The organism is Paenibacillus dendritiformis (assembly GCF_945605565.1).
GTDB classification, from domain to species: domain Bacteria; phylum Bacillota; class Bacilli; order Paenibacillales; family Paenibacillaceae; genus Paenibacillus_B; species Paenibacillus_B dendritiformis_A.
The window spans coordinates 4,595,667-4,653,337 of the sequence record NZ_OX216966.1; the positions used below are offsets into that span (position 1 = coordinate 4,595,667).

A 57,671-nucleotide genomic window follows, 5' to 3' on the forward strand; every position below is an offset into this window, starting at 1 on the left:
TCACGATGACATCCTCGGCATTGACGATCACTTCCAGGTTGACCTTGATCTCCTCGACCTCGCCCTGGATGACCGAACGTCTGTCGATGCCGTATTTATTGCGGATCTCATTCAGTTCCTTCTTGATAACGGAGAACAGCTTGCGCTCATTATCCAGAATCGCGCGGAAATCCGTAATCTTTTTCTGGATTTCGTCAAGCTCCTTCGTCAGGGCCGTCAGCTCCAGATTGGTCAGACGGTATAATTGCAAGGTCAGGATCGCATCAGCCTGCCGCTCTGTGAAGCCGTACTTGTCCATCAGATTGGCTTGCGCATCCTGGCGGTTCTTGGAGCCCTTAATCGTCGCGATGACGTCGTCCAAAATATCCAGCGCTTTGACCAAGCCTTCAAGCACATGGGCCCGGTCTTCCAATTTATTCAGATCGTAACGGGTGCGGTTCGTAACGACTTCCTTCTGATGGCTGATGTACTGCTCCAGCATCGGCTTGAGGCCGAGCTGCTGCGGCGCCTTGTTCACAATCGCGACCATATTGAAGTTGTAGACGATTTGAAGATCCGTCTTTTTCAGCAAATAATTCAGAATTCCGGTCGCATCCGCTTCCTTCTTCAGCTCGACGACGATACGCAGGCCGTCGCGGCCGCTCTCGTCCCGAACCTCGGCAATGCCGTCCACCTTCTTTTCCAGCCGGATGTTCTCCATCGACGTGACGAGCCGCGCTTTGACGACTTGATACGGAATCTCGGTAATGACGATCTGCTGCTTGCCGCCGCGGATGTCTTCGATTTCCGTCTTCGCCCGAATGTAAATCCGGCCCTTGCCGGTCCGATAAGCATCGCGAATACCGTCTTCCCCCATAATAATCCCGCCTGTCGGGAAGTCCGGTCCGTGCACGATCTGCATCAGATCGTCCAGCTCCATCGCCGGCTTGTCGATCAACGCGGTGCAAGCATCGATGATCTCGCGCAAATTGTGGGTAGGAATCTCGGTTGCGAAGCCGGAAGAAATCCCGCTGACCCCGTTCACAAGCAAATTCGGAAAGCGCGCGGGCAGTACGGTAGGCTCCTTATCCGTATTGTCGAAGTTCGGACGGAACTGGACCGTATCCTTCTCAATATCTCTCAGCAGCTCCATCGCTATTGGAGACAGCCGGGCTTCCGTATACCGCATCGCCGCTGCCGGATCGTCATCCTGCGAGCCCCAGTTGCCGTGCCCGTCTACAAGCACATGCCCCATCTTCCAAGGCTGGGCCATGCGCACCATGCCGTCATAAATCGACGCATCCCCGTGCGGATGGTAGTTCCCCATCACGTCCCCGACAGTCTTCGCCGACTTCCGGTACGGCTTGTCCGGCGTATTGCCGGATTCATACATCGCATACAGAATGCGGCGCTGGACCGGCTTGAGGCCGTCCCTGACATCGGGAATCGCACGATCCTGGATTATATATTTGGAGTACCGGCCGAACCGGTCGCCGACGACATCTTCCAGAAACGCTGGTTTGAATTGTTCCGATACGCTCATCAGTTTCTCACCTTTCTATTCCTCGAACTCCGCAAAATCCACATTCTCCACGATCCAGCGCTTGCGTGGCTCCACCTTGTCGCCCATCAGCGTCGACACTCTGCGCTCCGCCTTGGCTGCATCCTCGATGCGAACCTGCAGCAGCGTGCGGGTCTCCGGATCCATGGTCGTCTCCCAGAGCTGCTCCGGATTCATTTCCCCGAGCCCTTTGTACCGCTGAATCTCGGCGCTCGATCCGAGCTGCTTCATATAGTTGCTTAACTGCTCATCGGACCAAGCGTAGCGTACCGACACATGCTTCCCTTTTTTATGCGTAATTTTATATAAAGGAGGCTGCGCAATATACACTTTGCCTTGATCGATCAGCGGCTTCATATAGCGGTAGAAGAACGTCAGCAGCAGTACCTGAATGTGCGCGCCGTCGGTGTCGGCATCGGTCATGATGATGATCTTGGCGTAGTTGCTTTCTTCCGCCTCGAATTCCGTGCCGACGCCCGCTCCGATCGCGTGAATGATCGTGCGGTACTCGTCGTTCTTCAAGATGTCCGCCAGCTTGGCTTTTTCCGGATTCAACGGCTTGCCCTTCAGCGGCAATATCGCTTGGAAGCGCGAATCCCTTCCCTGCTTCGCCGATCCGCCCGCCGAGTCCCCTTCGACGATGAAGAGCTCATTGCGCGTATAATCCTTCGACTGGGCCGGCGTCAGCTTCCCGTTCAGGTTCGAGCTCTCGCTTCGCTTCTTGCCGCTGCGCACCTCTTCTCTCGCCTTGCGCGCCGCCTCGCGCGCCTTGGAAGCCTGGAGCGCCTTCTTGACGAGCATTTGGGCGACTTGCGGATTTTCCTCCAGGAAAATGCTCATATGCTCGGACACGACCGTATCGACCGCGCTGCGCGCAGACGCGCTGCCCAGTTGATCCTTCGTCTGTCCGACGAACTCGACATCGGACATTTTCACGTTGATGACGGCCATCATGCCTTCGCGCAGGTCGTTGCCGTCGAGATTTTTGTCCTTCTCCTTCAGCAGGTTATTCTTGCGGGCATATTCATTCATCACGCGCGTGTAAGCGGTCTTGAAGCCCGTCTCGTGCGTGCCGCCGCCGCGTGTCGGAATCGAGTTGACGAACGAAGCGATCGTCTCCGTATAGCCATCATTGTACTGGAGTGCGACCTCCACTTCCGTCTCGTCCTTCTCGGCCGCGAAATGAACGACTTCATTCAGCACGCTCTTGCCTTCATTCAAAAAGCGGACAAATTCGCTTGCCCCGCCTTCATAGCAGAAGGTGTCCTCCTTGCCGGTCCGTTCATCCTTCAGAATGACCTTCAAGCCTGAATTGAGGAAGGCGATCTCCTGCAGCCGCTCCGCCAGATTGTCATAGCTCAAATGAATGTTGCCATGGAACACTTTCGCATCCGGCTTGAAGGTCACCTTCGTGCCGGTCTTGTTCGTATTCCCGATAATCTCGAGACCGGTCACCGGTTCCCCGACATGCTCCGTCCCGTTCTCATCCGTCCACGATTCGAAGCGCTGTCTGTGAATATGCCCGTCCCGGTAAATCTCGACCACGAGCCACTCCGAGAGCGCGTTCGTCACCGAAGCGCCGACCCCGTGCAAGCCGCCTGATTTCTTATAGCCCGCGCCGCCGAACTTGCCGCCCGCGTGCAGCACCGTATAGACGACCTGCGGCGTCGGAACGCCTGTCTTATGCATGCCTGTCGGAATGCCGCGCCCGTTGTCACGGACCGTCACCGACTGATCCTTATGAATCGTTACATCGATCTGGGAGCAAAACTTGGCCAAATGCTCGTCCACGGCATTATCCACGATCTCCCATACCAGATGATGCAGACCCGAGGAACTCGTACTGCCTATGTACATGCCCGGCCGCTTGCGAACTGCGACAAGCCCTTCCAGGACCTGTATATCGTCCGCTCCATATTCCCCGTTCCGGTTCTCCGATGCTCCCTCGTTGCCCGGCAGCTGTTTGAACAAATCGATTTGCTCGACCATTCCAGCTCCTCCTTCAATCCTTCATTCAAATGTATCTGTTCATAATCAAAAGAAAATCTGTCGCACCCGTAGGAAAGGAGAACACTCCCACCATGTATATCGTCCGGATGCAAACAGATGTTTCGCATTCTTGATAAGTTTGTCCGAAAATCTTTAACGAACAAGGAAAACAAGTACTTGTATATTCTAATTCAATATATCCTGTTTCGTAAAGACACGGAATGCGACAATCAATCCGGCAGCCCCCCATACCGTTAAAACGGCGAGGGAGAACGGCAGCGTCATCCCTTCCACGGGAGCCGGCGTTCCCGCCAAATAATCCGTCAGCTTCAGGTTGATCATAAATAAATATTTCGCTGTCGGCCAGGAAGAGGCCATGTTGTATAGAATCGACCCGGCGATCAAGGTCGCCATCAGCGTCACGATGCTGGCTGCCGTACTGCGGACCAGCACCGATATCATGAAGCCGAGCGCGGCGACGACAAGGCTCGAGAACCAGACAAGCCCGAGTTGCATCAGCAGGTAGAGCCAGGAAGGCACTGTATGCACTGCCTCGAAATTGACATCCGTTCCGGTCAAGGAGAAGCCGGTAAAGATCGGATAGGTCCAGCCGCCGTAACCGAAGACAAGCCCGGAGATAAGATACGACAGCAGCGCTGTCAGTAATACGATGATTCCGGTGAACATCATGAGCACAATCCATTTGCTGAGCAGCACCTTCCAGCGCCGGATCGGCCGGGTCAGCAGCATCTTGATCGTGCCCGTCGAACGCTCCGAGGACACGATATCGCTCGCGATCGCCATGACGAGCAGCGGAATGAACAGCGTAACGGCATTATCCAAAAAGGTGCGCGTAAAGGTAACCCCGTTCGGATCGCTCGGATTGATATCGTGATCGAGATTATATTGAAGCTGCTGCAGTACGATGCGCCGATACTTCTTCCATTCCTCCGGAACCCGGTCGCTGCCGAGCGAGTTCTGGATGTCCGTAATCCGCTGCTGCAGCTCCAGACGCCAGTCTTGCTTGAATTTTTCGCGGTTGTTGTCCGCGATTTTCATTTGCGCGTAGGTGAAGACCGGAATAATAATGATGAGGATAAGCAGGATGACATAAAAGCGGTTTTTCCTCAACACTTTGATCGTCTCGTTCTGAATCAAAGGCAACAGGCTACTCAATGCGCTCCCCCTCCGTTATCTCCAAAAATAGCTGTTCCAGGGTCGGCATGATGCGTTGGATTCCTTCCACCTCGATGCCCGCATCCAGCAAGCTTCGATTCAGCCCCGCAATCCGTTCCGGAGCCGTCTCCGTCAAAATCGCGTCCTCCGGCAGCCCGACGAGCGCCGCGGCGTCGATGACGCCCTCTTCCCGGCTGTAGAACCGGACCGCGCCGCTGCGTTCCAGTATCTCCCTCGCCTTGGCTGCCGGCTGCGCCTGCCAGATGACGAATTGATTCCTTCCGGTGAGCAGCCGTTCGACATCATCGACAGCCAGCACCTTCCCGCGGCTAATAATCGCGACGCGATCGCACATCAGCTGAATCTCGCTCAGCAGATGGCTGGAGACGAACACGGCCATGCCGCTGTCGGCCAGCTCGCGAATGAAGGCCCGTAGCTCCTTGATGCCGAGCGGGTCCAGCCCGTTCGTCGGCTCATCCAGAATAAGGAGCTTCGGCCGCCCAAGCAGCGCCTGCGCGATGCCGAGACGCTGCCTCATGCCGAGAGAATAGGTCTTGACCCGATCATGGATCCGGTTAGACAGGCCAACGATGTCGACGACCTCCTGAATTCGTTCGGGTCCCAGCTCCGGCATCATGCGGGCGAAATGTTCTAAATTTTCCCATCCGGTCAAAAAGTTATACATCTCCGGGTTCTCGACAATGGATCCGACATAGCGCAAGGCCCGCTCCGGCTCGCGGTTCACATCGAATCCGCACACTTGAATGCGCCCGGATGTCGGCTTAATGAGATCGACCAGCATGCGAATCGTCGTCGTCTTGCCCGACCCGTTCGGGCCGAGGAAACCGAATATTTCCCCCGCCCGCACCTCGAGAGTGACATCGTTAATGATTGACTTGCGGCCGATCCGCTTCACGACCTGCTGCACCGACAGGACGATGGATGAATCCATGCTCATAAGCTTCCTCCTCTCACGCGCTCCTTACCGGATACTCTGGACGATGCGCTCCGCGATCGCCTGATAGCCTTCCCCGTTCGGGTGAAAATGATCCGAAGACAAATAACTTCCGATATTGTGCTGGAACAAGTCGGACGTCGGCACGAGCAGCATGTTCTCGTCCTGGTTGATGAAGCGGAACGCCTCATCATTCCATTTCTGCACGACCATATTCCCGATCTGCCTCATTTCCTTCAGATCCGCGAAGGGATTGTAGAGCCCGACATAGACGATAAGCGCATCCTGATTCCAACGGCGAATGCCCTCCAAAATCCGCTTCAGATCGGCAGTCCCCTTCTCCGTCTTCGCCAGCAGCGCACGCTCATCCATCGCGGATGGGCTCATCTGCTCGCTCTGGGCACTCTGGAACAGATCGTTGCCGCCAATCGTCAGCAGAATGACATTCGCCTTCTTCAGCACATAACCGATGCTCTCCTGCTCAACCCGTTCGGCTAACTGCTCTGCCCTCAACCCGTTGATCCCCATATTATTAAGAAGCGTGACCGGCTTATCCGTACCTTCCTTCAGCAAAGACACCGTCCGGCGAACGTAACCCTCTCCCGTACCATCACCGGTGCCTCTCGTCAGCGAATCGCCCAGCGACGCAATCAGCAGCTCCTTCGATCGGCTCGTCTCCTCCACAGGAGGCAGCTTCATCTCCGGCTTATCCGTGAACGGCACGGACGCCGGCCGCAAAATATCCGCTACCCCAAAGCCAAAACCGATGATCAGCAGAACCGTAGACAAACATCCGAATATAACAATCCAGCTCCATAATTGCGAGATCGGTCTGCGCTGCATATCTATCCTCCCCCAACATCATTGCCCGGGTATCCGGAACTCCCTCTAAAAATGGCCGACTTGTTACGTATACTGCCATGCGACTGACAATACATGCTATATTTTATTAGAATACCTGTTCGCGTAGCGATTTGCAAACGAGCCCCCTTCCGATCTGCAGAAAAAAGCCCCTCTCCGGGGCAGTTTGATTGATGCGCCGCTCTCCGTTCCCGCCTGCCTGCTAGTCTTCCGCTGTTCTTTTCACCATTCTCCCTTTCGCTCAGGATCCTCCCCTCTCCAGGTGTCCTTTGATGCATTCTCCCAACCGGTCAGGACTTCCTACGACTATCCTTTGAGGCATTCTCCCTTCTGGTCAGGACGATCTGTTCTCTTTGACGCGCTCTCCCTTCTAATCAGGTCGCGTCCTGTCTCTTTGACGCGCTCTCCCTTCTAATCAGGTTTTTCTACGGAGAGACGAGATCCACCACATAAAAAATGAAGTGCCAAGAATTCCCGTGGGACTTTCTCGACGGCCTGATTTACGGGATCCAAGAGACCTCGTCGGATCCTGGGGGCATCATCGCCTTCTGGAAGCATCGTTGCCTCCTGGGACTTGAACGTGAGGAGGGAATTGCTGCCATTTTACAGGAATTTAGGCTCAATGAGTCCACATCCCGAGGAATTGCTGCATATCTACATCATTTTAGGCCCTTTTGCTTCAAGTCGAAGCGAAACGGGTGAAATTCCTGCAGTTTTGCAGGATTCCCTTTCTGGTGAAGTCGTCCATATCGAATTGCTGTATTCGTGCAGGATTTCGCTTACCGAATAGGCGTGTCTGGAGAAATCGTGAAGTTTTGCGGATTTCGCCTACAGGATAGATGTGTCTAGGGAAATCGTGCAGTTTTGCGGATTTCGCCTACCGGATAGATGTGTCTAGGGAAATTGTGCAATTTTCAGGCCGTTGGAAACCCCTGTTTTTTACGAAGGGGTGGAGATGTCCATTTTTCTACTCAAAACTTAGCTCAGAGCGTTTTAAGTCGATTTTTCTACGGAGAGACGAGATTCACCACATAAAAATGGGGTTCCAAACACTCCCACTTACTTTCTCAACAGCCTGAATAACACTGGACTTTCAGGAGAATGGCCGTATGGAGCCCACCATTCTGAGCAATGGGGAGAATATGTATAAGACGTTCAGCACAGACTTATTCCACCTTCATTTTCTATGTACACTGCACTGCACTTCCATCTTCACCTGCACCTGACTGGATGGGAGATTGCTTGTAAGCAGCTTCTTGCACCAAAAAAACTCCATCCGCGGAACCTCCCCAACCCGCTTGCGCGGTCCAGGTTGATTCCGAACGAATGGAGCCAACTTTCTTCAACTTACATATATTTGTATTGGGCGGCGACAAGGCCGTAGTACGTTCCTTGCTTCGCCATCAGTTCTTGATGGGTGCCCTGCTCCTGAATCACCCCGTGATCCAGGACGATGATGTTATCGCAGTGGCGAATCGTCGACAGCCTGTGAGCAATGATGAACGAAGTCCGGCCCTGCAGCAGTGTCTTCAGCGCCTCCTGGATCTTCAGCTCGGTCTCGGTGTCGATGCTGGCCGTCGCCTCATCCAGAATGAGAATGCGCGGATTCGCCAGCAGCGCCCGAGCGAACGAGAGCAATTGCCGCTGCCCCATGGAGAGCAGATTGCCCCGCTCCTGCACCTCGGTGTCATACCCGTCCTTCAATTTGACGATGAAGTCATGCGCGAACACCGCCTTGGCGGCCGCTTCGACTTCCGCATCCGTCGCATCAAGCCGTCCGAAGCGGATATTGTCGCGAATCGTGCCCGAGAAGATGAACGTATCCTGCAGCACGATGCCGATCTGGGAGCGAAGACTTTCCAGCGTCACATCCCGGATATCGATACCGTCAACGAGCACGCGACCTTCCGTCGGATCGTAGAACCGGCTGAGCAGGCTGATGATCGTGCTTTTCCCGGAGCCGGTATGGCCGACGAGAGCAATCGATTCGCCCGCTCTGGCGGACAGCGAGATGTTGCGCAGCGCCGGGCGGCCTTTCTCGTATTCGAACACAATGTTTTCGAAGCTCACATCGCCACGCACTTCCGGCATCTTCCGCGCATGCTCCTTCTCCGCGATGGTCGGGCGCTCATCCATGAATTCGAAGATGCGCTCCGACGAAGCCATCGCGATCAGCATCTGCGAATACATCTGGCCGAGCCGGTTGATCGGCTCCCAGAAGTTCCCGATATACTGTGCAAAGGCGAAGAGAATACCGACCGTAATCGCCTCGGTCTGCACGAGATGCGAACCGAGCATGAACAGGATGAACGCTCCGATAGCACTCGTAATCTCGATGACCGGGCCGAATGTCTGGTTCATGGCGGATGCCCGATCCCATGATTTCTTGTTGACCTGGTTCATGTGATCGAAATATTCCATATTCGCTTGCTCTTGCGTGTAAGCCTGCGTTACCCGGATGCCTTGAATCGCTTCGTTCAAGTGGGAGTTGATGCGCGACTGCTTAATGCGCACATCCTGCCAGGCGAACCGGATCTTTTTGCGCAGCTTGGTCGAGATCAGGAACATGATTGGGACCGTAATCATGACGGCGACCGCCAGCTGCACGTTCAGGAACAGCAAAATGATAATGATGCCAAGCAGCTGCAAGCAGTCAACGAGCGTATTAACGGCGCCATTCGTGAATAGATCCTGCAGCGAGTTGACGTCGTTGGTGATCCGTACGAGGACGGAACCCGCCGGACGCTTGTCATAGAAATGAAAGGACAGCTTCTGAATATGCTTGAACAGGTCGGCCCTCAAATCGTAAATGATCCGCTGCCCGATCACGTTCATGAACTTGATGCGGAACGCGTTGGCCGCCCACTGCACCAGGTACAGCCCGAATACCGTTCCGGCGATAATATAGAGCAGCCGTGTCGACGGATCCCCGACCGCCGGCTGTATTGCATGGTCAATCGCGTAGCTGATGAGGAACGGGATCGCCAGCTTCGTAATGGTGCCCAGCACCATCATGATGATGAGCACCGGCAGCAGCTGCTTGCGGTATGGCTTCATATAGACGAGCAAGCGGCGCATCTGGGCCCAGTTGAACGGCTTCTCGATGATCTCGTCATCCTGATAGACGAACCGGGATCGCTTCTGTGATGTATCCTGCGAATCCTCCCGCCCCTTCCGGCCGGCGGCAGCCGCTTCGTTCATCGCGCTCATGCTCTCACCTGCTCTCTCATGCCTGCAGCAGCGCCCTGCAGCTGGTCTGCATATTGAATATGATAGATATCCTGATAAGTGCCCGGCACCTGAATCAACTCGTCATGCGTGCCGCGTTGAGTAACCTCGCCTTTGTCGAGGACGATAATCTCATCCGCGTGGCGCAGAGACGAAATGCGGTGCGCAATGATGAAGACCGTGCGCCCCTTCATCACCTCTTGGAAGCCGGCCTGAATCTCATGCTCGGTCTCCATGTCTACCGCGCTGGTCGCATCGTCCAAAATAAGCACCTTCGGATCCTTCAGCAGCGCGCGAGCGATCGCGATCCGCTGCTTCTGGCCCCCGGAGAGGCCGAGTCCGCGTTCCCCGACAATCGTATCGTAGCCGAGCGGAAGCTCCATGATGAAGTCATGCGCCTTGGACAGCTTGGCTACCCGAATGACATCCTCCATCGTCACGTCATCGCGCCCGTAGGCGATATTATTATAGATGGAAGAAGAGAACAGGAACGTCTCCTGGAAGACGGCCGCCATCTGGCTCCGCAGGCTTTGAATGTCCAGATTGCGGATATCCTGTCCATCCAACGTAATGCTGCCCTGCTTCACATCATAGGCACGCATCAGCAGCTGGATAATCGTGGTTTTCCCGGAACCGGTTCCACCGAGCAGGCCGATGACCTTGCCAGGCTCCGCATCGATCGTCACATTGCGGATGGCGTCAACATCGCCTTCATAGCGGAATGTCACGTCATTGAACTGGACGTGGCCCGTGACCTGGCTGTCATCGAGCACAATCGCATCCTTCCGGTTCTCAACGTCAACCGGCGTGTCCAGCAGTTCCAGAACCCGTTCGCCGGATGCTTTCGACTGCGTATAGTTGTTGATGTGGAAGCCTACGCCCCACATTGGCCCGATAATGTACCAGATCATGCTGAAGAACGATACCAATTCGCCGAGAGACATCGAATGGTTGATCACCTTCGTTCCCCCAACCGCGATGAGGAGAACGATACAGAAGCAAGCTAGCATTTCCATCAGCGGAAAATAACGTCCCCACAAGGTCGATGCATAGATTTGGTTGGCCTTGTACGCTTCGTTCCGGTCGGAGAACTTGTCGACTTCATGGCTCTCGCGCGCGAACGATTTGACGGTACGCACCCCGGTGATATTCTCCTGAACCGCTGTCGTCAATTGGCTGAAGGCAATCCGCATTTCCCGGAAAGCCGGGTGAATCTTGGATTCGAAGCGGAAGGCAACGAATACGAGCAACGGAATGGAGACTAGGGTCGTTAGCGTTAACCCCCAATCGATCGTGAACATCATCGCCGCGCCGAATACCACCATCAGCACCATGTTCAAAATCTGAGCGAACCCGAACCCGATGAAGTTGCGAATCGCTTCCAAATCGGCGGTCAGGCGAGACATCAGGTCGCCCGTTCTTGCCTTGTCATAATAGCGGAATGATAAAAATTGAAGCTTGCGATAGCAGGCGCCTCTCATTTCATAGGCCACATGATTTCCCAGGCGTCCGCCAAAAAATCCGTGTAAAAATTGCAAAGTGCCTTTGATACTGACAACGACGACTACCGTTATTGCCAGCCAAGGCACCGATTCGAACCGCTTTTTTGCTATCACGTCGTCGATGAGAATGCGCAGCAGATTGGGATAAACCAATCCGAGCGCCGTCGCAACAATCAAGCAAAGCACCGATGCGAACAGCAGGCCTCGTTTGGGCCAGTAGAACGAGCCGAGCTGTTTGAAGACGTTCATCGGACTTCTCCTCCCCTAAGTGTCTTTCGTGGTGGCTGCTCAAATCATCTGTCCCCGCCGACGCGGCACACCGGAACGAATCGGAAGGCAAACATTTTGAACGCGCACTCATTAGATGTATTGCAGTTTATCATCGGCCCCATCCAACGGCAAAACGGCAATTCGCTCATAATTCCGGTTATGACTTCCTATTTCGAGAATTCAGAGAACGAATCCGATGATCTCTTTTAAATCATCTGATTTCCTTCGTTCCTAGCCGCTATAGACACAATAACGCTTACCCCGTTCATACGTGGTAAGCGTTATCTTCGAATTGATGCCTTTTTGATATAGAAAGCCGTTCAACTCATCTCATTCCAGCGTGCGCCGCACCGCCTCGATCGCTTCGCGCAGCGGCTCTGCGTCATAGTCCGTCCGCGATGCTTCATCAAGGCGCGCGGCATGGGTGCGCAGCGCATCCTCCCATTGTCCGCGCAGCAGCTGGACGGTCTGGCCCATCTGCTGCAGGGCATGTTCCGCGAAGGCATCGCGATGGGCGCGCACCGTCAATTGAATCGCCTGCGACGCTTTTTCTTCGAGCGCCTGACGCAGCGCCTCGCGGCCACCTCCTTCGAAGAAGGCTTTGGCGTTGCGGAAATAGGAGCGCAGCCAACGGACCGACACGTCTGCCGGTTCGGCCGGCTCCTCTACCTCCGGCGTTGGCCATGACTCCAGCGGTTCCGCCGCCAAGGCGAAGCCGGGAAGCTGCTGCTCGCAATATTCGAGCAGACGCGCACGCTGTCCCTGCACGATTCGCTTGGCTGTCTGCTCCAACCGAAGCGACGTCGCGTACAGCTCATTGGACAGCTCCTTGCGGAACAGACGCAGCCATTCGCGATAGCACCGCTCCAGCGCGGCGTCACCGCCGCGCTCATCCTGACGCAGGGAGGCCGGATTGAACGCGTACGCGAAGCTGTCATTGAACCGGAACAGCATCCGCTGCCGAACGTGGTACAGCAGCTCGTCGGCTTCCTGCTCCAGGCGGGCGCGCTCGCCGGCATGCAGCCATTCGCAGGCCTGCGTCTCGCATTCGGCAGCCGCCTGCTTGATGTGCTCCGCCTGGCGGGCCCGCTCCGATGCGTCCGCATGAGCAGCATCCCACATCGCCAGGAGCTGCGACAGCACCCGCCGCAGCTCCTGGCGGGATACTTCCGCGCTCAGGCCGGCCAGATCCTCCGAGGCGAAGCGCAGGAACTGCTCTTCGAAGGCGGCAAGCCCGGAAGCCTGCCACTCCTCCGTATTCCCCGACAGCCGGGCTTCCAGTCCCCGCAAGCTTGATACCGGGAACAAGCGCGGACGGCGGATGCCGAATTCCGTCAGCCGATCCGAGACGTAGCTTACGACTCCCTCCAGCTCCTCCCCGGACGCCGCCAGATCCGCGGCGTTGACGAGGAAGAACATCTTATCCAGCTCGAAGGCGTCCTTCACGCGGCCGAGCTGGGTCAAGAACTGGCGATCCGCCTGGGAGAAGGCGTGGTTGTAATAGGTCACGAACAGAATCATATCCGCATTTTTCATGTAATTGAAGGTAACGCCGGTATGGCGGGCATTGATGGAATCTGCGCCCGGCGTATCGACGAGCACGAACCCTTCCCGGGTCAGCGGGCTGTCCAGGTGCAGATCGATCCGCTCGACGAACGCAGACTTCCATTCATCCTTGACGTAGGCGCGGTATTCCTCCCAGCCGACATCGAGCGCCGCCCCGAGATGCGGGCGCGCATCGTCATATCCCCGCTTGACCGCCTGGATGAAGCTATAGTGCGGACGCCCGGTCGGGTGCAGCGTCTCCGGCGAATGCCGGTCCAGCGCCTTCAGCACCTCATCCATGTCCATAGCGGCGGCCCCGCGCTCGCCCATGCTCTCCAGCGCGAAGCGGACATCGTCGAGCAGCTTGGCCGCGCTCTTCATCGTAATGCGCGCCGTGCCATGCGGATGTTCCTCCGTCGGCGCTGCGATCGTATTGATGGCGGCGGTCGTCGGATTCGGCGAGACCGGGAGCGCGTCCTGGCCCATCAGGGCGTTGGCGAACGACGATTTTCCAGCGCTGAACGCCCCGAACAAGGCGACTGTGAACCGGTTCGCCTCAAGCCGCGCGGCCTTGTCGCGCAGTCCTTGCGCGAGCGGGCGCATCGCCGGCAGCGGCTCCAGCGCCTGCGCGGCCTGCGTCAGCCGCTGCGCCGCATCGCGCAGCAGCCGGCGCGCCCCGGCCGCTTGCACGGGTGCGCCCGCCGGCGCTTCCGCTGCGGCCAGCCGCGGTCCGCGCAGCGCAGGCGGCGGTGCTTCCGCCGCGCCGGTGTCCTGCGCCGGCATGAGGCGCGTCTGAGGCCGCTCCACTGGCGGCAGCAAGCGCTGCGGGTCGTCCGCTTCAATGGAACGGACGGCCTCCCACGAGGCGAGCAAAGCAGCGCGCTGTTCCGCAATAGCGCGCTCCTGCGCGGCCAGCCGCTCGTCTTCCGCCAGCTCGGCGCTCAGCTCGCCAGCCTGCGCCCGCAGCGCAGCGGCCTCCCGCTCCAGCCGGGCACGCTGCGCAGCCAGGTACGGCTCCGCCTGAGCCAGGACGGCGCGGCGAATCAGCGATCGCGCCTCGTCGCCGAGCGCGCGGCAATAATTGAGTGTATACTCCGAAGGGGCCCCTGCCCCAGGCTGAACCGCTTGCGCCAGCCACGGGCCATCCAGCGCCGGCAGCGCCGCTTCCATCTCTGCGGCCGCCTTCGCCTCGTCCATTCCGGCAGCACGGGCCGCTTCCCGGATCATGCGCAGCACATGGACCTCCACATTGGCGCGGATTCCTTCCCGCCAAGCATCCGCGAAGGTAGCCAGGCGCCGCTCGCGCTCCTGCTCCGTCTTCGCGCCGGAGAAGAGCAATCCGACCCGGAAGCCGGGCATTCGCGCCTCCAAATACGACTGGGCCAGGTCGCGCGTCGCCGCCGGCGTAATATTCGCATCCCGCAACAGCTTCTGCAGCGCCTCCTGGAAGGCAGAAGACACGGATTGCGCTTCGGCCTCCGCGGCGCGCACGGCCGCCTGCTGCGCCTCCCAGCGCTGCCGAAGCGCCTGTGCCGCTTCCGTCCCGCCCAACGCTTCCATCCACGCCTGCCGCGCCTGCTCGATCGGCGCGGTGCGCATCGCGATATGGGAGACGGCCAGTTCCCTCGCTGCCCGCTCCACACCGAACCGGACCAGCGCCTCCTTGTCTTCAACAATGCGGCGCATATAGCGCTCCAGCGTTGTCCATTCGTTAAGCGGATGATCCGGCTCTTTCAAGCTGACATAGAATATGGCAGCCGGCTTGAGCTGCCAGGCGTCCAACGCCCGCTTCACGTCGTCCCGGTAGACGTCGAACGCGATCTCGCGCTCCCGGTGCTTGTCTATCTGGTTCACGATCCAGATGAGCGGCTTGCCGGCATCGGCCACTTCCTTCGCGAACGCAAAATTATATTCGGATTGAACATGGTTGTAATCAGTAACATAGAACACGACATCGGCCAAGTGCATAGCCGCTTCGGTCGCTTCCCGATGGGCCGGATCGGCCGAATCCACTCCGGGCGTATCGAGCAGGGCAGCCCCTTCCTTCAGCCAGTCGGCTTCATTGTACAGATAGACCCGTTCCACGGCCGCCCCGTCACGGCATACCTCCGCCAGCTGTTCAATCGGCACGGAGACGACGCTCGCTTGCTCCCCGTCCCTGCGCATGATTTCGGCGCGCCGCTTGCCGTAGCGAACGGTGACCACGTTCGCGCTCGTCGGGATGGGACTGGACGGCAGCAGCTCCGCTCCGCACAGCCGATTGATAACCGTCGATTTGCCGGCAGAGAAATGCCCGCAAAACGCCAAAATAATTGTGCCGTCCCGCCATTTGCCGAGCAAATCAAGCATTTGCCGGCTCCGGCCGAGATCGCCTGTCTCGCGGAATTGATCCGCCGTATGTTCGAGCCACGCTTCCATGGAGCTAATTCCTGCTGTCGTTTCTGCGGCCGTTTGCTTTGCATTCAAGTCCAGCATCTTCATGTCCTCCGGTCTAGGAAAATAAGGCCTGATATAATGAAAACCGAGCCTTGGCGTGCATCCGCCTTAGACTCGGTTTCTAGTTTACCATATTTTATTGTTCCGGGAGGATAATTTCAAATTGCTCGCCGTGCTGCAAAATGGTGATGCCCAAATCCTTCACCTTCATCACGACGACCCCCCGCTTCTGGCGCATGCGATCCACATATTGCGCAGGCACCTCGCCGGCTCCGTATATCGTGACGCCTTCGACTTCTTTCTCTTCATCCTCCTGCAGCGGAGTCTGAATGATAGCCTCGTAGATATCGGAAAACTGCTCAAAATCATTCGTATAGACAGAAATGCATTTCATCGCGACCGCTCCTCACGTTCTTTTATTTTCCAGTCTTTCTTGGTTTGGTCGCTTTCATACGTGCTTTTCCCACGCGGCAGCAATCGATGAGAGGACAAATCTCGCACCGGGGCGACTGCGCTTTGCAATGATAACGTCCAAAAAATATAAGCCGGTGATGCGTAAGCGTCCATTCGTCCCGCGGAACTTTGCGCATCAGCTTCTTCTCCACTTCCAGCACGCTGTCCTGTTCATCGGCCAGCTTCAAGCGCTTGGCTACCCGTTCCACATGCGTATCGACCGCGATCGCCGGCACGCCGAACGCATTGGAGACGACGACATTCGCCGTCTTGCGACCGACGCCGGGAAGCTCGGTTAATTGGGCATGTTCCCGGGGCACCTCACCGTCATACTTGTCGAGCAGCATGCGGCACAGCTTCTGGATATTGCTTGCCTTGTTGCGGTACAGCCCGATGCGCCGGATGTCCGCCTGCAGTTCCTCCAGCGGCACCGACAAATAATCCTCGGGACGCTTATACTTCCGGAACAAGTCCGCGGTTACCTTATTGACGGTCTCGTCCGTGCATTGGGCCGACAACAGAACGGCAATCGTCAATTCGAACGGATTGGAATGGATCAACTCGCAATGCGCATCCGGATACATGCTGGCGATCGTGTCCAATATTCGGCGTACACGTGCACTGGTTGCCAATTCTTTCCCTCCATTCCTTAGGTAAAAACCGTCTCATCCCTGAACAGGAATGAGACGGTCTAATACAACCCTATTGTATTTTAAGACAATCTTTCGATTTCAACAACCTTGTTTTTCACGATATAGAGCATAATTTCAGTGTCTTCCTTAATGGTGGACAATGAAATTTTGTCGCCTTTGGAATGAACATACACATTTGGCGCCATGTTGAAGATATAGTTGCTCTCCGCAAGCGAACGCTTCACGTACAGCTCATCTCCGCTTACTCTCCAGAAGCTCCGCTTCGTGCCGGTAATCAGATTGACGGTGGTCAGACCGTCCACGTTCTTGCGGACAAAGACCCGATCGCCGGTTTTGAGCGCATTTATACTGCCTGTGGAAGACTCGTCCACTTGAATTACCGGATTTTTGCCGAGCTGATGCACCGACGCGCCGCCATCATTATCACGAACCGTCATCACCCCGGTAGAGGCGTCAATCGATTCGATACGCCCAAAGGTCACTTGCACCTTGCTTGCTTCGACGAAGTTGCGGCCGTCCATCACCACATTGAGGTACTCGTTCGGTTTGATATCGGCCAGTTTGATGGTTTTGCGTTCAATATCATAAAGTGCAGCTCCGCCAGCATAAAATTCTTCGACGGTCGAGCCGGATGTGCGGAGACGGATCCGGTTCCGTGATGTATCAACGGCTTGAACCTCGAACTGTTCGATCGATCGCAGCGCCAGAGAGTTGATGGTCGTCTGATCGTCCGTCAAGTAGGCCACGATATGATCGCCGCTATGGAGATCGGCCACCGTCGCGCTCGCCTTATCGAATCTCTCCACGTTCAATGTTGTGTTCCGGTAAGGCAGGGTAACCGACATGCCGTTCTCCAGCTTCATCGTCACCGTCTTGGCGGTGCTGCTTGCCGAAATGAACGTACCTTCGAACTTGTTGACGAATTGGACCAGCAGCGCTTGATTGGCGGTATGCTGAATATTCGCTTTCTTCTTGCCCTCCCGCAGTTCGCTTGCCATATCATCAAGATACACTCTGTCGCCGTTGCGTTCGAAGCGGGTCTCGTTGGTCAATTTCAAGGCATAAGGAACTTTGTTCGCGTCCATTACGGTCAACAGATTGTTCGTTTTGTCATAGTTGATCACCGTGACCCCGATCAGCGTCTCCAGCTTGCGGTCGAGCACTTTAATTTTCGTAACCAGATCATCGCTGTTCAACGTCAGCTCCACCCGATCGCCGAATTCTCCGGCAACCAGATCGTCGAACGTCGGAACCTTGATGCCTTCCATAATGATTTCCACGTTCGGCGCAAGCATCTTCGCTTCCAGCTTGTCATTCTCCTTGCGGATCGTCAAGCTCGTCTTCGCCGCGCCCTTCTCGTACAGACGGCCTGTCACCGTCATCTCCGTCAGCTGCGTCAGTTCAATCGACTGCACGATGCTGTTCTTGACCACGTAGGAGATTGCCGAATCCGGCTTCAAATCTTTGATGCCGTTCATCAGTTGATCCTTGTAGCGCACAACCGAGTCCTCAGCAACGGTAAAGGTATCCTGGCTTCCGCTCTCCGACTTAATCGTAATGGAACGGTTGGTCGCGTCAACGGCGACAACAGTTCCTTTGTCCGATTTGTTGACAGGGCCGGACTTCACTTGAATCTCGATCACTTTGCGATCGGAGGTGAAGGTTTCCCGCTTAATCTCCAGCACGCTGTCCTCCGTCAGCTCCGAAGCCTGGATCGAATTGCCGTTTGCGTCTTTGAGTACTGTCGACGAATCATAGAAAATTTCACTCAAATCTGCTGTGCCGTCACGTTTCACGTACAGCTTATTCTCCGAGCCGACAGCGTATTTCAGCGTCGCCTGAGAGGTTTCCACCTGCGGCGTGCTGTCCAGCAGCTCGACGAAGGCGCCAGCCCCGCCGCTGCCAAGGACGCGCACCTTCGTGTACAGCGCCAGATCGGATGCCTTGATCGCTTTCTCCGAATCGGCCTGGTAATACAGCGTCTTGTCGTCGAGACGGAATGTCGAAGCCTGGCCATCCTCCCCGTACAGGCGGATTTCCTTATCTGTCAAGGCCATAATATATCCGATCGACTCATTCTCGCGCTTGACGTCCGCTATCTTCTCCCCGCGGCTGAAAAAGGTCGCAAGCTGCGCGCGAGTGACCTTGCCCTGCGGGTCGAATTTGTTGCCGTTCAGGCCGGCTGCCAGCTTCAAATCGACGGCAGTGTTGACATAACCGAGCGCAGACGAGGAAATCTTGCTGTTATCGGCGAAAGAAGTCTGCTTGTTCTTCGCCTGCTTGGCATCCTCTTCCTTGCCGACGGCACGCACGAGAATTTTTGTAATCCATTCACGCGTCGCCTTCTTCTCGCCCCAGCTGTTCTTCGGATCCGGATTTGCCATCTCCTCGTTCTTGTCGATAAGCCCCTTCTGGAAGGCAAGCACGACGTACGGCTTGAAAATGTTGCCGACCTTGAAATCAGCTGGCAGAGCGACCGAATCGGAAGAGTTCAGTTCTCCCTGCAGCCCCATGAAGCGGATCGCCATCGTAATCGCCTCTTGCTGGGTGACGTCATCATTCGGGCGGAATTTGCCGTTGTTCCCCTTCAAAATATCCAAAGCTGCGAGCTTATGTATATGCTTCTCAGCCCAGAATCCCAAATTAACATCGCTGAACATCGGGCTTACTCCCGCGGACGCAGACTGATTCTGCGCCGTCTGTCCGGACTCTGCCGCCAAGACTGCCATTGGCGCGGAAGTGAGCGTCAGCGTGACGGCAAGCAGTGCGCTGCCAAGTGTATGGAACTTGCGCTTTGGTTGTGTATCATTCGATTGCATATGTAAATCCCCTTCCCCAAATAGTCCATAAAAATTGCTATAAGTAGTTCCATTTCGACAAGAACAGGGGCAATTCCTGCCCCTGTTCCCAAAAAGTTCGTATTATTCTCGGTGGATCGGATGCTCCAGCGTGACATGCCCCATCATGCTCTCCTCAGCTTGGCCGTCTACGAGCACATCAATCGCTTTGATCTCGTCGAATTGGAACAGTGTCTTCGTCAACGCTTCGATGGCGAACGATTCGCCACCGGCGCCGAGACGGGCATCGTCCGGAATATGGATATCAACGGTCAATGTCCCGTCGCTCAGCTTCACTGACTTGAATTCGATTTTTTTCCATAACGGAGTGTCTTCCGGATTGTCAGACGTCTGGAGCGCCTTCAGCGCTTCTTTATACTTTTCTTCATCATCCGCGAATTGAATCTTGGCGGAGTACGATTTCAATTCCATCAGATCGCTATCGGACACATAAGCCGTAATCGACTGCTCCTGCTTCTCTGGCTCTTGGTTCACGGGCTCTTCCTTCTCCGGTTCCTGCTGATTCGCTTCCTGCTGGTCCTCGCCCGGGTTCTGAACGGCCCCGTTATCCGGCTGCGTCTCGGTCGGAGGCACCTCCGGCTGACCGGCATTCGTCGTCGGCTTGGCGCCGCATGCAGTAACCAAAGAGATCGACAGGACAAGCACAGCCAATCCCCACCACTTTTTATTTTTCATCAGTAATGACCTCCTTTACACCGTTCCTAACGCAACATGAAGCAAAAAGTTGCGTTTTTCATCCTCAGGACAAGCCCAAATAGTCAAGAATCCCCTTGACGATGTTGTCTGCGACGCGCTGTTGGAACTGTTCGTCAAAAAGCTGGGCTTCTTCGGCGGCATTGGTCAAAAACCCGACTTCAAGCAAAATGGCCGGCATTTTCGTCTCTCTCGTGACATGATGATTCCCCTGGCGGACACCGCGGTCTTTGAATTGCGTTCCTTCCATCAGATGCTTGTGCATCGTCTCCGCGAACGCCTTGCTCTCCCCGCGCCAGTAGTATGTCTCCGTGCCCGACACAGAAGGTTTATTGTCAACGCTGTTCGCATGAATCGACACGAACAGATCAGCATTCAGACTGTTCGCCAGCTGCGCCCGTTCACTTAACTCCAGGAACGTGTCGTCCTCGCGTGACAGCACCGTGTTGAACCGGTCGTCTTGACTCAAAATCTCGCCAACCTTCAGAGCAAGCGACAGATTGAAGTCCTTCTCGTACCGCTTTTTCACGCTGACGGCCCCGGAATCGTGATCGCCGTGTCCGGCGTCGATAACGACCGTATACTTGCCGTCCGTCTTAATCGGAGGCTTCGGTTCAGAGGTATCTTTGCCCGGAACAAGCTCGACCGTTGTCAGTCCCGATTCACTATAGGTAATCTTCCCGTGATTCGGGCTGTTCAAGTCAACGACGAACCGGACCGTATTCGGCTTGTCGCTGAACATCGCGAAGCGGATTCGCTGCACGTCAGGGTAGTCCGTAATCTCCACTTCCCCCTGACTGCCGATACTGAAACCGAATTTCTCCATAAATTCATCGGAAAATACTGCCTTCGGGAAGTCGATAACGACCCGATCCGGGGAGTCCATCGTCATAATGCTCGGAATGACGTTGCTGGAAGCAGCGATATGTAACTGGTTATCGAAGAATGAAAAATCAGAGATTAGGGCATCCCCTTCTTGAGGGGTCACTTCACCGCTAACGTTGCCTTGAGAATTCCCGTCGTCCGGATTCAAGCCGCTTCCATTCGCATCCTCGCCGCTCGGAGTACCCGGCGTTGGCGGGACAACTTCGGATGACTCGTCAGCCGTGAACAGATAGACCGATTTGGTCTCCTTGTCCCAATCTACCGTTAATCCCATATTCTCCCCGATGAATCGCAGCGGCACAAGCGTGGTGCCCTTCTGAAGCATCGGCGCTACGTCCAGCTTGACTTCCTTGTCATTTACCGTTGCCGTCTTCTGATCGACGGTCATTGTCAATCGTTTGCTGTCATTATATATGGCTACCGTCTTCGCCTTCGGGTCCCAATCCACCTTATACCCCAACTGTTCCGACACGACGCGAACCGGAATCATAGTGACCGAATGAACTAACGTAATCTTCTCCGGCAATGAAATGGAATTGCCATCCAGGTACAAGGCCCCCGTCGGAGCGGCTTGTCCCAATTGAGGAAACAGCATGAACAACCACATGAGCATCAGAGCTACACCAATTTTTTTTCCTTTTTTCATCTTCACCTCTACATCCTTTCATATTGTTCCGGCCTATCTGTCTATGTGTTCAGACCGGACGATATATTAGACGGAAAACATAAACAAAAGTTGCGTGATTTCAACATTTTTCGGGTATATTTTTCCTTACTTATTAAGGTAATAGAACCGGGATGCCGTGGCAAGAAAAACTTTTAAAAAAAGGTTGACGCCATCTAATCAGAGGAATATACTATGAATTGCTTTTATTTTAGTTAGTAAACTATTTAACTTGTATACATTATAATTTGTATAAATTATATCAACTAAAGGAGGTTGGATAATGGCGGGAGATGAGGATCTCATTCAGTTCGAGCGGCTGTTCTGGCGAGTATCCCGCAAGATTCAGTGCTTGCGCAAGAAGAAGTTCAACGATCGCTTGTCGGATTCGCAGACTTATATTCTCGTGAAGCTGGCGACCGAAGGTCCGCAGAAGGTGTCTGGCCTGGCGGAGTCGATCGGCATTACGCCTGGCGGTGTCACCAGCATTTCCGATAAGCTGATCGCGAGCGGGTATGCGCAGCGCAAGCGCGACGAGGAGGATCGCAGGGTTGTCTTTCTGGAGATTACCGACAAAGGCATGGACATTTTGAAGGAGCTTCATCAGGAGCGGCTGGAGATCATCCGTTATTTGTTCAGTAATCTGCCGGAAGACGAACTGCGCCATCTCAACCGGACCTATGAGAAGCTGCTGGAGAACCTGGACCAATATGAGGAAGAAATGCTGGAAGAGTAATGGAGTAAGACAAGGAGTGGATTTATGGAACATTTATCAGAAAAACGAAAATTAACGATCATGATCGCGATTATGGCGGCGATGTTCTTCTCAGCCATCAATCAGACGATCATCGGCGTCGCCATGCCGCGCATTATCGCGAAGCTTGGCGGGATGGACTATTATACATGGGCAATTACAATCTATCTGCTGACCTCGACAGTCGCTACCGTGCTGGTTGGCAAATTATCTGATATTTACGGGCGGAAGCCTTTTATTTTGGCTGGTATCGCGCTGTTCATGCTGGGCGCATTCCTGAGCGGCTTTTCCGCCGATATTTTTCAACTGATTGCGTTCCGCGGCATTCAGGGAATGGGCGCCGGCATTATTATGTCTACCGCATTCACAGCCGTTGGCGATCTGTATGCGCCGCGGGAGCGGGCGAAATGGATGGGCGTCATGAGCGGCGTGTTCGGCCTGTCCAGCGTGCTGGGGCCGCCGCTTGGGGGCTATCTGGTCGACCATCTTGATTGGAGATGGGTATTCTGGATGTTCCTGCCGCTTGGCATTGTCGCCTTCTTTATGATTATCTCCCTGTTCCCGAAAGTGGAGCGCAAAGTTGGAGAATCGATCGACTATTGGGGCTCGATATTCCTGACGACGACTATTGTGCCGCTGCTGCTCGCCTTCTCCTGGGCGGGAGACGGCGCAGGCAAATACGCTTGGGGTTCATGGCAAATTATCGGCCTGTTCTCGGCAACCGTCGTTTCCCTCATTATTTTCATTTTGGTGGAAATGAAGGTCAAATCTCCGGTACTGCCGCTGTCGCTGTTCCGCAACGGCATCGTCACCGTGTCGAACCTGGCCGGATTCGTATTGAATGCCGGCATGATGGGGGCCATCATTTATGTTCCCTTCTTTGTTCAAGGGGTTAAGGGCATCTCCCCGACCTATTCGGGTTATGTCACCATGCCGATGTCCGTCGTTATGATTCTGTGCACGGCATTTATCGGACAGTTCATCTCGAAGACGGGAAAATATAAAAAAATGGCCATCGGCGGCCTGCTCATTATGACGTTCGGCATGGTGCTCCTGCACTTCATGACTCCGGATACGGCGATTTATATTACCGTTATTTATATGTGCATCGTCGGTCTCGGTCTCGGGATCAGCATGCCTGTATTCTCCCTGACGATTCAGAATGCGGTAGAGCCGCAGCAGCTCGGCGTGGCGACCGCATCCTCGCAGCTGTTCCGCTCCTTGGGCGGAACGATCGGCATCGCAGTGATGGGAACCGTCATGAACTCTCACATGACCAGCAAAATGACCGAACTCGGCGCAGCATCCGGCGCTGCCGGCGGACAAATGCAAATCGATCCGAAATACGCGGAGTCGATCAAGGATGTGATGAATCCGCAGACGCTGCTCGATCAGCCTAAGCTGGAAAGCATCATGAGCCAGCTTCCGCCTGAACTGCAGACGATGGTCGACAATCTCGTTCATATGGTGCGCGAAGCGCTTAGCTACGGCGTGACCAGTACCTTCCTGACAGGAGCCATCGTCACGGCGGTAGCCGTCGTCCTGACCTTCTTCCTGAAGGAAATCCCGCTTCGCTCCGCGAAGGATGTCAAGGTGAAGCAAGGCGACCATGCAGGAGAAGCGAGACAGCAAGTCTTCGTCAATTCCAAATCTTAATATGCTTATCAAAACGAACCGCCTTATCCCTTCGGATAAGGCGGTTATTTATAAGGGAATCATTAGTAAAGGGGGCGCTAACTATGTACATCCGCATCCTATGGGGACTGATCATCATAGGAGTAACGGGAATCTATACGTTGGTTACGAGTAATCTGTACCACATGTTCCTCATCAACGGCTTCGTCGGTCTCGGACTATGGGCATTCGCCGGCTTGCTGTCCGGCACGTTCAGGGATCAGAGACATTGGCAATTCAATTATACACACAACTCGGAGGATGATACGCGCAGGCAGACAAGCTTCAGCGCTACGCTGCTCTTGCTCGGTCTGCCAAGCGTGCTTGCTTCGCTGCTTCTCTACATATTCGTATATCGTTAACCGGTATTCTGCTATTTTGCCGTTCATCCGGGCGTATCTGCATCGCTGGCCGGAGCAGCCAGTCCCAGCGTCATCGTCTCCGCCATCATTTCTACCGCTTGCTGCAGCGTACAGGACGAGCGCATCAAGAATTCAGGATCGAACAAGGCGGCCGAGGCTCCGATCATCATCTGCACGACGCTCGGTACATGGACAGACCGTATTTCCCCGGCGGCAATGCCTTCTTCAATAATATTGGTTACGGTAGACCACCCGCATTCTTCCTGCAAATAATTGTTGATTTTATTCCATTCATTCGGAGCAAGCCGCTTCATCTCCGCCAGCAGCCGCTGATCGCTCAGCTTCAGCCCGCTCGGTACGATGGAGAGGACCCGCTTCAGCTTCTCCAGACTGCTCCATTGCGGATTCTCATAAATCCCTCTCTCAAGCTGGATAACTTCATCGATCGATTGGTCAACGATTGAGCCGATCAACTCCTCCTTCGAGGAGAAATGCTCATAAATGGTTCGTTTGCTTATCCCCATCTCCCCGGCCAGATCGCTCATCGTAAATTTGAGTCCCTGGATCGACATCAAGTCCAAGGCCGCCTGCATCAGCCGCTCTCTCATGTAACTTCCCCCTCTTGACCAACAAGGTAAGCACTTCGCATCATGCGTATCATCATGCCGAGTATATGTCCTTACTCAAATGGCGTCAAGGAGAGAATATATTGGGCTTCGATACACGTTTGCTCATGAGGATGAAGCGCCGAAGCGAGGCCGATGTATCATTCATATGACAACGCCTGAGATCCTAGCGCATGCCAGGACTCGATAAATTGCTTCTTTTTTACTTTGACTGCCTTGCGGGCGGAGAGCGGATCATTGAGATATACATAGTTCGGATCATAGCCCGCCAACACGACTGCATGGAGATCCAACGGGGTCGTAATTTGTTCGTTTCCATGCTTCCACGATTCCCAGCGATCAGGTAATTTATAATCGCCAGTAGTCCAGGTTACGACAGGCTTTCCTGTGCTTACGTGCCGCAGTATCTTCTCGAACGATTGCCCCGTCAAATTGACCGTACGTCCCGGCAAATACTTCTTCATCAGATCTTCGAGCGGTTCGGCATAGATCGCGTAACCTTTCTCTTTCCCCGTTATATCTCCCACAAATCCTTCATTCGGATCGCCCCAATGGGTGATATCGCCCGCCTTGCCTGTCTTTATGTCATCCGGCTCCTTTTTTACTTCATCTGCCAGTTCCATTTTTCCTACCCGAATTCCGGCATATTTCAATATCATGGCTAAGCTTGTTACTTCGCAACCGTTTTTCAATTCAGGATTTTGCGCGACGAGCGGAACGTCCAACAGTATTTTTTCTTTGCGCGCAGGTCGAGGCTCTTGAGAGAGCGATTGACCCTGCTTGCTTGGATGGCTTTGATTGGTTGGATTGCTTTGCACATCATTGGGAGCCTCACCTTCTGAACTCGATGCATTGAGTCTGTTCCGGTCAAACTCACGCTGGACTGGGGCATCGGGGGCTGGTTGCCGTTGAGCTTGTTGTGTGCAGCCTGGGGCGATGGCCAGCAGGACAATAACAAGGACATGGATCGTCACACGATTAATCATTGCCAATTCCCCACTCCTTCAAAAATATTTACAGTCCTATTGTTCCGGCATGTCCCATAAATATTCTGCAAAGCCCGCTCCCTTTAGGTAGCATAACCACTTTAGACGGTTCTTCCGTCTGGTGCTGACAGCATGTTCACAAAAAAACCCTGCTCCGAAGGCTAAGCTTCGGGACAGGGAGTCTTCGCGTCAGGATTCAGGATGCGGAAGCGGCCAGGCGCTCTGCATGCTTCGCCTCATACGCGGCAATCGCATCCTCATGCTGGAGGGTCAACCCGATATCATCGAGCCCCTGCAGCAAAAATTGGCGGCGGTGCTCATCCAGATCGAACGAACAGGACAAGCCGTAATCATCGGTTAACTGCTTGTTCTCCAGGTCGATATGGAGCTTGTAGCCTGAATGGTGCGCCGTCCGCTGGAACAGATCCTCCACCTGCTCCTCCGACAGCTTGATAGGCAGAATGCCATTTTTGAAGCAGTTGTTATAGAAAATATCCGCAAAGGATGGAGCGATCACACAGCGGAATCCATAGTCGAGAATCGCCCACGGCGCGTGTTCCCGGGAGGAGCCGCAGCCGAAGTTGGCCCGCGAGATCAGCACGCTCGCTCCGCTGTATTGCGGCTGATTAAGCGAGAAGGACGGAATTTCCTTCCCTTCCTCATCAAAACGCCATTCGTAAAACAGGAATTGCCCGAACCCGCTCCGCTCGATACGCTTCAAAAATTGCTTCGGAATGATGGCGTCCGTATCTACGTTCACGCGATCGACCGGCGCCACCAATCCCGTCATTGTTGTAAATGGTTGCATCGTCCGTTCCCTCCTAGTTCAATACTTCCGACTTGAATTCCCAATTGCGCACATCGACGAAATGCCCCTTAATGGCTGCAGCCGCAGCCATCGCCGGTGAGACGAGGTGGGTGCGTCCTCCGCGGCCCTGGCGCCCTTCGAAGTTCCGGTTCGAAGTCGATGCACAGCGTTGGCCCGGCTGCAATACGTCCGGATTCATCGCGAGGCACATGCTGCATCCGGCGTCGCGCCATTCGAAGCCCGCTTGCTTGAACACGGCGTCAAGCCCTTCGGACTCGGCCTGCAATTTGACGCGGCCCGATCCAGGCACGACGATCGCAGTGACCTTGTCGCTTACTTTATGCCCTTTGGCCACTTCAGCAGCGGCGCGCAAATCTTCAATCCGTCCGTTCGTGCATGATCCGATGAACACGTAATCGATGCCAATCTCGGTCATCGGCGTTCCCGGCGTAAGCCCCATATATTCAATCGCCTTCTCCGCGGCTTTGCGCTCATTCTCGGTCTTGAAATCTGCCGGATTCGGCACCGCAGCCGTAATATCCGTTCCCATGCCAGGGCTTGTGCCCCAGGTCACCTGCGGAATGAGGCTGTCCATATCGACTTCCACGACCAGATCATAGGAGGCCCCTTCATCCGTGGCAAGCTGCTTCCAGCGTTCGATCGCCTTGTTGAAGGCTTCGCCCTGAGGAACATACTGGCGTCCGCGCAAATATTCGAATGTCGTCTCGTCCGGTGCGATCAGCCCGGCACGCGCTCCCGCTTCAATCGACATGTTGCATACTGTCATCCGCTCTTCCATCGTCAGCTCGCGAATCGCTTCGCCCGTATATTCGATAACATAGCCGGTCGCGAAGTCCGTTCCGTATTGGGCGATGAATCCGAGAATCATGTCCTTGGCCGTAACGCCCGGCTTCCGCTTGCCGACGAACCGCACTTCCATCGTCTTCGATTTGGCTTGCTGCAGGCATTGAGTAGCCAGCACATGCTCGACTTCGCTCGTCCCGATACCGAAGGCAAGCGCTCCGAATGCCCCGTGGGTAGACGTATGGCTGTCTCCGCATACAATCGTCTTCCCCGGATGGGTCAGGCCGAGCTCAGGGCCCATGACGTGCACGACCCCTTGATCGATGCTGTTCAGATCGAACAGCGTCACGCCGAATTCCTCGCAGTTTTTGGACAGCGTGTCGATCTGCTGCTTCGAGATCGGATCAGTAATATTGAAGCGATCCTTCGTCGGCACGTTGTGATCCATCGTGGCGAACGTCAATTCCGGTCTGCGCACCTTGCGGCCGCTCATGCGCAGCCCTTCGAACGCCTGCGGCGATGTGACCTCATGCACCAGGTGCAGGTCAATGTACAAGATCCCCGGCTTTCCTTCCTCTTGAACGATAACGTGATCATCCCAAATTTTTTCATACATCGTTTTCTTTGCAGCCATTCGTTCTTCACCTCTCCGCATAATGCGCTGTACTATTAGAATGAATATAGCATTTGCTTCTTCATTGATCCAAGATATAATATCTATAACAATGATAGGTTCAACCTATAACTCTAATTGTATATCAGGGCGTTAGCTATATTCTTTCATTTGGAGGACATACCTATGGAATTTCGGCAACTACAATATGCGGTGCAGATTGCGCAGGAACGCAATTTCTCGCGGGCAGCCGAGAAGCTGCATATCGCCCAGCCCTCGCTCAGCCAGCAGCTGTCCAAGCTGGAGAAGGAAATCGGGGTGCTGCTGTTCCGCCGCACCACCAACTCGGTCGAGCTGACGCATGCCGGCGAGATCTTCGTCGATCGCGCTCAGAAAATATGGGATGCGATGGAGCAATTAAAAAGCGAGATGGCCGATATCAGCCAGACGAAAAAAGGAAAGGTCGTCATCGGGACAATGCCGATTACGGGCTCTCACCTGCTCCCTCACGTGCTTCCTTCGTTCCATTCCATCTACCCGGATATCGATCTCGTGCTCGTGGAGGATACGTCTACGTCCAATCTCGAGCGGATGACGGCGCAAGGAAAAAACGATCTTTGCCTGCTCTCGCTGCCGCTGACCGATCCGGCCCTGACCTGGGAGCCGCTCGTCGATGAGGAGATTCTGCTCGCCGTCCCAAGCCAGCATCCACTCCTGCCGCAGAACGGAGCTCCTGTCGAGGAGGTTCCGCTCGCTTCCTTGCAGGATGAGCCGTTCATCCTGCTGAAGCGAGGACAGGGCTTCCGGCAGCTGACGATGGATCTGTGCGAACAGGCCGGCTTCCGGCCCAATGTCGTATTCGAGAGCAGCAATATCGAGACCGTGCAATCGCTCGTCGCCGCAGGAATGGGGGTCGCGCTCGTCCCCGCGTTCATCGCGCGGGCGCCGCGCATCGAATTCGTCCCCGCCTACTTGCCGCTGGCCGGACGCCCCGCCCGTACCCTCGTCATCGCCTACCGCGAAGGCCGTTATATGTCTCATGCGGCATCGGCGTTCATGCAGACCTTGAAGAGCATGGTTGCAGAGCGGTTCGGCGGCCGGGCCGGAACCCCTTAAATGAAGAACAGCCCCGAGACCGCTTATGACGGTTCGGGGCTGTATGTCTGTCTATGGAAGCGCGACCGGCAGCTTGCCTGCGGGCGGTTCGGCAGAGAAGAGCGCCTTGACGCCGGCGCGGAGGTTACTGGACGTCGTCCCGTAGACGGCAATGCCGAGCGGGATATCGGGCAGTTCGGCGATATCGTACGGTGTTCCGACGGATAGCACCGCAGCCGCAACGTCCTGCTCCGCTGCGGCCTGGAACCAGCTTATCACCGTCTCCGCGCTGCTGCGATCATGATGCAGGTCTTGCGTCACCCAGACCGCGATGGCCCCGGACGGCCATTGCCGGGGGGATGGGACCTCCGCTGGAGTCCGCGCTTCGACCTGAATGCTCCCCCCGGCCGCAGCGGAAGCGGCCCCTTCGATCTCGCGCTGTACGCGCTCCAGTACCGTCCGCTGATCCCCGATGAGGATGACGCGGCGGCCATCCCCGCGAAGCAGCGGCAACTTCGTCTTCACTCCGGTTCCCCATACGGTGGCCGCTTCGGCCGCGATGCGGTCGGCCGTCTGCTCCGCCGAGCCTGACTGAAAATATGCCTCGGCTCCCTGGATTGCATCTTCCAGCGGCACGGGCGGGGAGGCCGTGTCCGGCAGCAGGCCGTACTTCCGCTTCATCCGCAGTATTCTGCGGACGCTGTCGTCAATCCGGGCGGCCTCAATCTCGCCGGCATCCACCGCCCGGTGTATCGCGCTCACCGCCGCGGCCGGCTCCGGCGGCATCAGAAGCATGTCCGCCCCTGCCTTCACCGCCATGACCGCCGCTTCCTCGCTCCCGAAGTGATCGGCGATGGCCTTCATATTGAGCGCATCCGTCACGATGACCCCCTGGAAGCCAAGCTGTTCGCGCAGCACGCCGGTCAGCAGATGCGGCGACAACGTCGCCGGAAGCGTAATCGGCTTCCCGTCCAGCTTCGAGACGGCCGTCGCCGGTTCCAGCTGCGGCACTTGAATATGCGCGCTCATGATCGCATCGACGCCTTCCGCGATGGCGGCCCTGAACGGCACCCATTCGATGGATTCGAAGCGAGAGAGCTCGTAATCGAGCTTCGGAAGCCCAATATGCGAATCGGTCGCCGTGTCGCCATGCCCGGGGAAATGCTTGGCCACCGCAGGCAGCCCGGCGGCATGCATGCCGACGATGAACGACTTGACGAAGTCTGCCACCTGCTCCGGATCCGATCCGTACGAGCGGAGGCCGATAACCGGATTGTCCGGATTGCTGTTGATGTCGGCGACCGGCGCGAAGTCCAGATTGATCTCCAGCTTGGCGAGCATCTGGCCGAGCACTTCCCCCGTCTCGGCGGCCGCTCCCGGGCGCCCCGTCGCGCCGATCGCCATATTGCCGTTCATCGCCGAGGCGAAGGGCAGCCGTGTGACGATGCCGCCCTCCTGATCGGTGCTCATCCATAACGGAATGGCAGCCGTCTGCTGCAAGCGGCGATTCAGCGTCAAAACCGAGCGGATATCCGGAATATCGCCTCGGAACAGGACGACCCCGCCGGGGCGGAGCTTCTGCATCGCTTCCTCCAGCTGGACGCCACCGGCTTCCTGGGCGACTGCCTCCAAATCGACCATCAGCATTTGACTGATCCGCTCATCGAGCGACATGCCAGACAGCGTCTGTTCAATGAACGCCTTCTCCTTCTCCTTCTCCTTCTCCTGTTTGGCGATCGCTCCATCGTTCCCTGCCGGTGTCCCGCCCGGTGACGCAAGGCCGCTACCGGCGCCTGTTCCGGGACCTTCCGCCGGTCCTGCCTGAGGCTGGAGGGCGATCCAGGCGCCGAGGCCAACGGCCGCGACAAGCAGCACCAAGGCCAGGATGATGAACTTCCGCCGGGCTCCGCCTCGCCGTGTCCGGCCGTGCCGGTTCGAACGCGGAGGCGTGCTCATGCCCGCTCCTGGGCGGATACGGGCTTCCCGATCCCGCGGTACAACGCTTCCCGCCGATCCGCAAATACAGGAATCCGGCTGCGAACCTCCTGGACGGATGATAGCGGGATATCCGCGTAAATATCCGTTTCTTCTTCTTCCGCCCCCGCGATGGTCTCTCCCCAAGGATCAAGCACGACCGAATGGCCGAAGAAGGCGGACGCGGTTCCGTCCGCTCCTACGCTTGTGCCAACCCGATTGCAGGCAGCGATGAACATCTGATTCTCGATGGCCCGGGCCGTCAGCAGCGTGCGCCAGTGGTGAAGGCGCGGATGCGGCCACTGGGCCGGCACGAACAGCACCTCGGCCCCGTCAAGGGCCAGCGTGCGCGCCAGCTCCGGGAAGCGCAAATCATAGCATATGATGGCCCCGCACGCCACGCCATCCAGTTCAAAGCGTCCCAGCAAGTCTCCCGCAGTCAAATACGAATGCTCATCCATCAACCGGAACAGATGAGTCTTATCATATTGAGCCGCAATCCGTCCCTGGCGATCCGTCACATACAAGCGGTTATAGAAGCGGCTTCCTTCACGCACCGATACCGATCCGCCGATAATATTCACTCCATATCGGGCGGAAAGCGCCGACAGCAGCTCCCGCGCCGCTTCCCCTCCGGGATCTGCCAATTGATCGAGCTTTTCCAGCGCATAGCCCGTATTCCACATCTCCGGTAGCACAATGACGTCAGGCCGGGCACCCGGACTGTCCATCACTTGCTCAATGCGGCGCTTTACGCGGTCCGCGTTGCGATCCGGCTCTCCGATGCTGACATCCATTTGAATCAGGCATATTCTCCATGCTTCCGGCTTCATTCGATTGACACGCTCCTTCGTTCTGTCCAGTTTTTCCACACTTTCCTTCATGATACCTTTTCATGGAATGGAGTCAAGCCGGACACACTATAGAAGGTCTATTACCGCACCGAAAAGAAAGGAGTTTTCCTTATGATAAGACAAGCAATTCGAGCTGCGGCTGCCGCGCTGCTGATCGGGGCCTTCGCTTGGGCCGGCGTCTCCGGCGCATTCCCTGCGGAATTCGAGACCGGGAATACCGCCCCGTCGTCGAAGGTTCCTCCCGTTCAGCTGTTCGACATGCAGCAGGAACGCATTATTAAGACGATTCCGAACCAGGAAGAACATCAGGCTGCCGCCCGGGAATGGCTTCAATCCGTTACCGGTCTCGCTCCCCAGTTGACGATCGACAGCCGCTGCGGCTATATCGTCCGCATCCCGCTCGAGGCGCCCGTAGAGATCAAGCTCCCTTCGGCTGAATTGAAGACGAAGGATGTGTTCTTAATCTACTGTCCGGACAGGGATCCGTTGCTCCTGGTCTTCTCCGAGCAGCGCAAGCCGTTCCTGCTGCGCATCTCGTCGAACGTGAAGCCGTTCATGCAGAAGCTGCTGGCACCGGCCTCCCCTCGGCAAGTGACGCCTTCCAGCAACTGACTATCGGGACGGCTGCTTCCTTCTCATCGTATGAAAAAGAGGTATACACTTCCGGCAAAACATGCTAAATTATCGTTAATCTTCGCGCTTGGCGATATTTGTGTCTGGAGTGAATTACGATGAAGCCTACTATACCTACAATCGTGCCGGCCGATCGGATGAACGGTCTGCCGAAGCAGTTCTTCGCCGCTCTGGTAGCGCGGGCCCAGGCGAGAGTCGCGGCCGGTCACGACGTGATTAATCTCGGGCAGGGCAATCCCGATCTGCCGACGGCTCCGCATATCGTCGCCGCCCTGCAGGAAGCGGCTGCGAATCCGTTATACCACCGCTATCCCCCGTTCCAGGGCTACCGCTTCCTCAAGGAGGCCGTCGCTGAGCGGTACATGGCCGATTACGGCGTCGAGCTGGATCCGGATACCGAAGTCGCCGTTCTCTTCGGCGGCAAGACCGGGCTCGTGGAGATAAGCCAAGTCTTGCTGAACCCGGGCGACGTATGTCTCGTTCCGGATCCCGGCTATCCTGATTACTGGTCCGGCGTCGCATTGGCCGGCGCCGAGATGGTCATGATGCCGCTGCATGAGGCGAACGGCTATTTGCCGGATTATGAGCGGATTGACGCCGCATGTCTGGCACGGGCGAAGCTGATGTTCCTCAATTATCCGAACAATCCGACATCGGCCGTCGCGGATCGCCCGTTCTACGAGGAGACGATTCGCTTCGCTGAACGGAACGGCATTGTCGTGGCGAGCGATTTCGCTTACGGCGCCATCGGCTTCGACGGCCACCGTCCGATCAGCTTCCTGGAGCTTCCGGGAGCGAAGGAAGTTGGCGTCGAGTTCTATACGATGTCCAAAACCTACAATATGGCCGGCTGGCGCGTCGCCTTCGCCGTGGGCAACGCCGAGATCATCCGGCTCATCAATCTGATGCAGGACCATATGTACGTCAGCCTGTTCGGCGCGGTGCAGGCCGCGGCGGCGGCCGCGCTCACCGGACCGCAGGAATGCGTCCGGGAGCTGTGCGCGGTCTATGAGTCACGGCGCAATGCACTCTATGCGGAGCTCCACCGCATCGGCTGGAACGCACAGCCGCCGGCCGGCTCCTTCTTCGGCTGGCTTCCGGTTCCTGCCGGATTTACGTCCGCGTCCTTCGCCGATCTGCTGCTGGAGCAGGCGAATGTGGTGACGGCGCCGGGCATCGGATTCGGCGAACACGGCCAAGGCTATGTCCGGCTCGGCCTGCTCGCGCCGGAGGAGCGGCTGATCGAGGCGGCGGAACGCATCGGAGCGCTCGGTCTGTTCGGCGGCTGACATGGCATCCGATCTGCCGTGAATGGACAAAACTCCGTCCAGCAGTGACAATCCATCTCTAGCCGCCGCTTTACACGTCTCCGAATCGCATGGTATTCTAATGGTAACCGCGCCGCCGCATGGAACGGCAGGCGCCGGATACATGGAACGCGATGACAGGACCAGTACGCAACCAAGTCATGCCCAGAGAGCGGATGCCCCGGCTGCAAGCACCGCCGTTGAACGTTGCGGAACCTATCCTTGAGCGGTCAGCGTAAGCGATGAGTCGCGAAGCTGAACGGCAGCCCCGTTATCGGCAGGAAGCAGGAAGCGGAGAAATCCCGCGGAAGGCCGTTGATCATCGGCAGCAACATGCTGCAATGGCCGGCAGACGCAGGAGTTATGTCCGTCTTCAACAAAGGTGGTACCGCGGAAGAACAACTTTCGTCCTTTATAGGACGAAAGTTTTTTTATATTCCGCAACAAGTATAGAAGCACGCAGTATAACGGCAGGAAGTGATTGAATTGCAACGCATCGTAATGAAAATCGGAAGCAGTTCCCTTACGTCGGACAATGGCGGCCTCGATCGCGATCGGGTCTCCTTTTATGTCCGGGAAATGATCTCCTTGCGCCAACGCGGCGCCCAGGTGGTGCTGGTCACCTCCGGAGCGGTTGCGGCCGGCTTCCGGCATATCGGCTACCGGGAACGGCCCAAGCAGCTGCACGAGAAGCAGGCGGCCGCCGCGGTCGGGCAGGCTCTGCTAATGCAGGCGTACCAGGAGGAGCTACAGCTGCACGGAGTGCCCGCGGCTCAAATTTTGCTCACCCGTTCCGACTTCGCGAACCGCCGCCGGGGCCATAACGCGTATATGACGCTGCAGGAGCTGCTCGCCCGGGATGTCGTCCCGATTATTAATGAGAATGATACCGTCTCGGTCGAGGAACTGAAATTCGGCGATAACGACACGCTCTCGGCGCTCGTCGCCAATCTGGTTCATGCGAACCGGCTTATTATCGTCACCGATACGGACGGCTTGTATACGGCCGATCCGCGGACGAATCCCGAGGCGATCCGCTTCGAGCGCGTCGAGCAGATCGACGAGGATCTGTATGCATATGCCGGAGGGGCAGGCTCCTCCGTAGGTACGGGCGGCATGAGGTCGAAGCTGGACGCGGCGCGCATCGCCATGCGCGGGGGCGTCCCCGCCTTCGTCGGCAAGGTTAATGAACCGGGCGATCTCCTGCACGCGGTGGACGGCGATGGAAAAGGCACCTATTTCGACACCCACTTTCATGCGCTGCCGATGAAGAAGCAGTGGCTCGGCTTCCATTCGACGGCTCATGGGCGCATCGGCGTCGATGCCGGGGCGGAGCAGGCCCTGCTGGAGAAAGGCTCCAGCCTGCTGCCCGCCGGCGTCCGTTCGATCGAGGGAGAATTCCATTCCGGCGACGTGGTCGAAGTCATCGGACCCGATGAGCGGCTTATCGGCAGAGGCATCGTTAATTATGATTCGGATCAGCTGCGCACAGCGGCCGGCTGGTCGAGCGATGAAGTGATGAAGCGGATGGAGGTGCACCGGATTGAAGTCATTCACCGGGACGAATGGGTAACCCTGCGTTCCTGATGTTTCGGCAAAAAATAGATTTTACAAGGAGGAACTACGATGAGTGAAGTGCGTAACAAATCCGGTCTGGCGAAGCAAGCGGCCCAGATCATGAACCGGTTGACCACGGAGGAGAAAAATGCCGCCCTCCTGCAAATGGCGGATAAGCTGCTGGAGCAAGAACGCTCCATTATCGAAGCGAATGCGCAGGACTTGGAGAACGGCCGGCAGCAAGGCACCTCCCCTTCCCTGCTCGATCGGCTGGCCCTGAACAGCGCCCGCATCGAAGCGATGGCGGAAGGTCTGCGCCAGATTGCCGAACTGCCCGATCCGGTGGGCGACGTGCTCGAGACATTCACCCGTCCAAATCGCCTGCGGGTCGAGAAGATCCGGGTCCCGCTCGGCGTTATCGGCATGATCTATGAAGCCCGGCCCAATGTCACCGTCGACGCGGCCGGACTCTGCCTGAAGACCGGGAATGCGGTCGTCCTGCGGGGCGGCTCGGCCGCGATGGAATCGAACAAGCGCATCATTGCCGTGCTGCACGAGGCGCTGGCCGGGACGGCGCTTCCGGCGGACGCGCTGCAATTGATCGAAAATCCGGACCGCTCCTCGGTCGATGAAATGCTGAAGCTGAACGGATTGCTCGACGTCGTCATCCCGCGCGGGGGCGCTTCGCTGATTCAGAATGTCGTGCAAAATGCCACCGTTCCGGTGATTGAGACGGGTGCCGGCATTTGCCATACGTACATCGATGAATCGGCCCGTCCGGCGATGGCGGAAGCGATTGCCGTCAATGCCAAGGCTCAGCGCCCATCGGTCTGCAACGCCATGGAGACGCTGCTCGTGCATAAGGCATATGCGGCGCAGCATCTGCATGCGCTGCTTGAGCAGTTGCGCGTCCGGGATGTCGAGCTTCGCGGCTGCGAGCAGACGCGGGCGCTTGATCCGTCGGTGGCGCCAGCCGCCGAAGCGGATTATGCGACCGAGTACAACGATTACATCCTCAACGTGCGCATCGTTGATTCGCTCGATGCCGCGCTGGAGCATATTGCGCGTTACGGCACGATGCATTCGGAGTGCATCGTCACCGAGAATGCTCAGCATGCCGAGCGCTTCCTGCAGGAGGTTGACGCCGCGGCCGTCTATCACAACGCATCGACCCGCTTCACGGACGGATTCGAATTCGGCTTCGGCGCCGAGATCGGCATCAGCACCCAGAAGCTGCATGCGCGCGGCCCGATGGGACTGCCGGCTCTCACCTCAAGCAAGTACCGAATCTACGGAACAGGACAAATTCGTTCTTAAAAAAGAGAAGCTTAGCGAATCGATATGGATAGGAAGAGAGAGGAATGATACTGATGGACAATCGACATGCACATATAACCGACTCGTTCCGCTCGCTTCGCATCGGCATCTACGGAGCCGGTTCCATGGCGGAAGCGATTATTCGCGGCCTGACGGAGAAGCGGCTGATCGCGCCGGACCGGATCGCGGTCGTGAACCGGAGCAATACCGAACGGCTGGAGGAACTGCAGCGGCGCTACGGCGTCGCCGCCGACAATTCTCCGCAAGGCAAAGTGCAGCTGCTGCAGGCCGCCGATATCGTCCTCATCGCCGTCAAGCCGAAAGATGCGGCAGGCGCGCTCGCCGAGCTGAAGACCTGCCTGCGGCCGGGTGCACTCCTGCTCTCGGTCGTCGCGGGGCTCTCGATCGCCACGATGCAGCGCATTGCAGGCCCGGTTCCCGTCGTGCGCACGATGCCGAATACATCCAGTTCAATCGGCCTCGGCGCCACCGGCGTCTGCTGGTCGGACGAGACAACCGTGGACCAGCAGGAAGCCGCACTGCATCTGCTGCAGGCCGTAGGCTACGCAACCGTGGTCGCCGAGCATGATCTAAATATGATTACCGGACTATCCGGAAGCGGTCCGGCATATGTATACTATTTGATGGAAGCGATGATCGCGGCGGGCATCGACGGCGGGCTCTCCGCGGAGCAGGCCCGCGAGTTGACCGTGCAGACCGTCCGGGGCGCGGCCGAGATGGTCCGTCTGACCGGAGAAGAGCCGGGCGAGCTTCGGCGCAAGGTGACCTCTCCCGGAGGGACGACTGCTGCCGCGATCGAGACGCTGGAGCAGTACCAATTCCAGCAGGCGCTTCGTTCCGCCATACACCGCGCGGAAGCCCGCGCGCAAGAGATGGGTGAACAAATTGGGAGGGTGACATTTTGAAAGCACATTGCACCGCCACGTATCGCATTTATGACGATCGCGCCGACTTCGCCAGCAAAGCGGAAGGCATCGCTGTCGGCATGACGGTCGGCAGCTGGACCGAGCTGCCGGAAGCGCAAAAAGCGGATATGGCCAAGCATCTGGGACAAGTCCTCTCTGTCGTGCCTGTCGAATCCGACATCCCGGGCGAGCGGTATGCGGATATTACGATCGCCTATCCCGACGTCAATTACAGCCGGGATCTGCCGGCGCTGCTCGTGACGATGTTCGGGAAGCTGTCCATGGATGGACGCATCAGGCTGATGGACATCGAATGGTCCGATGCGTTCAAGCAAGCGTTCCCCGGACCGAAGTTCGGCCTGGACGGGGTGCGGAAGCTGGTCGATGTGCATGACCGGCCGCTGCTGATGAGCATTTTCAAATCCGTCATCGGCTACGATCTGCCGGCTCTTGCCGAACAATTCCGGCAGCAGGCCCTGGGCGGAGTCCATATCATTAAAGACGACGAAATTCTGTTCGAAAATCCGCTCACCCCGATCGAGCGCCGGGTGAAGGCCTGCATCGAGACGGCCGATGCCGTCAGCGAGCAGACCGGCCGGAAGCTGCTGTATGCGGTCAACCTGACAGGCCCGACGTTCAAGCTGCGCGATCAGGCGCTGCGCGCGATCGAAGCCGGTGCCAATGCCTTCCTGTTCAATGTGCTGGCCTATGGCTTCGATGTGCTGCACGCGCTCAGCTCGGATCCGGATATATCGGTGCCAATCGCGGCGCATCCGGCGATGGCCGGCAGCATGTATCCGTCGCCCCATCACGGCATCGCGGCCCAGCTGCTGCTCGGCAAGCTGATGCGACTCGCCGGAGCGGATCTGGTGCTGTTCCCGTCACCATACGGCTCCGTAACGATGCCGGCCGAGGATACCTTCGCCATCCGCGATGCGCTTACCAGGCAGGATATGGCGCTGCAGCGCAGCTTCCCGGTGCCGTCCGCCGGCATCCATCCGGGCATCGTGCCGCTTATCATTCGCGATTTCGGCACCGATGTCATTGTCAATGCGGGAGGCGGCATCCATGGGCATCCGCTCGGTACCGCTGCCGGAGGGCGCGCATTCGTGCAAGCAATCGACGCGGTCATGCAGGGCAAGACCCTGGAGAGCTGCGCGGCCGATCAGGAAGAGCTCCGGGCCGCGATTCAAGCATGGGGGGTGAAGCAGTGAGCCGAAGCCAACGACGGGTCATCTTCTGCGATTTCGATGGTACGATTACCGTGAATGACAATATAATCGCCATTATCCGCCACTTCAACCCGCCGGGCTGGGAACCGATTGTCCAGGACGTCCTGGAGGAACGCATTTCCATCTCCGAAGGCGTCGGGCAAATGTTCGCGCTGCTGCCATCGTCGATGCGGGATGAAGTCATCCGGTTCGCGCTCGGACAAGCGGTGATCCGGCCGGGATTCGAGGAATTCGTCCGCTTCTGCCGCGACAGCGATATCGAACTGTACGTCACTAGCGGCGGCATCGATTTCTTCGTCTATCCGCTGCTTGAGCCGTTCGGCATTCCTTCGGATCATATCTATTGCAACGGCAGCGACTTCAGCGGTGAGTCGATTCGGATTACCTGGCCGCATCCTTGCCAGGATCCGTGCCGGAACAAATGCGGCATGTGCAAGGCAACCATTGTGCGCCGTTTTCCGCCGGAACAATACGAGCGGATCGTGATCGGGGACAGCGTGACGGATTTCGCGGCGGCGAAGCTGGTCGAGTTCGTCTATGCGCGTGCCCAGCTCATAAGCAAATGCGAAGAGCTGCACCTTCCTTATGCGCCGTTCGAGTCATTTTACGATATTATCGAGCATTTGGGAGGGCGGCTTCAATGACTGATATTAAGTCGACTTTGGAGGAAAGACAGCGCACGCTGGCCGAGCTGCGCAGCATCAAAGAGCAATTCGCTGCCCGCCATTGGTTCCCCGGGACGAGCGGCAATCTGTCCGTTCGCGCAGGAGACATCAAGGAGGGGCGGTTTCAATTCGCGATCACGGCGAGCGGCAAGGACAAGTCCGTACATACGCCAGAGGACTTCCTTTTCGTGGATGAAGCCGGACAGCCTTGTGAGGCGACCCGGCTGCGGCCAAGCGCGGAGACGCTCATCCATTGCGAGATTTACCGCTTAACCGGAGCTGGAGCCATTTTTCACATTCATACCGTATTCAACAATATCGTGTCCGAGCTCTATGGGGATGAAGGCTATATTCCCGTCCAAGGCGTGGAGCTTATCAAAGCATTCAACATCTGGGAGGAAAATGCGCGGATCGACATCCCCGTCGTTCCGAACTACGCTCATATTCCGAGCATCGTTCCCTGCATTACGGACAAGCTCAATCCGGCCATTCCGGGCATCGTGCTGCGCAACCACGGCATTTACGCCTGGGGTGCCAACTGCTTCGAGGCGAAGCGCCATCTCGAGGCGTTCGAATTTCTGTTCGAGCATGTCTATCGGATGAAGGCGCTGGGACGATAGCACTTCACCTGCGATCGCTTTGGAAGAACGTTCTTCCAAGCGATCGTTTTTTTATCCGGATGCCGATGCGGAGGTACTCCTCAAGAGATGGCCGGGTCCCGGCCCTTTGCTCCATTCTCCCCTTCCGTCAGGTGCCAATCGGAGACTTTCTTTTCATCCATCCCCTTCTCATGAAAAGCTCCCTTGCCCCATACCCGAAACGCGGTCCACCTGTCAAAATGATAGCGTTATTCGTGTTATATGACGATCTCTTGTTTGGTACGGCTGTTTTTTGAAACCGGCCGAAGCTTCACCTCCGGCATCCCTGCTTGCTTGCGGCTTGCGATCAAGATCCCATTGTCTGCCGGACTCTGAGCCTCGGGGAGAGTATGCATAAGCGCTCTACAACAGATAGACACGGATAGGAGCACTTAGAAAAGCATGAACCGTGAAGCGCATACACGAACCTGGCAGTTCGATGCAAATATTCACCAAGCCCTTTTACTTGCCCTGCCCCCTTTACTTTTCTCATCCAACTCTGTATCATAAAGCGGCTGCCGGTGTCCATTGGCCGACGGTGCGCCGACATTTGGGCGATAAGCGGAATATGGTGGAGCTGCTGACGGAGGATGCGGGAACGAGAGATGCGGAGCGGACGAAGCCGGAGACGCGACAACGCATCCTGGATAGCGCCCGTCACATATTTGCCGAGCACGGATATGCCGCAGCGAACCTCGACAGCATCGCAGCGGAAGCAGGCTTGACGAAGGGAGCTGTCTATTGGCATTTCAGCAGCAAGCAGGATCTGTTCTTCGACCTGCTCCAATCCGAGCTGGAACGGATGCAAGCGCTTCTTCCGCGCGAAGCCCGGCAATTGACGGACATGACCAGCGATCCGGCGGATGCGGCTGCCCGGATGCTGCGGTCCCGCTTTCCCGCCCAAGGAAGCGATACCGGTTCGGCGTACCTGTTCTTTGAATTCCTGACCGTGTCTCGAGATCCGGAGGTGAAGAAGCAGCTGCAAACTGCATATGCGCGAATCTGGGAGCTCGCGGAAGCCCAGATCACCCAGCTTCAGGAATCTGGAATCATCGGGTCTGATGTCCAACCGGAGAAGCTAGCGATTATGATCCAGTCGCTAATCCATGGGATGATGGTCTCCTGGATCATCGATCCGAAGCGAATTGATTTTGACCGGATCGTGCCCGGCATTGCTCGCATATTATGGTATGGCATCGGCAGATCAGACCCGGGACAAGGAGGAGCACAGGCATGACGATGGCGGTGTATCGTTCGGCTCCGATCTATAACGTCTTGAATGTAAATGGCATGAAGACGCACTACCGGAGAGAAGGCAGCGGCCGCCCCGTCATCCTGCTTCACGGCGGCATATTGTCGCTCCATGACTATGATGCCTCAGTTCCGCTGCTGAGCGAACGGTATGACGTGATCGGGCTGGATCGCCCGGGCTACGGTTATAGCGAACGGGATGCCGGGCAGGTGATGACGCCGGAGCGGCAGTCGGAATGGCTTCATCAGGTGCTCACGGCCCTGCGGGTCGAGAAGCCAATCATTGTGGGCCATTCCTGGAGCGGTCTGATGGCGCTCGCCTATGCCCTGAACCATCCCGGCGAAGCGGCCGGCCTCGTGCTTCTCGCCCCGGCGGCCTATGGCGGGAGGGCCTATCCGGCTGGCAGGCTAGACGCGCTCCTGTACCGGGGAATCCGCTCCTCCGTCTTAGGCCCTCACCTCATGCGCGAGCTGCTGATGCCCCTCGCCCGGCCGCTCGCGGCTATGTCGGTGAAGGGAGCCTTCGCGCCTGCGCCTGTTCCCGCGGCCTATATGGAACGAGCGTACGAGCTGTGGTGCCGTCCGTCACAGATTCGCGCCAATCGCGAGGATGTCTACTATTTCTCGCAGGCTGCCGAACAGCTTAGCCCCCGGTATCCGGCCCTGTCCGTTCCGACCGTCATCGCTGTCGGAGACAAGGAGCCGTACCGGCCGGAGCTGAAGTCGCTGCGCTTGCACCGCGACATCCCACACTCGACGCTCCTGACTGTGCGGGATGCGTATCATATGCTGCCGGTGACCCATCCCGAAGCGGTCGCGGAAGCGCTCGCACTGCTGGAGGAGCGGACAGACATTCGCCATCACTAGTCCGAAGCTGCCGCTCCGCCAACAAGAATACCCCCGGCCACGATGAGTCTCTCTCATTCGCGCCGGGGGGTTCCGGTGGAGCTATTCGGTTCATGCTCAATTGTCGGAAGGAATGCGCAGCTTGCCGCTGGAACGGAACCGCTGCGTATACGCCTTGGCGTCCTCAATCGTGCGGACGCGGTTGCGGCTCCATTCGAGCAATATCCGATCGATGTAGCGGAAATACACTTTGCCGGCGAATACCGCTTCCTTCAGCGCCAGCAAAATCAGCTCTTCCGGATACCGGTCTTCGTCGATCCAGCCGGCGATCGTCTCGCACTCCATCGGGGAGAGGGGCCGTCCGAATTCCTTCTCGAATATATTGAACAGATTCGGCGGCTCCGCGTCGGACAGCGGGGCCGCCGCCCGGAGCCGCTGCCGTTCCGCCCGGATTTCCTCGGCGGCGGCCAAGGCGAGCTTTTCCCACAATCCGGTCAAATTGTACTGCTCGTACTGGACATCCGTCGTCGGATCGATATTGTCGTCTATGCTCAAAAAACCTTCTTTCATCAGCTTCTGCAGCGATTTGATAACCGCATCAGGAGCTGCTCCCATTCGTTCCTGCAGTTCGTCGATTGTCGGGAACTCCTTCATCTCCTGTTGCTTGAAGCCGATGAGGTGAATGAGCAGCATCACATCCGAATCGCTCAACTTCCATTGCTTATAGTAACGCAGCAAATGATACGGCACGCTAATGCTGCCCGATTGCAGGCCAAGCGCCAACCCTTTGGCGAAGGTCCGGAATCCGTCTACACTCACCAAGGTACCTCCTCTTCCCAACATACTCTCCTTATTGTCGCACAAACGAACGTGTTTGGTAAGGCTTACATTGATAATGTTTCCAAAAAATTCATGAACTTGTGTAAGAGTAATCCCGTATCACCGAAGCGATACGGGATAATGTGCTAGCTATCAGGCCGTGCCTCGCGGCGCCGCGAGGCGCTGCGCATATTACAGGCCATTATGGATACAGACGGTACAACAGCCGCGGGAACGGAATCGTCTCCCGAACGTGCTCAAGCCCGCAAATCCACGCCACCGTTCGCTCCAGTCCAAGACCGAAGCCGGAATGAGGCACGGAACCGTATTTTCTCAAGTCAAGATACCACTGGTACGCTTCGTCGGAGAGCTCATGCTCGCGGAAGCGCTCCTCCATCAGCTCCGGATCGTCGATCCGCTGCGAACCGCCGATAATCTCGCCATAGCCTTCCGGCGCGATCATGTCGGCGCAGAGCACGACTTCCGGACGGTTCGGATCCGGCTTCATGTAGAACGCCTTGATCGATGTCGGGTAATGAGTAATGAATACCGGCGTCTCGTATTTCTCGGCAATCGCCGTTTCATGCGGCGCCCCGAAGTCTTCACCCCACGGAATGTCGTGGCCTTGCTCCTGCAAAAACTGAATCGCTTCGTCATACGTGATGCGCGGGAACGGAGCAGTCACCTTCTCCAGCTTCGAGACATCCCGTCCCAGCGTATCGAGCTCGGCGCGGCAGTTCTTCAGCACGGACTGCACGATATGGGCTACGAATTGCTCCTGCACCCGCAGGTTCTCTTCATGATCGACGAAGGCCATCTCCGGCTCGATCATCCAGAACTCGATCAGGTGGCGCCGAGTCTTCGATTTCTCCGCACGGAACGTCGGGCCGAACGAGTACACCTTGTTCAGCGCCATCGCCGCAGCTTCCATATAGAGCTGCCCGCTCTGCGTCAGGAACGCGTCTTCTTCAAAATATTTCGTATGGAACAACTCCGTCGTGCCTTCACAAGAGGAAGGCGTCAAGATCGGAGGATCGACCAGCGTAAAGCCATGCTCGTCGAAAAATTGCTGCACCGCGCGAATAATCTCGGCGCGAATCGTCAGGATAGCGCGCTGTCTTGGCGCCCGCAGCCACAAATGGCGGTGATCCATCAGGAAGTCGACCCCATGCTCCTTCGGCGTAATCGGATAGTCCTCCGTTAACTGGATGATCTCGACTCCGGTTACCGTCATTTCATAGCCGGATTTGGAGCGCGGCTCTTCCCGAACGATCCCGGTAAAATATAAAGAGCTCTCCTGCGTCAAGCTCTTGGCCGCTTCCCATACCTCTTCCGGCACTTCGCTCTTCACGACGACACCTTGGATGAACCCGGTGCCGTCCCGCAGCTGCAGAAATTGAATCTTGCCGCTGGAGCGTTTGTTATGCAGCCAGCCGCCGATGCGGACTTCTTCGCCCACATGGCGGTTGACATCACGGATGACACATGTGGTCGTCATCATTCGTCTCTCCCTTACGATTGTTTGGATTGTTGAACCAATCGATACGTATCGCGGGCAATCATCAGCTCTTCATTGGTCGGAATGACGAATACGTCCACCTTCGAATTCGGCGTCGAGATGCGGCGCGGTTCCTTCGAACGCACCTTGTTCAGTTCCCGGTCAATTTCTACGCCGAGGAACGTCAGCTTCTCGCATACATGCTGGCGAATGACGACCGAGTTCTCGCCTACGCCGGCGGTAAATACGATCGCATCGACACCGTCCATCGCAGCCGCATAGGACCCGATATACTTGCGCATACGGTAAGTATACATCTCGAACGCCAGCGTCGAATTCGGTTCGCCTGCTTCCATTCCGTCCGTAATCTCGCGCATATCGCTGGATACGCCGGAGATCGCGAGCAGCCCGCTATGCTTGTTCAGCATCGAATTGACTTCATTGACCGTCAGATCTTCCTTCATCATCGTGAACGGAACGACCGCAGGGTCCAGGTCGCCGCTGCGCGTACCCATCATCAGGCCTTCAAGCGGCGTCATCCCCATCGACGTGTCGACCGAGATGCCTCCGTCGACCGCCGTCAGGCTGGCCCCGTTCCCGATATGGCACGTAATGATTTTCAGCTCTTCGATCGGGCGATCCATCAGTTCGGCCGCGCGCTTGCTGACATAATCATGCGATGTGCCGTGGAAGCCGTAGCGGCGGATTTTATGCTTTTTGTACAGCACTTTTGGAATGGCGTACATATACGCTTTCTCTGGCATCGTCTGGTGGAAAGCCGTATCGAACACAACGGATTGCGGCACGTTCGGCATATTCGCCTCCACTGCCTTGATCCCCATCATATGGGCCGGATTATGCAGCGGCGCCAGATCGAACAAGCGACGAATCTCGGATTTGACCTCCGAATCGACCAGTACCGAATTTTTGAACGATTCGCCGCCATGCACGACGCGATGGCCGACCGCATCGATCTCGCCGGTCGACTTCAGGACGCCGACTTCGGCGTCGGTCAGCTTGTCCAAGACTTTGCGGATGGCCGTCGTATGGTCCAGAATCTCGCTGACTTCCGTGATCTCTTCCGTATGGTGCGGCTCATGCACGAGGATGGAAGAATCCATCCCGATGCGCTCTACCCGGCCTGCCGCCAACACCGACTCGTCCGTCATATCGTACAGTTGGTATTTAAGCGAGGAGCTTCCCGCGTTGATTACGAGTATTTTCATAGTCGATCCCCATCCTTATCATACTTGAAAAATCCGACGCCCGTCTTCACACCAAGGTGGCCGGCTCGCACCATCTTTTTCAACAATACGGACGGACGATATTTGATATCGCCGAACTCGCGGAACATGCGTTCCAAGGCCGCCAATACCGAATCCAGACCGAAGCGGTCCGCCATTTCCAAAGGCCCATACTGGAAATTGTAGCCGATACGCATCGCGTTGTCGATATCTTCTGCCGAAGCGACCCCTTCCTGCAGCACATGAAGAGCCTCGTTGATGAGAATGCAGCTAATGCGCGTCGTCACGAATCCCGGGGATTCATAGACCATAACGCCTTTCTTCTGCACAACCTCTTCGACGAAGCGCTTCGTTTCGTTAAATGTAGCGTCCGAAGTCTTCAGCCCGCGGATAATCTCCACAAGCTCGACCTTCGCGACGGGATAAATAAAGTGCATGCCAATGACCCGATCCGGATATTTCGTCGAGCTGGCCAGTTCGGTTAAAGACAACGTGGATGTATTGCTTGCCAAAATAATATTGCTTGGGCAAACCCGATCCAGTTCCGCAAATACTTGCTTTTTCGCTTCCAAATCCTCCGAGATCGTCTCGATGACCAATTCGCATGCTCCCAGTTCCGCCAAATGCGTCACCTTATGTATGCGGGAGAGGATCAGTTTTTTCTCCGCCTGGGTGATTGCCCATTTCTCCAATTGTTTGTCCAGACTCGCTTCAATCATCGAGTAGGCATGATCCAGCTTCTCTGTCGACTTTTCCACCAACAGCACGTCCAAGCCTTTGACAGCAAGCATTTCCGCAATGCCTTGGCCCATTGTACCGCCGCCGATGACGCCGATTTTCTTGAAAAACATGGTTACTTCCACCTTTCCTCCATCTATGCTCTGTATAGTGTACCCGATAACAGGCATTCGTTATCAGTGCACAGGGATCTTAATCTATCATAACATGAATCCTGAAAATAAAAAGAAAAACCCAGCGTGTTTTCACGCTGGGAATTCCTGACTGTCACATAATAGACACCGAAATTGCTCTCCGCTCAAGTTTTCCTCACGCAGAAGCTGGTGCAAAATGCGCTCGAATGAAGGCTTGCGCTCGCCCAGCAGCGCGTGCGTACGCTCGAAGAGCTGCTCCATGATGACTTGCGTCTGCCGGGTCAAGGCTTCCGGCGGCAGCTGCTTCAAGCGGACGATGCCCAGCTCCGTCAGGCCGGCATTGATCATCGTGTCGACGATGTTCAGCGCCTGATCGAAGTCGCCCTGCGAGCCAGTGCTGCGGTTGCCGTAAAAGATCTCCTCGGCCGCCGCTCCGCCGAGCGCAATCATAATCTGTTCCTCCAGGAACGGCTTCGTGTACAGATAACGCTCTTCCAGCGGCTGATGGCGGACATACCCGAGCGCCTGCCCCCTTGGGCTGAGCGCCACCTGGGATACGCTCCCGGGACGGACCACTTCCGCCATAATCGCATGCCCAAGCTCGTGGATCGCGACACGCCGGCGTTCTTCCTGATTCGTCTCCCGGTCGATCTTCTCGCCCATCATCACTTTATCAATCGCTTGCGACAAATGGTTCGTCGTAATGACATCCGACTCATCCCGCATCGCATAGATCGCGCCTTCGTTCAATACGCTCTCCAGCTGCGCGCCGGAGAAGCTGAACGTCTCGTCGGCGATCCGCTCCAGATCGACGTCATCCGCCAGCGGCTTGTTGTCGGCGTGCAGCTTCAAAATATGAAGCCGCCCTTTTTTATCGGGGAGGTCGACCTGAATATGTCGGTCGAACCGTCCAGGGCGCAGGAGGGCGCTATCCAGCATCTCCTTGCGGTTCGTCGCGGCCATGACGAGAATGCGCGGACTCATGTCGGCATACAGCCCGTCCATCTCCGTCAGCAGCTGGTTCAACGTCTGATCGTATTCCCGCTGCTGTCCGCCTTCCCGCTTGCCGCCGATAACATCGATCTCATCGATGAAGATGACGGCGTTCTGCTTTTTCTCTTTGGCTGCGCGCTGCCGCGCCTGCTTGAACAGCTCGCGTACGCGGCCGGCTCCGACGCCGACGAACATCTCCACGAACTCGCTGCCCGCGACGCCGATGAAGACGGCATCGGCATAATGCGCAGCCGCTTTGGCCATCAGCGTCTTCCCTGTCCCCGGAGGACCGGTAAGCAGGATGCCCTTGAGCGGACGGATCCCGAACTTCTGAATCGCATCCGGACGAACTAGAAAATCGAGCGCTTCAATTAGTTCATTCTTCGCCCGTTCCTGCCCGCCAATCTGCTCGAAGCTTAACGGGGCTACATCCGCCTTGCGCGAATCGCTGCGGGCGCCTCCGTTCGTCACTCCGGCTCCGCCGCGCCGCTTGACGGCATATGAGAGCACAATTAATACAACGGCAGCCAACACGATCGGAATGATATTCACGCCGCGAAAAGCGAGGAAGATGACGATCGAAATCGCCGCTCCGATAGCCGCCTCAGGCCAGCGGATGGACAGTCTGTTCTTCATTCGGCCACACCCCCATTGCGGTTCCGTCCAGCGGCAAGAGCATCGTCTTGCTGCCTTGCTTGTCCTTCAGTTGAATATAGACATACTGGTTATCCATCTCCGTCACGACTTCCAGGCCCGGCTGGTTCGTCTTCAGCTCCTGCAGCTTCTTGGGAATATCGCTGTAGTTCCGATGAACCATCGCCTGAGCTACATCGAACATCGCCTGCGACCACCATTTGTCAATCGATGGCGTACTCTTCTCATTGATATATTCAATCAGCACTTTTTTGCCTTTGGCATACTGTGCAAGATCGGTATTCAGCTTCTGCACCACTTCACGAATATCGGCGCCCGGATCGGCCTGAATTTGAATCTTCAGCGTATCCGAATGCCAGTCTACCTGATACTTCGTAATCTCGGCATGCTGCCGCATGACGCGATCTACAGGCTGTTCCACATACTTCGTCTGATATACGGCCCACCCTCCGAATAAAATACCGCCGGTCAGCAGCATAATAAGCAGGGTCGGCGCAATGCGAATGTTCTTCGTCATGCCACGAAAACCCCTTTCTATTCCTGGATATGGCTGAAATTTCAAGTTGGACATATTACTGGCGTGAGTCGAAATCATCTGCTTTGGCTGACAAACGGTGCTAAATGTGTGCAAGTCATACTTTATATCTATCAATACATGACATACAAGAGTATATCATATTTGATATACGATTACGGAATGTAAAGTGTTCCATGCTTGCCAGCACAGCAAAAAGCACCGCCTCCCTTCAGCGGCGATAACACGCTGAAGCGAAACGGTGCGGTATAGAGGGGCAGGACCAAGTTGCCCTGTGCTATTGGTTGGGCAGACCATAGATCTCGCCCAGCGGAGAACCGTCCGAGAAGGAATAAAACTGATAAAAATACCGGCGCGTCCCTTTCTCGTCCTTGCGTTGGACGAAGGCTTGCCACACATATTGATTGTCCTTGTATCCGGGCAGCAGACGGACGATGCGGGCATCGGAGTACGCCTGATGAATATTGGCCTTCACCGTGTCCTTATCCACGCTGTCGGCTACCGGGATGGAGGTGACCCGATCGGGAAATACCCATACCCAGACGGCTTTCCCTTCCTGGTTGACTCCATTAATGACATAGACAACTTCACCCCATATGCTCTTCTCGATGCCGTTCACTTCAGTCAACGGCACTTCTTGCTGCGCGCGCTGCAGGATGTCTGCTTCCTTCTTCCGCTCGTCGGAATAAATATAGTTGACGTACATGACCGACGCGGTAATGAATAAGATAAGCACGACGAACGCCAGCACGGCGATGAACCACCGGTTGCGGCGGCGGCGACTGCGGCTTCTGGCCATGCGCTCCTCCCGTCAGCGCTCGAGCAGGCGCTCGAAGCACCGCCCGGCTTCAAAGAGAATGCGCTCTTCGTCCAAGGTCAGGCACTGGCCGTCCTTGACCACTTGGCGCCCATCGACCCACACATGGGCGACGTCTTTGGCGGAAGCCGAATAGATCATATGCGAGACGAAGTCGGTATGCGGCACGAAATGCGGCTGGTTCACATTGACCGCCACGATATCCGCCTTCATGCCGGCTTCCAGCAGACCCAGCTTCTCTGCCCGGATCGTCTGCGCTCCGTACAGCGTGCCCATACGCATCGCTTCGGCCGCCGGCACCGCCGTCGGATCGCCGGATACGCCCTTGTGGATAAGCGCCGCCAGGCGCATCTCTTCGAACATATCCAGATTGTTATTGCTTGCCGGTCCATCGGTTCCCAGCGATACGGTTACGCCGGCGCCCAGCAGCTCCGGAACCCGCGCAACGCCGGAAGCCAGCTTCAGATTGCTGCCCGGATTATGGGAGACGGCCACATCATGGCGAGCCAATACTTCGATCTCCTCATCAGTCAAATGTACGCCGTGCGCCACGAAGGAAGGGCGCGAGAAGAAGCCGAGCTTCTCCAGATGAGCGACGGGGCGCAGCCCGTAGTCCGCGACATTCTGGGCGACTTCCGCCGCTGTCTCCGACATATGCGTATGCAGCGGTAGATCGAGATCATGCGCCGCCTGCACGAACTTCTCGATGAAGCCCGGAGGGCATGTATACGGAGCGTGCGGAGCCAGCATCGTCGTAATGCGGCCGTCCGCCTTGCCGTGCCAGTCGCGGGCGAACTGAACGGCTTCCCGCAGCTTCGCTTCCTGCACGTCTTCCGGGCATAAGCCGATGGCGCCGCGCATCAGGCAGGCGCGCATGCCGGACTCCTCGACGACCTTGGCCACCTCATCCATATGGTCATACATATCGACGAACGTCGTCGTCCCGCCTTTCAGCATTTCCAGAACCGAGAGCGCCGTTCCCCAACGGACATCCTCCGCCGTGAATTTCGCTTCCATCGGCCACATTTTCTCTTGCAGCCACGACTGGAGCACCATATCATCGCCATATCCGCGCAGCAGCGACATCGCCGCATGGCCGTGCGTGTTAATGAGCCCCGGCATGAAGAACAGCCCCTTGCCGTCAATCCGCACCGCCTCGGAAGTATCATACTCCTGCGGCAAATGTTCTCCCACATAGACAATCATGTCATTTTCAATGACCATCGTACCTGTAACCGCCGTGCGCTCCGCGCCTGGGCGCAGTGACGCAAAGGTCCCGTTACTAATAATAAGTTTCGTCGTCATTCTACCGGAGCTTCCTTTCTCTCATCGGATAAATAATAGGCCAGACTGAACATGTCTGTCGTAAAATCGGCCGTATGCACCCGCACATGAGCCGGAACGCGAAGGATAACCGGTGCGAAGTTCAAGATCGCCTCCACACCCGCGTCAACGAATTGCTCCGCGACATGCTGCGCCTCCGAGGCGGGCACAGTGATGATGCCGATGCGGATTTTATGTTCGCGCACGGTGTCCGCCAGCTCGCTCATCGGCTGCACGCGCAGATTGTTGATCTCGGTGCCTACCTTCGACTCCAGCTCGTCGAATACGGCCACAATCCGCATATTGTCCTTCATATAAGCCGTATAGTTGCACAATGCATGGCCCAGCTTCCCCGCGCCGACGAGACCGACATTAATTATCTGATCCAGCTTCAGTATATGGCGGATTTGTTGAATCAGGTAAGAGACGTCATACCCAATTCCTTTACGTCCAAAATCGCCGAAATATGCCAAGTCTTTGCGAATCTGGGCGGGATTGAGGTCCAGCTTCTGACCCAAATCCTGTGAAGAAACCGTCAGAACCTCTCGCTGCTTCAGCTCCATCAGATGACGTAAATAAACCGGCAGTCTGCGAACGACAGCTTCTGATATTTTCAACGTTTTCATATCTATTTCGTTGCCCCCTCATCGCTCTTACACGCCTATTTTTCGTGTTCGCTTAACCACGCTTCGATTCTGGGCACCAGCTGCACATTGGCCATGTGCTCCATCTTCGGCCCAGGAAGCGAATATAAGAAATGTTTGCCGTAGCTCGTCTCAATGACCCGCGTATCGTATACGATGACGATGCCTTTGTCCTGAGCGGTCCGCACAAGGCGTCCGAAGCCCTGCTTGAAGCGGATGACCGCCTGCGGAACCGAATATTTGCGGAACGGGTTCTGCTTCTGGCGCTTCAGCCGATCGCATTTGGCTTCGACGAGCGGGTGGTTCGGCGGCTGGAATGGCAGCCGGACAATGGCGAGACAGGTGAGCGCGTCGCCGGGTATGTCGACCCCTTCCCAGAAGCTGCTCGTACCGAGCAGCACGGAGGCCGGCTGCTCCCGGAAGCGGCGCGTCAGCTTGCTGCGGTTCCCGCTGTCGATGCCTTGGCCCAGCACCTGGATGCCGCTTGCGCTCAGCGCTTCCTTCAGCGGCTCGTACACATCCCGGAGCATGCGGTACGAGGTGAACAGGACGAGCATTCTGCCGCGCGTGACGAGCGCCACATCCCCGATCGACTTCGCGAGCGTCTCATTGAAGACCGCGTCGGATGAGCCTTTGACGCTGGGGAAATCACGCGGGATAACGACCAGCGCCTGCTCCCGGTAATTGAACGGGGAAGGCAGAATGACCGTATGCAGCCTGCCGTCGTTGGCGGCCTCCGTCAGCCCGATTTGCTCCTGCACGAACTGGAAGGACTTATCTACGGACAGCGTGGCCGAAGTGAGGATGACGCTCTTCTTCGGCTCGAAGAAATAACGGTTCAGCGCGTCGCTCACGTCAACCGGCACGGCGTACATTTGCAGCGACTTGAACTTGAACTGCGTGTTGCCCTCCATCCAGTAGACCGTCTCCGGATCCGATCCTTGCATGAACAGCCGGAAATCGTCGCGGACCTGGCCTACATCCTTCAGCAGCCCGCTAATATCGACGATGACGCCCTCCAGCTCGTCGTCATCGGCCTCTTTCCACTCATTGACCAGCTTCTCGCCCGAGCGCACGATATCGCTGAGACGGGTGTGGATCGATTTCTCCAGCTCTACCGCTTCGGGCCAGCTCTCCGGACGCTCGCCGGCCGGGAGGCGCAGCACTGTCTGCCCGCCCTCGAATTGGCCGGCTTCCCCGGAAGGAAGCAGCTGATACAGCATGTCATGCAACCGATCCCACTGCTCCTTCACATCGACGATCTGCTGCAGCAGCTTATCGATCCCTTCGGCCCAGATAAGCGCTTTCTCATGGCCTGACAGCCGGAGCCGCTGTTGAAGCACGACAAGAGCGCCGCTCTTGCTGTCTTTGAACAGCCGGGTAAGCGGGTGAATGAGTGAAAAATATTGCAAATTCGTCCCCAGGTGCTTGCCGGCCGTCTCCTCGAAATGATGCGCCTCGTCAACGACGAGATGCTCATAGCCCGGCAGCAGACGATGGTCCGCCATCACGTCGGTAAACAATAACGAATGGTTTGTAATGACGATATCGGAGAGGTTCGCGTTATTTTTGGACCGGTGATAGAAGCAGCGGCGGAACCAAGGACAGGAACGGTTCAGGCAGGAATCGCTGTCGCTGGATACCGAATCCCAGAACTCGGGCCCTTTGTGCACGAGATGAAGCTCCTCGTCATCTCCATGCTCCGTCCGGCTAAGCCATACGAGCAGCTGCGCTGCTGTAATGCTGTCATCTCTTGCGTGAACGAACTCTCTGTTACTTATTTTATGTTCAAATTTACGCAAACACAAATAGTGACTGCGGCCTTTTAGTATCGATACTTTGAACGAAAAAGGAACAATCTGCTCCAGAAGCGGCACATCGCGCTGTCTCAGCTGCTCCTGCAGGTTGATCGTATGGGTGCTGACGACCACCTTCTTCTCATGAAGAACGCTGTGATACAGAGCCGGCAGCAAATAACCGAGCGACTTGCCCGTTCCCGTCCCGGCTTCAATCAGCAAATGCTTGTCCTCATCGAGACATTCCATCACTTCGTTGAACATCTGCTCCTGCGAGGCGCGAGGCTCATAATGATCAAGCATCGCTTCCATCCGCTGCTTCACTTCATCAAGAAATTGGCGGAACGACTTCCCGGACAGCGGATTGTCTGCGGACACGTCGCGAGGCGGCGGCGTGTCGGTCCAATCGTCCTGCTTGAGCATCAATTGGCGGTGGGGGAAGTAGCCTTCCTCCTCCCAGCTTGCCATATTCCGCTCCCGCTCGCTTAGCTTCTCCGCCAGCAGCCACTTCAAATCGCGTTCTTCGTGATCCCCGAACACATCGACGATGCCTTGCAGCGTAAGCAGAGGCAAGTCATCAATGGCTTCCATGCAGCGGCGGAAGATGTCCGCTGTCGCAAGCGCATCGCTGTCCGCCTGATGAGGCCTGTCATGGGCAATGCCGAAATCATGAGCTACGGAACCTAGCTGATAGGAAGGAAGCGAAGGAAACAAAATACGAAGCAGTTCGATCGTGTCCAATATCCGTCCGGTGAATGGCAAATAACCGGTCTGTTCCAGCCCCTGCCGCAAATATTGGTAATCGAAGCCGACATTGTGGCCGACCAGGACCACGTCGCTCAGCAGCGGCACCATCCCGGTCATGGCCTCGTCCAGATCTGGCGCATCCTGAACATCCCTGTCGGAGATGCCCGTAAGATTCGTAATGAATTCGGGTATGCTTACCTTCGGACGAACCAGGGTGTGGTATTGTTGTTCTACGTTCAGATCATGCCCCAGAACGACAAGGCCAATCTGTATAATTTCATCGCTGGGCTGATTGCCCGTCGTCTCAAAATCCAACACAGCAAATCTCATTATCTGTTAATTCCTCTCACCGTTTCTGTTCTTAGCATAACAGATGATCGGCCATTTGGAAATGCACAGAGGGAAACATCTGTGCGTATTTTTTACGTACAGGTTTCCCTCTCTGGTTACGGCATGTGAATCCACTCACCGCCATATTGCAAATGATCGCCATCCGACAGACACGCTTTCAAGTTCAAAACAGGCTCTGGCAGTGAAGGATCAAGCAGATGCGCTTTGCTGAAGTATTCCTTCGCTTTGGAAAGATCTCGCTGCTCGGCGCTGATGCACCCCAAGGCATTGTAAGCGATCGCTTTGAGGCATTTGCTCTCGGTCAGAGGAATGATGAGTTGAAAATGATGTCCCGCTTCCTGATTCCGGCCCAGATGCAAATAACTCATGGCCAAATAAATGCGGCTGTCGATATGGTCCGGCCTTATCGTTGCCGCCGCTTCCAAATGCTTGACGGCTTCATCATACATCATCAGCATGTAGTACCCCTGACCGCGCTGGAACGGATCCGTAAAATCGGGCAGTGTCGGCTGCGGCTGCGCCTCGATCACGTCGTTAGGACTGTGCGGACGCAGCGAGGCGAGCTTCTCCTCGAACCGAAGCCACTCCTCCACGATGTAATCGCTCATGGTGGACAGCACCTTCAATTGCCGGTCCAATTCCTGCTTGCGCTCTCCCGTCGATTGGGGATACTGGCGAATTAACTCATCCAGCACTTCATTCATCGTCGCGAATACTTGTTGCAGCACGATTCCATCCCACCTTTACGAGTGATGCGTATCGTCTTCATAACGGATCTACGTTCATTGTGTGTTAAGGGGGTGGATTTCATTCCGCGCTCCAACGTTTACCCAACGGAGCCTGGCGCTGTCAAGAGCCTGGCCTTGTCCAGAGCGAAGCGTGCCGTTGTTCGCTGTCTGGGCTGCGCGCCGTTTCGAACCGATTACTTGATCGTCGCGTGGGCTTCCGTTCCGGCCATCAATTCCACCGGCTTGTTGTCCCCATCGACGAACACGATTTTCGGCGTATAGGAGCGCGCTTCTTCGTCGGTCATCGACGCATACGAAATAATAATGACGTTGTCTCCGGGCTGAACCAGGCGCGCCGCCGCCCCGTTCAAGCAGATGACACCGGAATGGCGCGGACCCGGGATGACGTAAGTTTCCAGACGGGCGCCGTTGTAATTATTGACAATCTGCACTTTCTCATTGGCCCAAATGTCGGCCAACTCCATCAGATGCTCGTCGATCGTAATGCTGCCCACATAATTCAAGTTAGCCTCCGTCACCGTAGCGCGGTGGATTTTCGATTTCATCATTTCACGGAACATAAGCGTCCTCCTTGGCGGCTGAACAGCCGGTTGTCGATTAAGCGCGTTCGCCCGAAGCGGACCGCCAGCGCGATAAGCACGTCGCTCCCTGCATGGCCGACCGGTTCATCGGAAGGCAGCGCCTGCAGCGCCGGGAACGTCAATATGTCAACGTAATCAATGTCCGCGAGCGGCGCCTGGCCGATGACCTGCCGGATGCGGGACTTTACTTCTTCCGCCGTGAGCCCGGGCTCTTCCCGAAGCCATTCCTCCGCCATGCGGAGCGAGCGGGATAAGCCGAGCGCCTGCTCGCGCTCTTCCCCGCTCAAGTACACATTGCGCGAGCTAAGCGCGAGCCCGTCCGCTTCCCGCACAATCGGGCAAGGCACGATTGCGACATCGAAGTTCAGGTCGTCCACCATCTGTTGAATGACGGCCACCTGCTGCGCATCCTTCATGCCGAAGTAGGCCCGATCGGGCTTGACGATATGGAACAGCTTCGCGACAACGGTCGTCACGCCGTCGAAATGGCCCGGGCGGGACGCGCCGCACAGCGGCTCGGTCACTTCGCGCACATGAATCGTCGTCTTCGTCGGCTGCGGATACATCTCTTCCGGGGACGGAATAAAGACGATATCGATGCCAAGCGAAGCGGCAAGCTTCAGATCCCGCTCCTCATCGCGCGGATACTGGGCCAGATCCTCGTTCGGCCCGAATTGAATCGGATTCACGAAGATGCTCAGCACCGTGACCGCGCACTGCTCCTTCGCCTGCCGCATCAGACTGGCATGGCCTTCGTGAAGATAGCCCATCGTCGGGACGAATCCGACCTCCGCCCGGTCCGATTGCTGTTCCGCTTCCTGCCGCAGCCTGCGGACCGCGGTCCGCAGTTCGGCGATGGTCCGTACGGTGATCATCGGACATCCCCCTCTTCCTTGCCGGCATGCCCGTACAATTGAACCTGCACTTCTTCATCGGCCGTGAACGAATGACCTTCCGCCGGGAAGGCTCCCTCCTTCACCTCTCGCACATAAGCGCCGATTCCCTCTTGAATCATGGCGCCGATGTCGGCATAGGTTTTGACGAACCGCTTCTCGCGGTAATCCGCCGTATAGCGCAGCAGATCATGGAACACGAGCACCTGGCCGTCGCAGCCCGCGCCCGCCCCGATGCCGATCGTCGGAATCGAGAGCCGCTCCGTAATATAAGCCGCCACCTGCGCCGTCACCAGCTCGAGCACCATCGCGAAGGCGCCGGCCTTCTCCAGCGCCAGGGCATCCTCCAGCAGGCGGTTCGCATCCTCGGCCGTCTTGCCTTGAATGCGGTAGCCGCCGATCTGATGCACCGATTGCGGCGTCAAGCCGATATGGCCCAGGACGGGCACCCCCGCTTGCACGCATGCTTCGACCGTGGCGGCGATCTCCTTGCCGCCCTCCATTTTGACCGCATGGGCATGGCCT

Annotated in this window: 48 protein-coding genes (2 of these 48 cut by a window edge); 15 read left to right on the forward strand and 33 right to left on the reverse strand. The window is 56.6% G+C overall.

What is annotated here, in order from left to right:
- The 5 genes from gyrA to NNL35_RS20550 form a co-directional block, all read right to left on the reverse strand.
- Positions 1-1,522 carry the 5' portion of a DNA gyrase subunit A gene (gene gyrA, locus NNL35_RS20530; RefSeq protein ID WP_006675410.1) on the reverse strand. The gene continues 926 nt to the left of window position 1, outside the view, so only the first 1,522 of its 2,448 coding nucleotides appear in the window; it begins with the start codon at positions 1,520-1,522; the stop codon falls past the left edge of the window.
- 15 nt (positions 1,523-1,537) lie between these two features.
- Positions 1,538-3,529 (reverse strand): DNA topoisomerase IV subunit B, encoded by a 1,992-nt coding sequence (gene parE / locus NNL35_RS20535; RefSeq protein WP_006675409.1) that lies wholly within the window; start codon positions 3,527-3,529, stop codon positions 1,538-1,540.
- A 186-nt stretch (positions 3,530-3,715) separates the two neighbouring features.
- A complete protein-coding gene (locus NNL35_RS20540) occupies positions 3,716-4,705 on the reverse strand; it encodes an ABC transporter permease (RefSeq protein ID WP_006675408.1) in 990 nt (329 codons plus the stop codon).
- Positions 4,698-5,663: an ABC transporter ATP-binding protein gene (locus tag NNL35_RS20545; protein WP_254553683.1), complete on the reverse strand. Its 966-nt coding sequence runs from the start codon at positions 5,661-5,663 to the stop codon at positions 4,698-4,700. The genes NNL35_RS20540 and NNL35_RS20545 overlap by 8 nt, the downstream gene beginning before the upstream one ends.
- A gap of 24 nt (positions 5,664-5,687) precedes the next feature.
- The gene (locus NNL35_RS20550; protein WP_006675406.1) at positions 5,688-6,503 is read right to left on the reverse strand and encodes a GDSL-type esterase/lipase family protein; all 816 of its coding nucleotides are present in this window, start codon (positions 6,501-6,503) and stop codon (positions 5,688-5,690) included.
- Between the two features lie 640 nt (positions 6,504-7,143).
- On the opposite strand from NNL35_RS20550, the gene NNL35_RS20555 reads away from it, so the two are divergent.
- Positions 7,144-7,311: a hypothetical protein gene (locus tag NNL35_RS20555; protein WP_254553684.1), complete on the forward strand. Its 168-nt coding sequence runs from the start codon at positions 7,144-7,146 to the stop codon at positions 7,309-7,311.
- Positions 7,312-7,868: 557 nt separating this feature from the next.
- Here NNL35_RS20555 and NNL35_RS20560 read toward each other — a convergent pair.
- The 8 genes from NNL35_RS20560 to NNL35_RS20595 form a co-directional block, all read right to left on the reverse strand.
- Complete coding sequence (locus NNL35_RS20560) at positions 7,869-9,731, reverse strand: ABC transporter ATP-binding protein (protein ID WP_006679812.1); 1,863 nt, start codon at positions 9,729-9,731, stop codon at positions 7,869-7,871.
- Positions 9,728-11,500 (reverse strand): ABC transporter ATP-binding protein, encoded by a 1,773-nt coding sequence (locus NNL35_RS20565; protein WP_006679813.1) that lies wholly within the window; start codon positions 11,498-11,500, stop codon positions 9,728-9,730. Before NNL35_RS20565 ends, NNL35_RS20560 begins: the two co-directional genes overlap by 4 nt.
- Before the next feature lie 351 nt (positions 11,501-11,851).
- Positions 11,852-15,541 carry a dynamin family protein gene (locus tag NNL35_RS20570; RefSeq protein WP_254553685.1) on the reverse strand — a complete coding sequence of 1,230 codons (3,690 nt, stop codon included), beginning with the start codon at positions 15,539-15,541 and terminating at the stop codon, positions 11,852-11,854.
- A gap of 97 nt (positions 15,542-15,638) precedes the next feature.
- A complete protein-coding gene (locus tag NNL35_RS20575) occupies positions 15,639-15,896 on the reverse strand; it encodes a hypothetical protein (protein WP_006679882.1) in 258 nt (85 codons plus the stop codon).
- Between the two features lie 22 nt (positions 15,897-15,918).
- Positions 15,919-16,587: an endonuclease III gene (nth, locus tag NNL35_RS20580; RefSeq protein WP_040734459.1), complete on the reverse strand. Its 669-nt coding sequence runs from the start codon at positions 16,585-16,587 to the stop codon at positions 15,919-15,921.
- 80 nt (positions 16,588-16,667) lie between these two features.
- The gene (locus tag NNL35_RS20585; RefSeq protein WP_006679884.1) at positions 16,668-19,427 is read right to left on the reverse strand and encodes an S-layer homology domain-containing protein; all 2,760 of its coding nucleotides are present in this window, start codon (positions 19,425-19,427) and stop codon (positions 16,668-16,670) included.
- A gap of 102 nt (positions 19,428-19,529) precedes the next feature.
- Positions 19,530-20,141 (reverse strand): GerMN domain-containing protein, encoded by a 612-nt coding sequence (locus tag NNL35_RS20590; protein ID WP_006679885.1) that lies wholly within the window; start codon positions 20,139-20,141, stop codon positions 19,530-19,532.
- Positions 20,142-20,205: 64 nt separating this feature from the next.
- Positions 20,206-21,690: an N-acetylmuramoyl-L-alanine amidase family protein gene (locus tag NNL35_RS20595; RefSeq protein ID WP_006679886.1), complete on the reverse strand. Its 1,485-nt coding sequence runs from the start codon at positions 21,688-21,690 to the stop codon at positions 20,206-20,208.
- A gap of 301 nt (positions 21,691-21,991) precedes the next feature.
- Here NNL35_RS20595 and NNL35_RS20600 point away from each other — a divergent pair, with 301 nt between their 5' ends.
- The 3 genes from NNL35_RS20600 (at position 21,992) to NNL35_RS20610 (ending at position 24,498) form a co-directional block, all read left to right on the forward strand.
- Positions 21,992-22,444, forward strand: a complete 453-nt coding sequence (locus tag NNL35_RS20600) for a MarR family winged helix-turn-helix transcriptional regulator (RefSeq protein WP_006679887.1) — start codon at positions 21,992-21,994, stop codon at positions 22,442-22,444.
- Positions 22,445-22,468: 24 nt separating this feature from the next.
- Positions 22,469-24,118: an MDR family MFS transporter gene (locus NNL35_RS20605; protein ID WP_006679888.1), complete on the forward strand. Its 1,650-nt coding sequence runs from the start codon at positions 22,469-22,471 to the stop codon at positions 24,116-24,118.
- 83 nt (positions 24,119-24,201) lie between these two features.
- Positions 24,202-24,498, forward strand: a complete 297-nt coding sequence (locus NNL35_RS20610) for a DUF5316 domain-containing protein (RefSeq protein WP_006679889.1) — start codon at positions 24,202-24,204, stop codon at positions 24,496-24,498.
- Positions 24,499-24,521: 23 nt separating this feature from the next.
- Here the strand turns inward: NNL35_RS20610 and NNL35_RS20615 are convergent, their stop codons facing one another.
- From NNL35_RS20615 to leuC, 4 genes are all read right to left on the reverse strand, one after another.
- Positions 24,522-25,106 (reverse strand): TetR/AcrR family transcriptional regulator, encoded by a 585-nt coding sequence (locus NNL35_RS20615; protein ID WP_006679890.1) that lies wholly within the window; start codon positions 25,104-25,106, stop codon positions 24,522-24,524.
- 158 nt (positions 25,107-25,264) lie between these two features.
- Complete coding sequence (locus NNL35_RS20620; protein ID WP_083835648.1) at positions 25,265-26,110, reverse strand: C39 family peptidase; 846 nt, start codon at positions 26,108-26,110, stop codon at positions 25,265-25,267.
- Positions 26,111-26,306: 196 nt separating this feature from the next.
- Positions 26,307-26,918, reverse strand: coding sequence for a 3-isopropylmalate dehydratase small subunit (leuD, locus tag NNL35_RS20625; protein ID WP_006679892.1), 612 nt, complete (start codon positions 26,916-26,918; stop codon positions 26,307-26,309).
- 13 nt (positions 26,919-26,931) lie between these two features.
- Positions 26,932-28,356: a 3-isopropylmalate dehydratase large subunit gene (leuC, locus tag NNL35_RS20630; RefSeq protein WP_006679893.1), complete on the reverse strand. Its 1,425-nt coding sequence runs from the start codon at positions 28,354-28,356 to the stop codon at positions 26,932-26,934.
- Positions 28,357-28,521: 165 nt separating this feature from the next.
- On the opposite strand from leuC, the gene NNL35_RS20635 reads away from it, so the two are divergent.
- Positions 28,522-29,451, forward strand: coding sequence for a LysR family transcriptional regulator (locus tag NNL35_RS20635; protein WP_006679894.1), 930 nt, complete (start codon positions 28,522-28,524; stop codon positions 29,449-29,451).
- A 51-nt stretch (positions 29,452-29,502) separates the two neighbouring features.
- Here the strand turns inward: NNL35_RS20635 and NNL35_RS20640 are convergent, their stop codons facing one another.
- Both NNL35_RS20640 and NNL35_RS20645 read right to left on the reverse strand, forming a co-directional pair.
- Positions 29,503-31,386, reverse strand: coding sequence for a glycoside hydrolase family 3 protein (locus NNL35_RS20640; protein ID WP_006679895.1), 1,884 nt, complete (start codon positions 31,384-31,386; stop codon positions 29,503-29,505).
- Positions 31,383-32,237 carry a carbon-nitrogen family hydrolase gene (locus tag NNL35_RS20645; protein ID WP_006679896.1) on the reverse strand — a complete coding sequence of 285 codons (855 nt, stop codon included), beginning with the start codon at positions 32,235-32,237 and terminating at the stop codon, positions 31,383-31,385. Before NNL35_RS20645 ends, NNL35_RS20640 begins: the two co-directional genes overlap by 4 nt.
- A gap of 132 nt (positions 32,238-32,369) precedes the next feature.
- Here NNL35_RS20645 and NNL35_RS20650 point away from each other — a divergent pair, with 132 nt between their 5' ends.
- The 10 genes from NNL35_RS20650 (at position 32,370) to NNL35_RS20695 (ending at position 42,651) form a co-directional block, all read left to right on the forward strand.
- Positions 32,370-32,870: a hypothetical protein gene (locus NNL35_RS20650; protein WP_006679897.1), complete on the forward strand. Its 501-nt coding sequence runs from the start codon at positions 32,370-32,372 to the stop codon at positions 32,868-32,870.
- 119 nt (positions 32,871-32,989) lie between these two features.
- Entirely contained in the window at positions 32,990-34,180 is a 1,191-nt protein-coding gene (locus NNL35_RS20655; RefSeq protein WP_006679898.1) for a pyridoxal phosphate-dependent aminotransferase, read from the forward strand.
- A gap of 519 nt (positions 34,181-34,699) precedes the next feature.
- Positions 34,700-35,785 (forward strand): glutamate 5-kinase, encoded by a 1,086-nt coding sequence (gene proB, locus NNL35_RS20660; protein ID WP_420798560.1) that lies wholly within the window; start codon positions 34,700-34,702, stop codon positions 35,783-35,785.
- 39 nt (positions 35,786-35,824) lie between these two features.
- The gene (locus NNL35_RS20665) at positions 35,825-37,072 is read left to right on the forward strand and encodes a glutamate-5-semialdehyde dehydrogenase (RefSeq protein ID WP_006679900.1); all 1,248 of its coding nucleotides are present in this window, start codon (positions 35,825-35,827) and stop codon (positions 37,070-37,072) included.
- A 44-nt stretch (positions 37,073-37,116) separates the two neighbouring features.
- Positions 37,117-37,998, forward strand: a complete 882-nt coding sequence (gene proC / locus NNL35_RS20670; RefSeq protein WP_006679901.1) for a pyrroline-5-carboxylate reductase — start codon at positions 37,117-37,119, stop codon at positions 37,996-37,998.
- The gene (locus NNL35_RS20675) at positions 37,995-39,212 is read left to right on the forward strand and encodes a 2,3-diketo-5-methylthiopentyl-1-phosphate enolase (RefSeq protein ID WP_006679902.1); all 1,218 of its coding nucleotides are present in this window, start codon (positions 37,995-37,997) and stop codon (positions 39,210-39,212) included. Before proC ends, NNL35_RS20675 begins: the two co-directional genes overlap by 4 nt.
- Positions 39,209-39,874: a 2-hydroxy-3-keto-5-methylthiopentenyl-1-phosphate phosphatase gene (locus tag NNL35_RS20680; protein WP_006679903.1), complete on the forward strand. Its 666-nt coding sequence runs from the start codon at positions 39,209-39,211 to the stop codon at positions 39,872-39,874. Before NNL35_RS20675 ends, NNL35_RS20680 begins: the two co-directional genes overlap by 4 nt.
- A complete protein-coding gene (mtnB, locus tag NNL35_RS20685; protein ID WP_006679904.1) occupies positions 39,871-40,515 on the forward strand; it encodes a methylthioribulose 1-phosphate dehydratase in 645 nt (214 codons plus the stop codon). The genes NNL35_RS20680 and mtnB overlap by 4 nt, the downstream gene beginning before the upstream one ends.
- A gap of 556 nt (positions 40,516-41,071) precedes the next feature.
- Positions 41,072-41,770 (forward strand): TetR/AcrR family transcriptional regulator, encoded by a 699-nt coding sequence (locus NNL35_RS20690; protein WP_158000484.1) that lies wholly within the window; start codon positions 41,072-41,074, stop codon positions 41,768-41,770.
- Positions 41,767-42,651 carry an alpha/beta fold hydrolase gene (locus NNL35_RS20695; RefSeq protein WP_006679906.1) on the forward strand — a complete coding sequence of 295 codons (885 nt, stop codon included), beginning with the start codon at positions 41,767-41,769 and terminating at the stop codon, positions 42,649-42,651. Before NNL35_RS20690 ends, NNL35_RS20695 begins: the two co-directional genes overlap by 4 nt.
- Positions 42,652-42,747: 96 nt before the next feature.
- On the opposite strand, the gene NNL35_RS20700 is transcribed toward NNL35_RS20695, so the two are convergent.
- The 14 genes from NNL35_RS20700 to panB form a co-directional block, all read right to left on the reverse strand.
- On the reverse strand, positions 42,748-43,449 hold the full coding sequence (locus tag NNL35_RS20700; protein ID WP_006679907.1) for a DnaD domain-containing protein: 702 nt from the start codon (positions 43,447-43,449) through the stop codon (positions 42,748-42,750).
- A 202-nt stretch (positions 43,450-43,651) separates the two neighbouring features.
- Positions 43,652-44,947, reverse strand: coding sequence for an asparagine--tRNA ligase (asnS, locus tag NNL35_RS20705; protein WP_006679908.1), 1,296 nt, complete (start codon positions 44,945-44,947; stop codon positions 43,652-43,654).
- A gap of 14 nt (positions 44,948-44,961) precedes the next feature.
- A complete protein-coding gene (locus NNL35_RS20710; RefSeq protein ID WP_006679909.1) occupies positions 44,962-46,173 on the reverse strand; it encodes an acetate kinase in 1,212 nt (403 codons plus the stop codon).
- Positions 46,170-47,042 carry a 3-hydroxyacyl-CoA dehydrogenase family protein gene (locus tag NNL35_RS20715; protein ID WP_006679910.1) on the reverse strand — a complete coding sequence of 291 codons (873 nt, stop codon included), beginning with the start codon at positions 47,040-47,042 and terminating at the stop codon, positions 46,170-46,172. The genes NNL35_RS20710 and NNL35_RS20715 overlap by 4 nt, the downstream gene beginning before the upstream one ends.
- A 132-nt stretch (positions 47,043-47,174) precedes the next feature.
- Complete coding sequence (locus NNL35_RS20720) at positions 47,175-48,692, reverse strand: AAA family ATPase (RefSeq protein ID WP_006679911.1); 1,518 nt, start codon at positions 48,690-48,692, stop codon at positions 47,175-47,177.
- On the reverse strand, positions 48,661-49,227 hold the full coding sequence (locus NNL35_RS20725) for a hypothetical protein (RefSeq protein WP_006679912.1): 567 nt from the start codon (positions 49,225-49,227) through the stop codon (positions 48,661-48,663). The genes NNL35_RS20720 and NNL35_RS20725 overlap by 32 nt, the downstream gene beginning before the upstream one ends.
- Positions 49,228-49,522: 295 nt before the next feature.
- Positions 49,523-50,044, reverse strand: coding sequence for a cell wall elongation regulator TseB-like domain-containing protein (locus NNL35_RS20730; protein WP_006679913.1), 522 nt, complete (start codon positions 50,042-50,044; stop codon positions 49,523-49,525).
- A 12-nt stretch (positions 50,045-50,056) separates the two neighbouring features.
- On the reverse strand, positions 50,057-51,367 hold the full coding sequence (locus NNL35_RS20735) for an amidohydrolase (protein WP_006679914.1): 1,311 nt from the start codon (positions 51,365-51,367) through the stop codon (positions 50,057-50,059).
- On the reverse strand, positions 51,364-52,011 hold the full coding sequence (locus tag NNL35_RS20740; RefSeq protein ID WP_006679915.1) for a redox-sensing transcriptional repressor Rex: 648 nt from the start codon (positions 52,009-52,011) through the stop codon (positions 51,364-51,366). The genes NNL35_RS20735 and NNL35_RS20740 overlap by 4 nt, the downstream gene beginning before the upstream one ends.
- Before the next feature lie 35 nt (positions 52,012-52,046).
- Positions 52,047-54,902, reverse strand: coding sequence for an ATP-dependent DNA helicase DinG (gene dinG / locus NNL35_RS20745; protein WP_006679916.1), 2,856 nt, complete (start codon positions 54,900-54,902; stop codon positions 52,047-52,049).
- A 116-nt stretch (positions 54,903-55,018) separates the two neighbouring features.
- On the reverse strand, positions 55,019-55,651 hold the full coding sequence (locus NNL35_RS20750) for a tetratricopeptide repeat protein (RefSeq protein WP_006679917.1): 633 nt from the start codon (positions 55,649-55,651) through the stop codon (positions 55,019-55,021).
- A 194-nt stretch (positions 55,652-55,845) separates the two neighbouring features.
- Complete coding sequence (gene panD / locus NNL35_RS20755) at positions 55,846-56,232, reverse strand: aspartate 1-decarboxylase (RefSeq protein WP_006679918.1); 387 nt, start codon at positions 56,230-56,232, stop codon at positions 55,846-55,848.
- Complete coding sequence (gene panC / locus NNL35_RS20760; RefSeq protein WP_006679919.1) at positions 56,217-57,128, reverse strand: pantoate--beta-alanine ligase; 912 nt, start codon at positions 57,126-57,128, stop codon at positions 56,217-56,219. Before panC ends, panD begins: the two co-directional genes overlap by 16 nt.
- On the reverse strand, positions 57,125-57,671 hold the 3' portion of the coding sequence (panB, locus tag NNL35_RS20765) for a 3-methyl-2-oxobutanoate hydroxymethyltransferase (RefSeq protein WP_040734480.1). It continues 335 nt past the right edge of the window; the window shows 547 of its 882 coding nt (coding positions 336-882); its start codon lies off the right edge, out of view; it ends in the stop codon at positions 57,125-57,127. The genes panC and panB overlap by 4 nt, the downstream gene beginning before the upstream one ends.

Bases quoted from the DNA above. Each gene is read 5' to 3' on its own strand.
- NNL35_RS20640 (WP_006679895.1), bottom strand. From the start codon at position 31,386: ATGAGCACGCCTCCGCGTTCGAACCGGCACGGCCGGACACGGCGAGGC.
- NNL35_RS20735 (WP_006679914.1), bottom strand. From the start codon at position 51,367: ATGACGACGAAACTTATTATTAGTAACGGGACCTTTGCGTCACTGCGC.
- NNL35_RS20575 (WP_006679882.1), bottom strand. From the start codon at position 15,896: ATGAAATGCATTTCTGTCTATACGAATGATTTTGAGCAGTTTTCCGAT.
- NNL35_RS20560 (WP_006679812.1), bottom strand. From the start codon at position 9,731: ATGAGCGCGATGAACGAAGCGGCTGCCGCCGGCCGGAAGGGGCGGGAG.
- leuC (WP_006679893.1), bottom strand. From the start codon at position 28,356: ATGGCTGCAAAGAAAACGATGTATGAAAAAATTTGGGATGATCACGTT.
- NNL35_RS20730 (WP_006679913.1), bottom strand. From the start codon at position 50,044: ATGGCCAGAAGCCGCAGTCGCCGCCGCCGCAACCGGTGGTTCATCGCC.
- proB (WP_420798560.1), top strand. From the start codon at position 34,700: ATGAAAATCGGAAGCAGTTCCCTTACGTCGGACAATGGCGGCCTCGAT.
- NNL35_RS20595 (WP_006679886.1), bottom strand. From the start codon at position 21,690: ATGAAAAAAGGAAAAAAAATTGGTGTAGCTCTGATGCTCATGTGGTTG.
- NNL35_RS20550 (WP_006675406.1), bottom strand. From the start codon at position 6,503: ATGCAGCGCAGACCGATCTCGCAATTATGGAGCTGGATTGTTATATTC.
- NNL35_RS20565 (WP_006679813.1), bottom strand. From the start codon at position 11,500: ATGAACGTCTTCAAACAGCTCGGCTCGTTCTACTGGCCCAAACGAGGC.
- asnS (WP_006679908.1), bottom strand. From the start codon at position 44,947: ATGACGACCACATGTGTCATCCGTGATGTCAACCGCCATGTGGGCGAA.
- NNL35_RS20635 (WP_006679894.1), top strand. From the start codon at position 28,522: ATGGAATTTCGGCAACTACAATATGCGGTGCAGATTGCGCAGGAACGC.
- NNL35_RS20570 (WP_254553685.1), bottom strand. From the start codon at position 15,541: ATGCTGGACTTGAATGCAAAGCAAACGGCCGCAGAAACGACAGCAGGA.
- dinG (WP_006679916.1), bottom strand. From the start codon at position 54,902: ATGAGATTTGCTGTGTTGGATTTTGAGACGACGGGCAATCAGCCCAGC.
- panC (WP_006679919.1), bottom strand. From the start codon at position 57,128: ATGATCACCGTACGGACCATCGCCGAACTGCGGACCGCGGTCCGCAGG.
- NNL35_RS20655 (WP_006679898.1), top strand. From the start codon at position 32,990: ATGAAGCCTACTATACCTACAATCGTGCCGGCCGATCGGATGAACGGT.
- NNL35_RS20665 (WP_006679900.1), top strand. From the start codon at position 35,825: ATGAGTGAAGTGCGTAACAAATCCGGTCTGGCGAAGCAAGCGGCCCAG.
- NNL35_RS20600 (WP_006679887.1), top strand. From the start codon at position 21,992: ATGGCGGGAGATGAGGATCTCATTCAGTTCGAGCGGCTGTTCTGGCGA.
- NNL35_RS20740 (WP_006679915.1), bottom strand. From the start codon at position 52,011: ATGAAAACGTTGAAAATATCAGAAGCTGTCGTTCGCAGACTGCCGGTT.
- NNL35_RS20620 (WP_083835648.1), bottom strand. From the start codon at position 26,110: ATGATTAATCGTGTGACGATCCATGTCCTTGTTATTGTCCTGCTGGCC.
- NNL35_RS20585 (WP_006679884.1), bottom strand. From the start codon at position 19,427: ATGCAATCGAATGATACACAACCAAAGCGCAAGTTCCATACACTTGGC.
- NNL35_RS20725 (WP_006679912.1), bottom strand. From the start codon at position 49,227: ATGACGAAGAACATTCGCATTGCGCCGACCCTGCTTATTATGCTGCTG.
- NNL35_RS20715 (WP_006679910.1), bottom strand. From the start codon at position 47,042: ATGTTTTTCAAGAAAATCGGCGTCATCGGCGGCGGTACAATGGGCCAA.
- NNL35_RS20645 (WP_006679896.1), bottom strand. From the start codon at position 32,237: ATGAAGCCGGAAGCATGGAGAATATGCCTGATTCAAATGGATGTCAGC.
- panD (WP_006679918.1), bottom strand. From the start codon at position 56,232: ATGTTCCGTGAAATGATGAAATCGAAAATCCACCGCGCTACGGTGACG.
- NNL35_RS20720 (WP_006679911.1), bottom strand. From the start codon at position 48,692: ATGAAGAACAGACTGTCCATCCGCTGGCCTGAGGCGGCTATCGGAGCG.
- NNL35_RS20605 (WP_006679888.1), top strand. From the start codon at position 22,469: ATGGAACATTTATCAGAAAAACGAAAATTAACGATCATGATCGCGATT.
- NNL35_RS20650 (WP_006679897.1), top strand. From the start codon at position 32,370: ATGATAAGACAAGCAATTCGAGCTGCGGCTGCCGCGCTGCTGATCGGG.
- mtnB (WP_006679904.1), top strand. From the start codon at position 39,871: ATGACTGATATTAAGTCGACTTTGGAGGAAAGACAGCGCACGCTGGCC.
- parE (WP_006675409.1), bottom strand. From the start codon at position 3,529: ATGGTCGAGCAAATCGATTTGTTCAAACAGCTGCCGGGCAACGAGGGA.
- NNL35_RS20695 (WP_006679906.1), top strand. From the start codon at position 41,767: ATGACGATGGCGGTGTATCGTTCGGCTCCGATCTATAACGTCTTGAAT.
- proC (WP_006679901.1), top strand. From the start codon at position 37,117: ATGATACTGATGGACAATCGACATGCACATATAACCGACTCGTTCCGC.
- leuD (WP_006679892.1), bottom strand. From the start codon at position 26,918: ATGCAACCATTTACAACAATGACGGGATTGGTGGCGCCGGTCGATCGC.
- NNL35_RS20610 (WP_006679889.1), top strand. From the start codon at position 24,202: ATGTACATCCGCATCCTATGGGGACTGATCATCATAGGAGTAACGGGA.
- NNL35_RS20710 (WP_006679909.1), bottom strand. From the start codon at position 46,173: ATGAAAATACTCGTAATCAACGCGGGAAGCTCCTCGCTTAAATACCAA.
- NNL35_RS20615 (WP_006679890.1), bottom strand. From the start codon at position 25,106: ATGAGAGAGCGGCTGATGCAGGCGGCCTTGGACTTGATGTCGATCCAG.
- NNL35_RS20590 (WP_006679885.1), bottom strand. From the start codon at position 20,141: ATGAAAAATAAAAAGTGGTGGGGATTGGCTGTGCTTGTCCTGTCGATC.
- NNL35_RS20545 (WP_254553683.1), bottom strand. From the start codon at position 5,663: ATGAGCATGGATTCATCCATCGTCCTGTCGGTGCAGCAGGTCGTGAAG.
- NNL35_RS20555 (WP_254553684.1), top strand. From the start codon at position 7,144: ATGAGTCCACATCCCGAGGAATTGCTGCATATCTACATCATTTTAGGC.